The 52,858-nt window shown below is 66.5% G+C and carries 67 protein-coding genes (2 of these 67 cut by a window edge); 9 read left to right on the top strand and 58 right to left on the bottom strand.

Annotation, left to right across the window (positions count from 1 at the left end):
* Window positions 1–89 carry the 5' portion of a DUF6249 domain-containing protein gene (locus ACW18A_RS08055; protein WP_492024248.1) on the bottom strand. The gene continues 319 nt to the left of window position 1, outside the view, so the window shows 89 of its 408 coding nt (coding positions 1–89); it begins with the start codon at window positions 87–89; the stop codon falls past the left edge of the window.
* Between the two features lie 213 nt (window positions 90–302).
* Between ACW18A_RS08055 and ACW18A_RS08060 the strand changes: the two genes are divergently transcribed.
* On the top strand, window positions 303–830 hold the full coding sequence (locus ACW18A_RS08060; protein WP_492024249.1) for a hypothetical protein: 528 nt from the start codon (window positions 303–305) through the stop codon (window positions 828–830).
* A 15-nt stretch (window positions 831–845) separates the two neighbouring features.
* Here the strand turns inward: ACW18A_RS08060 and ACW18A_RS08065 are convergent, their stop codons facing one another.
* From ACW18A_RS08065 to ACW18A_RS08075, 3 genes are read right to left on the bottom strand one after another with little or no spacing between them, the layout of a single operon-like run.
* A complete protein-coding gene (locus ACW18A_RS08065) occupies window positions 846–1,145 on the bottom strand; it encodes a hypothetical protein (protein ID WP_492024250.1) in 300 nt (99 codons plus the stop codon).
* Window positions 1,135–1,677: an RNA polymerase sigma factor gene (locus tag ACW18A_RS08070; protein ID WP_492024251.1), complete on the bottom strand. Its 543-nt coding sequence runs from the start codon at window positions 1,675–1,677 to the stop codon at window positions 1,135–1,137. Before ACW18A_RS08070 ends, ACW18A_RS08065 begins: the two co-directional genes overlap by 11 nt.
* Window positions 1,678–1,701: 24 nt before the next feature.
* The gene (locus ACW18A_RS08075; RefSeq protein WP_492024252.1) at window positions 1,702–2,109 is read right to left on the bottom strand and encodes a hypothetical protein; all 408 of its coding nucleotides are present in this window, start codon (window positions 2,107–2,109) and stop codon (window positions 1,702–1,704) included.
* A gap of 129 nt (window positions 2,110–2,238) precedes the next feature.
* Between ACW18A_RS08075 and ACW18A_RS08080 the strand changes: the two genes are divergently transcribed.
* Window positions 2,239–2,478, top strand: a complete 240-nt coding sequence (locus ACW18A_RS08080) for a hypothetical protein (RefSeq protein WP_492024253.1) — start codon at window positions 2,239–2,241, stop codon at window positions 2,476–2,478.
* Window positions 2,479–2,735: 257 nt separating this feature from the next.
* On the opposite strand, the gene ACW18A_RS08085 is transcribed toward ACW18A_RS08080, so the two are convergent.
* The 8 genes from ACW18A_RS08085 to crcB all read right to left on the bottom strand — a co-directional run bounded on the left by ACW18A_RS08085 (window position 2,736) and on the right by crcB (window position 11,939).
* Window positions 2,736–3,086, bottom strand: a complete 351-nt coding sequence (locus ACW18A_RS08085; protein WP_492024254.1) for an arsenate reductase — start codon at window positions 3,084–3,086, stop codon at window positions 2,736–2,738.
* Window positions 3,083–5,284 carry a DNA topoisomerase IV subunit A gene (parC, locus tag ACW18A_RS08090; RefSeq protein ID WP_492024255.1) on the bottom strand — a complete coding sequence of 734 codons (2,202 nt, stop codon included), beginning with the start codon at window positions 5,282–5,284 and terminating at the stop codon, window positions 3,083–3,085. Before parC ends, ACW18A_RS08085 begins: the two co-directional genes overlap by 4 nt.
* 53 nt (window positions 5,285–5,337) lie before the next feature.
* Window positions 5,338–6,444, bottom strand: a complete 1,107-nt coding sequence (locus ACW18A_RS08095) for an alkaline phosphatase D family protein (RefSeq protein WP_492024256.1) — start codon at window positions 6,442–6,444, stop codon at window positions 5,338–5,340.
* Between the two features lie 76 nt (window positions 6,445–6,520).
* On the bottom strand, window positions 6,521–8,854 hold the full coding sequence (locus ACW18A_RS08100; protein WP_492024257.1) for a TonB-dependent receptor domain-containing protein: 2,334 nt from the start codon (window positions 8,852–8,854) through the stop codon (window positions 6,521–6,523).
* A 208-nt stretch (window positions 8,855–9,062) separates the two neighbouring features.
* A complete protein-coding gene (locus ACW18A_RS08105; RefSeq protein ID WP_492024258.1) occupies window positions 9,063–9,827 on the bottom strand; it encodes an ATP12 family chaperone protein in 765 nt (254 codons plus the stop codon).
* Window positions 9,824–10,498, bottom strand: a complete 675-nt coding sequence (locus tag ACW18A_RS08110) for an HAD-IA family hydrolase (RefSeq protein ID WP_492024259.1) — start codon at window positions 10,496–10,498, stop codon at window positions 9,824–9,826. Before ACW18A_RS08110 ends, ACW18A_RS08105 begins: the two co-directional genes overlap by 4 nt.
* Window positions 10,495–11,547: an RluA family pseudouridine synthase gene (locus ACW18A_RS08115; protein ID WP_492024260.1), complete on the bottom strand. Its 1,053-nt coding sequence runs from the start codon at window positions 11,545–11,547 to the stop codon at window positions 10,495–10,497. The genes ACW18A_RS08110 and ACW18A_RS08115 overlap by 4 nt, the downstream gene beginning before the upstream one ends.
* Window positions 11,544–11,939, bottom strand: coding sequence for a fluoride efflux transporter CrcB (gene crcB, locus ACW18A_RS08120; RefSeq protein ID WP_492024261.1), 396 nt, complete (start codon window positions 11,937–11,939; stop codon window positions 11,544–11,546). Before crcB ends, ACW18A_RS08115 begins: the two co-directional genes overlap by 4 nt.
* A 173-nt stretch (window positions 11,940–12,112) precedes the next feature.
* Between crcB and ACW18A_RS08125 the strand changes: the two genes are divergently transcribed.
* Window positions 12,113–13,279, top strand: a complete 1,167-nt coding sequence (locus ACW18A_RS08125; protein ID WP_492024262.1) for a hypothetical protein — start codon at window positions 12,113–12,115, stop codon at window positions 13,277–13,279.
* Here the strand turns inward: ACW18A_RS08125 and ACW18A_RS08130 are convergent.
* From ACW18A_RS08130 to ACW18A_RS08150, 5 genes are all read right to left on the bottom strand, one after another.
* Window positions 13,263–13,757, bottom strand: a complete 495-nt coding sequence (locus tag ACW18A_RS08130) for a CC0125/CC1285 family lipoprotein (RefSeq protein ID WP_492024263.1) — start codon at window positions 13,755–13,757, stop codon at window positions 13,263–13,265. The genes ACW18A_RS08125 and ACW18A_RS08130 overlap by 17 nt on opposite strands.
* Window positions 13,758–14,203: 446 nt before the next feature.
* Window positions 14,204–14,935 carry an RluA family pseudouridine synthase gene (locus ACW18A_RS08135; RefSeq protein ID WP_492024264.1) on the bottom strand — a complete coding sequence of 244 codons (732 nt, stop codon included), beginning with the start codon at window positions 14,933–14,935 and terminating at the stop codon, window positions 14,204–14,206.
* A 9-nt stretch (window positions 14,936–14,944) separates the two neighbouring features.
* Window positions 14,945–15,385 (bottom strand): hypothetical protein, encoded by a 441-nt coding sequence (locus ACW18A_RS08140; RefSeq protein ID WP_492024265.1) that lies wholly within the window; start codon window positions 15,383–15,385, stop codon window positions 14,945–14,947.
* A 69-nt stretch (window positions 15,386–15,454) separates the two neighbouring features.
* Entirely contained in the window at window positions 15,455–15,850 is a 396-nt protein-coding gene (locus ACW18A_RS08145) for a VOC family protein (RefSeq protein ID WP_492024266.1), read from the bottom strand.
* On the bottom strand, window positions 15,847–17,157 hold the full coding sequence (locus ACW18A_RS08150; RefSeq protein ID WP_492024267.1) for a replication-associated recombination protein A: 1,311 nt from the start codon (window positions 17,155–17,157) through the stop codon (window positions 15,847–15,849). Before ACW18A_RS08150 ends, ACW18A_RS08145 begins: the two co-directional genes overlap by 4 nt.
* A 71-nt stretch (window positions 17,158–17,228) precedes the next feature.
* Between ACW18A_RS08150 and ACW18A_RS08155 the strand changes: the two genes are divergently transcribed.
* A complete protein-coding gene (locus ACW18A_RS08155) occupies window positions 17,229–17,645 on the top strand; it encodes a VOC family protein (protein WP_492024268.1) in 417 nt (138 codons plus the stop codon).
* Window positions 17,646–17,681: 36 nt separating this feature from the next.
* On the opposite strand, the gene ACW18A_RS08160 is transcribed toward ACW18A_RS08155, so the two are convergent.
* Window positions 17,682–19,070: a Do family serine endopeptidase gene (locus ACW18A_RS08160; RefSeq protein WP_492024370.1), complete on the bottom strand. Its 1,389-nt coding sequence runs from the start codon at window positions 19,068–19,070 to the stop codon at window positions 17,682–17,684.
* A 58-nt stretch (window positions 19,071–19,128) separates the two neighbouring features.
* The gene (locus ACW18A_RS08165) at window positions 19,129–19,266 is read right to left on the bottom strand and encodes a hypothetical protein (protein WP_492024269.1); all 138 of its coding nucleotides are present in this window, start codon (window positions 19,264–19,266) and stop codon (window positions 19,129–19,131) included.
* Window positions 19,267–19,371: 105 nt separating this feature from the next.
* Between ACW18A_RS08165 and ACW18A_RS08170 the strand changes: the two genes are divergently transcribed.
* Complete coding sequence (locus ACW18A_RS08170; protein ID WP_492024270.1) at window positions 19,372–21,453, top strand: phosphocholine-specific phospholipase C; 2,082 nt, start codon at window positions 19,372–19,374, stop codon at window positions 21,451–21,453.
* Window positions 21,454–21,457: 4 nt separating this feature from the next.
* On the opposite strand, the gene ACW18A_RS08175 is transcribed toward ACW18A_RS08170, so the two are convergent.
* Entirely contained in the window at window positions 21,458–22,651 is a 1,194-nt protein-coding gene (locus tag ACW18A_RS08175; RefSeq protein WP_492024271.1) for a carboxynorspermidine decarboxylase, read from the bottom strand.
* A gap of 3 nt (window positions 22,652–22,654) precedes the next feature.
* Entirely contained in the window at window positions 22,655–23,860 is a 1,206-nt protein-coding gene (locus ACW18A_RS08180) for a saccharopine dehydrogenase family protein (RefSeq protein ID WP_492024272.1), read from the bottom strand.
* 224 nt (window positions 23,861–24,084) lie between these two features.
* Here ACW18A_RS08180 and ACW18A_RS08185 point away from each other — a divergent pair, with 224 nt between their 5' ends.
* Together ACW18A_RS08185 and ACW18A_RS08190 are read left to right on the top strand one after the other, a co-directional pair.
* The gene (locus ACW18A_RS08185; RefSeq protein ID WP_492024273.1) at window positions 24,085–25,011 is read left to right on the top strand and encodes an ABC transporter ATP-binding protein; all 927 of its coding nucleotides are present in this window, start codon (window positions 24,085–24,087) and stop codon (window positions 25,009–25,011) included.
* A complete protein-coding gene (locus ACW18A_RS08190; RefSeq protein ID WP_492024274.1) occupies window positions 25,001–25,876 on the top strand; it encodes a hypothetical protein in 876 nt (291 codons plus the stop codon). The genes ACW18A_RS08185 and ACW18A_RS08190 overlap by 11 nt, the downstream gene beginning before the upstream one ends.
* On the opposite strand, the gene ACW18A_RS08195 is transcribed toward ACW18A_RS08190, so the two are convergent.
* The gene (locus ACW18A_RS08195) at window positions 25,848–26,765 is read right to left on the bottom strand and encodes a LysR substrate-binding domain-containing protein (RefSeq protein WP_492024275.1); all 918 of its coding nucleotides are present in this window, start codon (window positions 26,763–26,765) and stop codon (window positions 25,848–25,850) included. The genes ACW18A_RS08190 and ACW18A_RS08195 overlap by 29 nt on opposite strands.
* Before the next feature lie 73 nt (window positions 26,766–26,838).
* On the opposite strand from ACW18A_RS08195, the gene ACW18A_RS08200 reads away from it, so the two are divergent.
* Window positions 26,839–26,961, top strand: a complete 123-nt coding sequence (locus ACW18A_RS08200) for a hypothetical protein (protein WP_492024276.1) — start codon at window positions 26,839–26,841, stop codon at window positions 26,959–26,961.
* 39 nt (window positions 26,962–27,000) lie between these two features.
* Here ACW18A_RS08200 and ACW18A_RS08205 read toward each other — a convergent pair whose 3' ends face one another.
* From ACW18A_RS08205 to ACW18A_RS08375, 35 genes are all read right to left on the bottom strand, one after another.
* Window positions 27,001–29,394 carry a TonB-dependent receptor gene (locus ACW18A_RS08205; protein ID WP_492024277.1) on the bottom strand — a complete coding sequence of 798 codons (2,394 nt, stop codon included), beginning with the start codon at window positions 29,392–29,394 and terminating at the stop codon, window positions 27,001–27,003.
* Window positions 29,395–29,580: 186 nt separating this feature from the next.
* Window positions 29,581–29,748, bottom strand: a complete 168-nt coding sequence (locus ACW18A_RS08210; protein WP_492024278.1) for a hypothetical protein — start codon at window positions 29,746–29,748, stop codon at window positions 29,581–29,583.
* Between the two features lie 92 nt (window positions 29,749–29,840).
* Window positions 29,841–30,302: a GNAT family N-acetyltransferase gene (locus tag ACW18A_RS08215; RefSeq protein WP_492024279.1), complete on the bottom strand. Its 462-nt coding sequence runs from the start codon at window positions 30,300–30,302 to the stop codon at window positions 29,841–29,843.
* 91 nt (window positions 30,303–30,393) lie between these two features.
* On the bottom strand, window positions 30,394–30,813 hold the full coding sequence (gene rplQ, locus ACW18A_RS08220) for a 50S ribosomal protein L17 (protein ID WP_303695910.1): 420 nt from the start codon (window positions 30,811–30,813) through the stop codon (window positions 30,394–30,396).
* A 106-nt stretch (window positions 30,814–30,919) separates the two neighbouring features.
* Window positions 30,920–31,939 (bottom strand): DNA-directed RNA polymerase subunit alpha, encoded by a 1,020-nt coding sequence (locus ACW18A_RS08225; protein WP_425990967.1) that lies wholly within the window; start codon window positions 31,937–31,939, stop codon window positions 30,920–30,922.
* 96 nt (window positions 31,940–32,035) lie between these two features.
* On the bottom strand, window positions 32,036–32,425 hold the full coding sequence (gene rpsK / locus ACW18A_RS08230; protein WP_013268944.1) for a 30S ribosomal protein S11: 390 nt from the start codon (window positions 32,423–32,425) through the stop codon (window positions 32,036–32,038).
* A 9-nt stretch (window positions 32,426–32,434) separates the two neighbouring features.
* Complete coding sequence (rpsM, locus tag ACW18A_RS08235; protein ID WP_492024280.1) at window positions 32,435–32,803, bottom strand: 30S ribosomal protein S13; 369 nt, start codon at window positions 32,801–32,803, stop codon at window positions 32,435–32,437.
* Between the two features lie 122 nt (window positions 32,804–32,925).
* Window positions 32,926–35,388 (bottom strand): zinc-dependent metalloprotease, encoded by a 2,463-nt coding sequence (locus tag ACW18A_RS08240; protein ID WP_492024281.1) that lies wholly within the window; start codon window positions 35,386–35,388, stop codon window positions 32,926–32,928.
* 112 nt (window positions 35,389–35,500) lie between these two features.
* Window positions 35,501–36,241 carry an energy transducer TonB gene (locus tag ACW18A_RS08245; RefSeq protein WP_492024282.1) on the bottom strand — a complete coding sequence of 247 codons (741 nt, stop codon included), beginning with the start codon at window positions 36,239–36,241 and terminating at the stop codon, window positions 35,501–35,503.
* Between the two features lie 62 nt (window positions 36,242–36,303).
* The gene (locus tag ACW18A_RS08250; RefSeq protein ID WP_492024283.1) at window positions 36,304–36,870 is read right to left on the bottom strand and encodes an adenylate kinase; all 567 of its coding nucleotides are present in this window, start codon (window positions 36,868–36,870) and stop codon (window positions 36,304–36,306) included.
* Between the two features lie 64 nt (window positions 36,871–36,934).
* Window positions 36,935–38,314, bottom strand: a complete 1,380-nt coding sequence (secY, locus tag ACW18A_RS08255) for a preprotein translocase subunit SecY (protein WP_492024284.1) — start codon at window positions 38,312–38,314, stop codon at window positions 36,935–36,937.
* Between the two features lie 117 nt (window positions 38,315–38,431).
* On the bottom strand, window positions 38,432–39,025 hold the full coding sequence (rplO, locus tag ACW18A_RS08260; protein WP_492024285.1) for a 50S ribosomal protein L15: 594 nt from the start codon (window positions 39,023–39,025) through the stop codon (window positions 38,432–38,434).
* A 176-nt stretch (window positions 39,026–39,201) separates the two neighbouring features.
* Window positions 39,202–39,381, bottom strand: coding sequence for a 50S ribosomal protein L30 (rpmD, locus tag ACW18A_RS08265; RefSeq protein WP_492024286.1), 180 nt, complete (start codon window positions 39,379–39,381; stop codon window positions 39,202–39,204).
* A gap of 2 nt (window positions 39,382–39,383) precedes the next feature.
* Entirely contained in the window at window positions 39,384–40,004 is a 621-nt protein-coding gene (rpsE, locus tag ACW18A_RS08270; protein WP_492024287.1) for a 30S ribosomal protein S5, read from the bottom strand.
* A gap of 11 nt (window positions 40,005–40,015) precedes the next feature.
* Entirely contained in the window at window positions 40,016–40,378 is a 363-nt protein-coding gene (gene rplR, locus ACW18A_RS08275; protein WP_428149007.1) for a 50S ribosomal protein L18, read from the bottom strand.
* A gap of 3 nt (window positions 40,379–40,381) precedes the next feature.
* Window positions 40,382–40,915: a 50S ribosomal protein L6 gene (gene rplF, locus ACW18A_RS08280; protein ID WP_492024288.1), complete on the bottom strand. Its 534-nt coding sequence runs from the start codon at window positions 40,913–40,915 to the stop codon at window positions 40,382–40,384.
* 1 nt (window position 40,916) lies between these two features.
* The gene (rpsH, locus tag ACW18A_RS08285) at window positions 40,917–41,315 is read right to left on the bottom strand and encodes a 30S ribosomal protein S8 (RefSeq protein ID WP_271085879.1); all 399 of its coding nucleotides are present in this window, start codon (window positions 41,313–41,315) and stop codon (window positions 40,917–40,919) included.
* A gap of 14 nt (window positions 41,316–41,329) precedes the next feature.
* Window positions 41,330–41,635 (bottom strand): 30S ribosomal protein S14, encoded by a 306-nt coding sequence (gene rpsN, locus ACW18A_RS08290; protein WP_131249458.1) that lies wholly within the window; start codon window positions 41,633–41,635, stop codon window positions 41,330–41,332.
* A 19-nt stretch (window positions 41,636–41,654) separates the two neighbouring features.
* A complete protein-coding gene (gene rplE, locus ACW18A_RS08295; protein WP_492024289.1) occupies window positions 41,655–42,215 on the bottom strand; it encodes a 50S ribosomal protein L5 in 561 nt (186 codons plus the stop codon).
* The gene (gene rplX / locus ACW18A_RS08300) at window positions 42,215–42,523 is read right to left on the bottom strand and encodes a 50S ribosomal protein L24 (RefSeq protein ID WP_303697167.1); all 309 of its coding nucleotides are present in this window, start codon (window positions 42,521–42,523) and stop codon (window positions 42,215–42,217) included. The genes rplE and rplX overlap by 1 nt, the downstream gene beginning before the upstream one ends.
* Before the next feature lie 2 nt (window positions 42,524–42,525).
* Window positions 42,526–42,894: a 50S ribosomal protein L14 gene (rplN, locus tag ACW18A_RS08305; RefSeq protein WP_077354965.1), complete on the bottom strand. Its 369-nt coding sequence runs from the start codon at window positions 42,892–42,894 to the stop codon at window positions 42,526–42,528.
* An 18-nt stretch (window positions 42,895–42,912) separates the two neighbouring features.
* Window positions 42,913–43,164, bottom strand: a complete 252-nt coding sequence (gene rpsQ, locus ACW18A_RS08310; protein WP_428149005.1) for a 30S ribosomal protein S17 — start codon at window positions 43,162–43,164, stop codon at window positions 42,913–42,915.
* Window positions 43,165–43,174: 10 nt separating this feature from the next.
* A complete protein-coding gene (gene rpmC / locus ACW18A_RS08315) occupies window positions 43,175–43,372 on the bottom strand; it encodes a 50S ribosomal protein L29 (protein ID WP_271085875.1) in 198 nt (65 codons plus the stop codon).
* Complete coding sequence (rplP, locus tag ACW18A_RS08320; RefSeq protein ID WP_492024290.1) at window positions 43,372–43,812, bottom strand: 50S ribosomal protein L16; 441 nt, start codon at window positions 43,810–43,812, stop codon at window positions 43,372–43,374. The genes rpmC and rplP overlap by 1 nt, the downstream gene beginning before the upstream one ends.
* A gap of 5 nt (window positions 43,813–43,817) precedes the next feature.
* The gene (gene rpsC, locus ACW18A_RS08325) at window positions 43,818–44,567 is read right to left on the bottom strand and encodes a 30S ribosomal protein S3 (RefSeq protein ID WP_428149004.1); all 750 of its coding nucleotides are present in this window, start codon (window positions 44,565–44,567) and stop codon (window positions 43,818–43,820) included.
* Between the two features lies 1 nt (window position 44,568).
* Window positions 44,569–44,949, bottom strand: a complete 381-nt coding sequence (gene rplV, locus ACW18A_RS08330) for a 50S ribosomal protein L22 (RefSeq protein ID WP_492024291.1) — start codon at window positions 44,947–44,949, stop codon at window positions 44,569–44,571.
* Between the two features lies 1 nt (window position 44,950).
* Window positions 44,951–45,229 carry a 30S ribosomal protein S19 gene (gene rpsS / locus ACW18A_RS08335; protein ID WP_013268924.1) on the bottom strand — a complete coding sequence of 93 codons (279 nt, stop codon included), beginning with the start codon at window positions 45,227–45,229 and terminating at the stop codon, window positions 44,951–44,953.
* Between the two features lie 2 nt (window positions 45,230–45,231).
* Window positions 45,232–46,065 (bottom strand): 50S ribosomal protein L2, encoded by an 834-nt coding sequence (rplB, locus tag ACW18A_RS08340; protein ID WP_492024292.1) that lies wholly within the window; start codon window positions 46,063–46,065, stop codon window positions 45,232–45,234.
* A gap of 4 nt (window positions 46,066–46,069) precedes the next feature.
* Window positions 46,070–46,372 (bottom strand): 50S ribosomal protein L23, encoded by a 303-nt coding sequence (locus ACW18A_RS08345; protein WP_298158548.1) that lies wholly within the window; start codon window positions 46,370–46,372, stop codon window positions 46,070–46,072.
* Window positions 46,372–47,040, bottom strand: a complete 669-nt coding sequence (rplD, locus tag ACW18A_RS08350; RefSeq protein ID WP_298158546.1) for a 50S ribosomal protein L4 — start codon at window positions 47,038–47,040, stop codon at window positions 46,372–46,374. The genes ACW18A_RS08345 and rplD overlap by 1 nt, the downstream gene beginning before the upstream one ends.
* Entirely contained in the window at window positions 47,040–47,792 is a 753-nt protein-coding gene (rplC, locus tag ACW18A_RS08355) for a 50S ribosomal protein L3 (protein ID WP_492024293.1), read from the bottom strand. Before rplC ends, rplD begins: the two co-directional genes overlap by 1 nt.
* A gap of 22 nt (window positions 47,793–47,814) precedes the next feature.
* The gene (gene rpsJ / locus ACW18A_RS08360; protein ID WP_003164367.1) at window positions 47,815–48,120 is read right to left on the bottom strand and encodes a 30S ribosomal protein S10; all 306 of its coding nucleotides are present in this window, start codon (window positions 48,118–48,120) and stop codon (window positions 47,815–47,817) included.
* A 439-nt stretch (window positions 48,121–48,559) separates the two neighbouring features.
* Entirely contained in the window at window positions 48,560–49,513 is a 954-nt protein-coding gene (locus ACW18A_RS08365; protein ID WP_492024294.1) for a GIN domain-containing protein, read from the bottom strand.
* Window positions 49,514–49,673: 160 nt separating this feature from the next.
* On the bottom strand, window positions 49,674–50,594 hold the full coding sequence (locus ACW18A_RS08370; RefSeq protein WP_492024295.1) for a cupin-like domain-containing protein: 921 nt from the start codon (window positions 50,592–50,594) through the stop codon (window positions 49,674–49,676).
* An 11-nt stretch (window positions 50,595–50,605) separates the two neighbouring features.
* Window positions 50,606–51,751, bottom strand: a complete 1,146-nt coding sequence (locus tag ACW18A_RS08375; RefSeq protein ID WP_492024296.1) for a GNAT family N-acetyltransferase — start codon at window positions 51,749–51,751, stop codon at window positions 50,606–50,608.
* Window positions 51,752–51,903: 152 nt separating this feature from the next.
* On the opposite strand from ACW18A_RS08375, the gene ACW18A_RS08380 reads away from it, so the two are divergent.
* Window positions 51,904–52,074, top strand: a complete 171-nt coding sequence (locus tag ACW18A_RS08380; RefSeq protein WP_492024297.1) for a hypothetical protein — start codon at window positions 51,904–51,906, stop codon at window positions 52,072–52,074.
* A gap of 12 nt (window positions 52,075–52,086) precedes the next feature.
* On the opposite strand, the gene ACW18A_RS08385 is transcribed toward ACW18A_RS08380, so the two are convergent.
* Window positions 52,087–52,858: the 3' portion of a hypothetical protein gene (locus tag ACW18A_RS08385; RefSeq protein ID WP_492024298.1), read on the bottom strand. The gene runs 23 nt beyond the window's last position; only the last 772 of its 795 coding nucleotides appear in the window; its start codon lies off the right edge, out of view; the stop codon is at window positions 52,087–52,089.

Raw genomic sequence — 52,858 nt, forward strand, 5'->3', positions numbered from 1 at the left:
TCACGGCTCTTCAGGTAGCTGGGACCGACGATGATCGCGACCAGGGCGGCAAAGATGGTGCCGACGATCAGAACTGCTGTGAAGTCCATTGGGATATCCCCTTTTCGATGACGGCCGAGCCTGATGCCCTAGCCTTCTGATAACAAGAGGCGCCGGCGACGCCCAACGGATGCGATCAGCGACGTGAAATCTTCGTAAGGTCGGCGGCTGACGCAAGCAGACGCCCATCGGCGGAACGCTGGCGTCGTCACCCTGTCGCCCCTGGCGTCGCCCGCTGGGCTTTAGCGCCCCTGGAGAAGATCATGTCGATCCGACTTTTGCCGCTCGTCCTGGCCGCCGTCCTCGCTACCGGCTGCTCCCGGACCGAGCCCACCACCGAGGCGGAAAGCACGGCGGCCTTAGAACCGCAGGCCCTGACCGCCGATCACATCGCCAACCTCATCGCCGCCGACGGCGCGGCCCACACGGTCGCCGTCCTGACCGGTCCGGCCGATCCGACCGGTATCGACAAGGTCTTCGCCGGTATCGGCACCGGCGCGCCGGAGTGGCTGGCCCTCGTCCCCGCGATCGAGCCCGAAACCGACGGTATGTATGCAGAGGGTCTCCAGGACGCGCTGGCCGACGCCCTGACCCATAACGCGCCCGGCGTCCTGGCCATGATCCCTGCCCATGCCGACGCCTATTTCGTCTGCACCGCCACAAATCCTCCGGACGCCAGGATGATCGCGGGACGGGCCGCCGTCGACGCCGTCACCGATCCGTCGCTGCAGGCCGCGAAGACTGAATGCATCCGCTATTTCGAAGGCGCCGAGCCGGAACTGGCGGAGTAGAGCCGCAAACCCTCGTCAGACAGGCCGTAGCCGTCGCGCCGACGCCATCAGACCGACCACGCCCAGCCCCGTCAGCCCGAGGATGGCGGCGGCGGGCACCAGGGTCTGGCCCAGTCCTTCGACCACCGGCGCCATCATCGGCCCCAGCGCCCAGCACAGGACGATGGCGGCGATGGTCCATGGGATAAGGGCGGCGACCGTGGCGAAGGCACGCCGACGCGCCACGCGCTCGGCCACCCTGGTCTGGAAGGCCAGGTCGCGCACAGGCGGCGTGGCCTCGGCGAAGAATGTGTTCAGCCGTTCCTCAGGCGTCATCGGACCCTCCGGTCAGCACGGCGAGCAATCGCGCCCTGCCCCGCGTGACATGGGACTTCACCGTCCCGAGCGGTAGCCCCAGCGCCTCGGCCGTCTCCGAATGCGACCAGCCGTCGGCCAGACACAGGGCGACACAGGCCCTCTGATCGGCCGGCAGCCCGGCCATCGCGTCGGCCAATGCCAGCCGGTCCTCCTCTGATATCCCTCCGGACGGCGCTGTCTCGTCCAGCCAGGACCGGTCGCGCGCCTGCGACCTCAGTCCCGACCGCATCCTGTCCTGAGCCTTGCGCCAGGCTATGCCGAACAGCCAGGACCGCACACCGGCCGGATCCTTCAGCCGCCCCAGCGCGCTCCAGGCCGTGACGAACACCTCCTGGGCCAGGTCGTCGGCCTCGTCCCAATTGCGTCCCAGCAGCCGCCTCAGAAACGCCCGCACCGGGGCCTGGTGCCTCTCCACCAGTCGCGCGAAGGCGGCGTCCGAGCCGGCGCGCGCGGCCGCGACCAGCCCGGCGTCCACCGAAGCGCCCTCCATTGTCCTGTCCCCCACGGACCGGCATCAGTCCCGGCGCGACCGGCCGAACATCAGCGACACCAGGGTCGCCGCTGCCAACGCTCCCATGACGAAGGCCACGATCAGGAAGGCGTCGCCGGCACCATAGATGTCCGCATAGCTGGCATAGCCGAATCCGGCACCCAGCATCGTGAACAGCACGAGCGAAAACACCGGCCCGTCCCGGCCGTGCGAGCCATACCCGTAGGCGCGGCTCTCAGTCTCCGCGTCGATCGGACGATCCAGCACCTTCATCAGGGCCTCGGGCGGCTGTTCGCCGCGTTCGGCGTAGGTCCGGATCAGCTTCAGAGCGTCCTTCTGCTTGCGATAATTCAGCAGGCTGGCAAACCCGACCGAGACGAACCAGCCCAGCGGGAACAGCAGCCACCAATAGGAACGGAACAGATCTTCCATCGTCGTTCACCTCATCCGCGCCGGCCCATCGCCCGCGCTTTCGATCAGTAGTCGGCGCCGACCGCGTGAATGGATGCACGGCGGCGAAGAAAATGCCATCTAGGCTGAAGTCGTCACTGGAGACCCGTCATGAGTCACGTCACCTATCGCATCGTCGAACACGACGGCGGCTGGGCCTACAAGGTCGGCGACACCTTCTCCGAGACCTTCCCCGCCCACGACGACGCCAAGGCCGCCGCCATCCGCGCCAGCCGCGAACAGCGCGTCGCCGACCAGACCGCCATGATCGAATACGCCGACAGCACCGGTGCCTGGGTCACCGAACGCGCCGACGGCCACGACCGCCCCGAGACCGACGTCGAGGGATAACCTCCCCCCTCCGCGGGGATGAGCGGGATTCCGGAGGCGGTGCGGATTTATTTCCTATCCAGGCCTTGCGCTCGCGAAGAAGGCCCACCATCTGCCCGGGACAGTCTTTGACAGGTCCAGCAGCTCATCCGCTCACCGGACGAATCCGGTCGGGCCGATCCGCAAGCCGCCTCTGATTTCCCGGGCTAATTCTCCCGATTTCGTCCGTTTCGTCCGTTTCGTCAGGGTGTTTTTCGTCCGGACCAGCCGGACACGCCTCAGTCGGCGAACGCCGCCTCATAGATTTCCGGCTTGAACCCGACGATCGTCCGGTCGCCCAGATCCAGCACCGGCCGTTTGATCATCGACGGCTGCGCCAGCATCAGGGCGATGGCCCTGTCCGCATCCAGCCCCTCCTTGTCGGCGGCGCCCAGCGCCTTGAAGGTCGTCCCGGCCCGGTTCAACACGATCTCCCAGCCATGCTCGGCGACCCAGCCTTCCAGCGACGCCCGGTCGATCCCGGCCTTCTTGTAGTCGTGGAAGACGAAGGCCCGGCCGTGCTGATCCAGCCAGACGCGCGCCTTCTTCACCGTGTCGCAGTTGGGGATGCCGTAGAGGGTCGGGGTCACCGGAACTTCCTCAGGCCGCGCGGCCCCATCCGACCGGCCCCGGCGCGCTTGCCCAGCCAGTCCTTCCAGTCGGGCCAGTTGCGCCGACGCCCACCGCCGTCGACCCACTCCGGCCCGGCCTCGCCGATGAAGACGGCGATGTCGGTCAGCCCGCCCTGTTTGAACGACTGCAGCTTGACCCCCTTGCCGCGGCCCATCTCTGGCAGTTCCTCGGCCCGGAAGATCAGGGTCTTAAGGTTCTCGCCGATGGTGACGATATGGTCGCCGGTGACCCGCAGCACGGCCAGCAGGTCACCGTTCAACACCTGTTTGCCGCCCCGCTTCTGGGCCAGCAGGTCGTCCTCCGGCGCGATGAAGCCGTAACCGGCCTTCGACGCCATCAGCAGCTTCGAGCCCGGCTGGTGCGCCAGCACCGCGATGATCCCGGCGCTCTCCTCCAGCTCGACCATCAGCCTGAGCGGCTCGCCATGCCCGCGCCCGGAGGCCAGCTTGTCGGCCCCGACGGTGAACACCCGCCCGTCCGACGCCGCGACCAGAAGCTTGTCCGTCGTGAAGGCGGGCACGAGGAAGCCGAGCGCGTCGCCCTCCTTGAACTTCAGCTCCGACGGATCCTCGACCTTGCCCTTCACCGCCCGGATCCAGCCCCGTTCGGACAGGATCACTGTGATGGCTTCCCTCGGAATGAAGGCCTCGGCGGGCGTGAAGGACGAAGCATCCACAGCCTCGGCGATCGTCGTCCGGCGCGGCGAGACCATGGCCTTGCGAGTCGCCGCCAGTTCCTGGGCGATCTTCTTCCACTGTTTGGCGGGCGAGGACGACAGCGCCTGCAGGTTCGCAAGTTCTTCGGCCAGCGCCTTGTATTCGTTCTCGATCGCCATTTCCTCGATCCGCGCCAGCTGACGCAGACGGGTATCGAGGATGTAGTCGGCCTGCATCTCCGTCAGACCGAACCGGGCGATCATCACCGCCTTCGGCTGCTCCTCCTCGCGAACGATGCGGATCACCTCGTCGAGGTTGAGGAAGACGATCCGCAATCCTTCCAGCAGATGCAGCCGCTTCTCGACCCGCTCGATCCGCCATTGCGAGCGCCGGTTCAGCACCTCGCGCCGGTGATCGAGGAAGGCCTGCAGACAGGGCTTCAGCCCCATGACGCGCGGCGTGCCGGTGGCGTCCAGCACGTTCATATTGACCGGGAAGCGGATCTCCAGGTCCGACAGCCGGAACAGGCTCTCCATCAGGCTGTCGGCATCGATGTTCCGGCTCTTGGGCTCGATGACGACCCGGATATCCTCGGCCGACTCGTCGCGCACATCGCCCAGCAGCGGTGCCTTCTTCTGTTCGATCAGCTCGGCCAGGGCCTCGATCAGCTTGCCCTTCTGGACCTGGTACGGAACCTCGGTGATGACGATCTGATAGCCGCCCCGGTCCAGCGGCTCCCGCTCCCAGCGCGCCCTCAGACGCACCCCGCCCCGCCCGGTCTCATAGGCCTCAAGGATCGACGCATGCCCCTCGACCGCGACTCCGCCGGTCGGGAAGTCCGGCCCCGGAACGATCACGGCCAGCTCCGCCGTCGTCGCCTCGGGCCTTTCCAGCAGCAGCAGGCAGGCGTCGATCAGCTCCCCGACATTGTGCGGCGGGATCGAGGTCGCCATGCCCACGGCGATGCCTGAAGACCCGTTGGCCAGCAGGTTCGGGAACCCGGCCGGCAACACCACCGGCTCCTCATCCTGGTCATCATAGGTGGGGCGGAAGTCCACGGAATCCTGATCGATTCCGTCCATCAGCAGCACCGCCGCCGCCGTCAGCTTGCACTCGGTGTAGCGCATGGCTGCGGCGTTATCGCCGTCGATATTGCCGAAATTCCCCTGCCCGTCGACGAGCGGATAGCGCTGGGCGAAGTCCTGGGCCAGGCGGACCAGGGCGTCATAGATCGAGGCGTCGCCATGCGGGTGATAGGTGCCCATCACCTCGCCGACGACCTTGGCGCATTTCCGCGCCGCCGCCTGCGGGTTCAGCCGCATCTGGTGCATGGCGTACATGATCCGCCGGTGCACCGGCTTGAACCCGTCGCGCACGTCCGGCAGGGCCCGGTTGGTGATCGTCGACAGGGCGTAGGCCAGATAGCGCCGTGACAGGGCCTCGCCCATCGGCTCATCGACGATGCGGCCGCCTTCAGGCGGAGGGGTATGGAGGGTCATGGCGCTGCGAATCGGCTGGTTTGGCCACCGAGTCTAGCCCATCCGACCACCGGTCAGACGGTGAGATCGCCGATCCGGATCCCCTGCTCCAGCCGAACGCCACCGTTGACGTCGCGGACCTGCGCCAGCACGGTCGGGGCGGCCCCGTCCCAGCCGATCGTGAGCAGGCCGAAATTCTGTTCGCGGAACACGTCCCCGACCCTCAGGGCGTTCGGCGGCGTCACCGGCCAGACCTCCGTCAGTCCGGACGAGGTGATGTCCCACAGAGGATAGGGGACATTGACGTCCAGCCGGGAAATCTCGCCATAGTGGGTGTCGCCCGAAAGACAGAAGAGGCCGTTCGCCTTCCTGTCGCGAATGGCGGCGATCAGACGCTGGTGATCGTGGGCGAAATTGATCCAGCCCTCCCAGCCCGCGAAATCGGCCAGGACCTGCAGGCTGGAACCCAGAATGCGGATCTCGGCGGGCACCGACAACTGGTCCTCCAGCCACCGCCACTGGGTCTCGCCCAGCTGCGTCGCGGCCAGGTCGGGATTGCGCGCATAAGGGCCCGGAGTGCTCTCGCCGGCCTCGGCCCGCCGGGTGACCCAGGCCTCATATTCCTGATCGCCGAGCTCCAGCGACATCAGGGGCGTCCGGTTCCAGCGCAGGTCGGGCAGGATGACCTGCACCCGGCGGCCCACCGGGCCGAACACATGGGCGGTATAGATGCCGTCGCGGGTCCGGCGCGGGCTGTCGGCGGGCTCGCCGAAGAATTCCAGGAACTGGCGGCGCGATTCTTCCTTCATCGGATAGTCGGCCCCGGCGTCGTTCTCGCCGAAGTCGTGATCGTCCCAGATGGCCAGGATCGGCACCGAGGCCTTCAGCTTCTGGTAGCCCGGCTGGGCGGCCAGTTCGGCGTATTTGCGACGCATCACCGCCGGGTCACGGGTGTCCAGATAGACATTGTCGCCCAGGAAGATGAACAGGTCCGGCCCGGCCGCCAGCACCGCGTCCCAGATCGGCTGGGGCTTGTCGCTCCTGGCGCACGATCCGAAGGCGATACGGGTCAGGGTGCGGCCCTGTTCGGCATGGACGTCGGCCCTGGAGGTGGTCGCGCCCGCCGCCAGACCGGCGCCGACCGTCCCGGCCATCAGGCCACGCCGCGAAAGGGTCTTCATCGCCGTCTCTCCGTTCTTAAACGCAAATGGGGCGCGCCGAATGGACGCGCCCCATCTCAAGCTTGACCGTTGCAGCCTAGAAGTGGCGACGCAGGGTCACGAAGGCCTGACGCGGAGCGCCCGGCAGGAAGGTCTGGCGACCCGCAGTATTCTGGAACCCGCCCGAACCGACCGTCGAGATGTGGTCTTCATCCAGCAGGTTGGTGACGTTGAACTGGATCTCGGTGCCGTCCAGCCAGTTGCCCATGTCCGCCACCCGATAGCCGGCGGTCAGTTCCACGAGCGTATAGCCGTCAACGCTCTCGTCGTTCAGATAGCTGGAGAAGCGCTTACCGGTGTAGGCAGCGGCCAGGGTGCCGAACAGGGCCCCGTCATCATAGGCCAGTTCGGCCCGGAACAGGGTCTCGGGCGTGTTGACCACAGTCTTCCCGCCCGTTGCCGCGACCAGGGCTCCCGTGCGGTCACGGACGTCGTTCTCATAGGTCGAGTCGTTGTAGCTGAACGAACCGAAGGCCGACCAGTCGTCGTTGAAGTTCCACACCGCTGCCGCCTCGAAGCCGCGCGACTTGACCGAGCCCACGTTCTGGATGCCGTTGCCCAGACCCAGGATCGGTGCGCCGAGGGCGACGCCCAGCAGACGGTCAGAGAACTCGACGTCATAGACCGCGACCGAACCCTGAAGCTGGTCGAAGCGGAAGCGCCAGCCGGCTTCGATGGTCCTGGAGCTCTCGGGCTGCACCGTGTTGCGCAGGGCCGCGAAACCCGCTGCCGAGGCCGAGAACGGTCCGCCGGTGTTCGACGATTCAAAGGCCCGCAGGTTTTCCGAGTAGGAGACGAACAGCTGTTGGTCGTCGTTGACATCGAAGGTCGCACCGACCTGGGGCAGGAAGTTGTCTTCGGCCTTGATCGTGCCGGTCTTGTTCGGGCCGACAACGGTGCGCGCGTTATTCTCGACCGACAGGGACTTGAAGCCGCCGAACACCGTCAGGGCTTCGGTGACGGCCCAGGTGTCCTGCACATAGAACAGGCGGGTTTCAGTCTCGAACTCATATTCCCACTGGGTGAAGAAGGGATTCTCCAGGAACTCCAGCGACGAGCGGGTGTTGGCCGCGCGGGCCAGGCCGTAGAACCGGCGCGCGTGGTTGAAATCGTTCTGCTCCAGCCAGAAGCCGGCCTCGATCGAGTGGGCCCCCAGGTCCAGCGCGGCCGAACCGATCGCGCCCGTGCGTGTGATGTCATATTCGGTGGTGCGGACCGAGATGGGGCCAGGGGCCGTGATCGGCGTGCCGTTCTGATCGGGCGCGCCGACCGGAGTAGCGACATAGGGGGTCCACCACAGACCCTGCCCCTTGTTCTCGTGGCCATAGCCGGTCAGCGACACCGAGAGGGTGTCGGTGATCGGATAGCTGAACGTCAGGGCGCCGATCGTGTCGTCGCGCAGGCCCGAGGCGTCGAAATAGGCATCATCGACGGTCTGGATGGGGCCCGGATAGACGCGGCCCGCTGCCGCGTTGGAAACGGCTGCGCCGGTTTCGCCGCGGTTGTTGGCGATGTCGGCAATGCGCACGGCCAAGGCATAGTCGCCCGAGATGTTGTCGAAGTCGCGACCCAGGTAGCCGATCTGGGCCAGAGACAGGTCCTGGTAGTCGTTTTCGCGACGCTCCGAGTGGTTGATGAAACCGGTGATCTCACCGCGGCCGATCGGCTGAACGAGGCTGGCGTTGATCTGCTTCTGGTTTTGCTCGCCGAGGCCTTTCCACTTGTCCATCGAATGATCGACATAGGAAAGCGACAGTGCCGTTCCCATCGGACCGAACGCGCCGGAGTCAACACGGACGAACCCGCGCAGCGTGTCGTCGCTGCCGAAGGTGCCGGCGACATCGACGCCGAAGATATCGGCAGGGCGACGGCTGACGAACTGGACGGTGCCACCCAGGTTGCTACTGGAGGCGGTGCCCAGCGCGCCCGTGCCCTGGGCCACGTCGACGCGGCCGACGTTCTCGGAGATGATCGCACGCGAGATGTGCAGGCCGTTGTGGTTGCCATAGCTCATGTCGCCGAGCGGCACGCCATCCAGGGTGAAGCCCAGTTGGTTCTGGTTGAAGCTGCGCAGGACGATGCGGGCCGACCACTCGTAGTTGCCGAAGGCGTCGGCGGACTGGAAGCTGACGCCGGGCAGGCGTTCGATGGCCTTCAGCGGGCTCGTGCCCGGAGCCTCAATGGCAATGGCGGCCTCGGTGATCGTGGCCTGCTGGCGCGTCTGGCCCTGGCCGAACACCACGATGTCCTCGACCGAGGTGGTCGGATCGTTGGATTCCGGCGCCGTCAGCGCCTGCGGTTGGGCGAAGGCCGCGCTCGCCAGGGCGAGCGACAGCAGGGAGACGCCGGTGAAAAGGGTACGGTGGATCATGATCAGCCTCGGTTGTCGAAATCCCGCCTCGACGGGGTCCGTGGGCCTGCTAGAGGGGGCACGAGACAGGCCCGCGACAGCTTGGCGGCACTGGAATGACAAGCTGGGCTCGAGCCGTGATTGTCCACGGCCGTGGCGCGACGGCTACGCTTGATGCGTGCACGGTCGGATTCTTCCGCGCCGGATCGCAATCCCCATTCGCGCAGGCCTAGCCCAGGGCGCGGAACCAGCGGTCGATCAGCACGGCCTCGGCCCTGCGGGCGGCCGTCCGTTCCCCGGCCTCGGCGTCGACGCCCCACTGACGTTCCTGGAAGGCTTCGTCGAGCCGGCTCAGTTCGAAGGCCGCCTCCCCGCCCAGCGAACCGCGCTGGACCGCCAGGCCCAGGATGGCGCTGCCCAGCAACGGCACGCCCATGGCCAGGGCTGTCAGCCGAAAATCGTCCAGCTCCAGCGCCAGTTCCCGCACCCGGGCGATACTTTCCGGCGGTTGCGGCCGATGAATGATGCCCGCAGTCGGCTGGACGATGACGCCGAGCTCCCGCTCGGCCCACTCGCGCCACGGTGTCCACGCTCGAGTCTGTTCTGCGACCAGCGGCGTCGGGTGTTCAGCGAGGTAGCAGAGCAGGTCAGACCCGACATAGGCGGCGATTTCCTCCGCCACCGGCTCGCGCGTGAGCGCCACCCGGTCGATCGCGGTGGCCGCAATCCGCGTCGCCGGCATGGTCCCCGGATCGAGGAACTCGCCCTGCGCCCCCCATTCGTCGGCGACCATCTGCGCCGCGGCCTGGGTCGGCAGCAGGAAGCGGTTGTGCGCCGGCGTCTTCGGCCCGCGGCCGTCCAGCAGAACAACCCAGCCACCCGCATCCTCAGGGGCGACAGACGCCTCTTTCCAGAAGCGCTTCAGCCGCTCCTCGGATTCGCGGAAGCCTTTCCGGGCGGCGACCATCGGGTCCAGGGACGGGATATGGCTCATGCGAAGGCTCGTGCGGCGAAGCGATGGAGAGCGGCTTCCAGGTCGGCGAAGTCCGTGGCGACGTGAGCGGCCCCGGCATCGACCTGTTCCTCAGGCGTATGGAAGCCCCAGGCCACGCCCTGGGGCATGACCCCGGCGGCTCGCGCCATGGCGATGTCGTGAGCCGTGTCGCCGATCATCACCGTCGAGGCGGCATCCGCCGAACAGGCCGTCATGGCGGCATGCAGCATGGCCGGATCCGGCTTGCCCGGCCCGTCCTCTGCGCAGTGGGACGACACGAACAGCTCGGCCCACCCCGCCCGCGCCAGGTTCCGCGCCACGCCGCGTCTATTCTGGCCCGTCGCCAGCGACAGCCGCCAGCCATCGCGGCGCAGCCGACGCAGTGTCTCCATCGCACCGGGATACAGCGGCTCTTCGTGGCCGGAGGCGTACAGCCGGTTGAAGCTGGCCCGGAAACCCTCGGTGAACCGCTCGAGCTCCTCGGCCGTCAGGCCGGGTTCGAGCACCGCCAGCGCATGCGGCAGGCTCAGCCCGACAATCTGGCGCACCCTGTCGTAGTCCGGATCCGGCAGGCCCAGGTCCCGCGCCGCGTCCGTCGCCGCCTGCAGGATCGAGGCGCGGCTGTCGACCAGGGTGCCGTCGATGTCGAACACCGCGAGCGGGCGGCTCATCGCTGACGCCTCACGCCCTCAAACGGATCGTGATCCGACTCGCCCTCGTCGAAGCCGAAATGCTGGAAGCCGGCCCGTAGTTCGGCGCTGATCGGCGCTTCGACGATCAGCTTGCCGCCCGAAGGGTGATCCAGTTCGATGCGACGGGCATGCAGTTGCAGCTTCAGCGGACCGCTGAGTTCGGTTGATTTCTCGTCGCCGTATTTCGGATCGCCCAGAATGGGATGGCCGATCGCCTTCATGTGTGCCCGCAGTTGGTGGGTCCGTCCGGTGAAGGGCCGCAGCGCCATCCAGGAGGCCCGCTGGCCGGCATGGCTGATCAGGGCGAAGGCGGTCTCCGCCGGTTCGGCCCCGTTCTCCTTGGGGTCGGCCGGACGCATGATCTCGTAGTCATTGATGCCGGATTTCTTCAGATGCAGGTCGATCTGACCTGCATTCGGCTTGGGCAGGCCGAGAACGATGGCCCAGTAGGTTTTCTTCGCCTGACGCCGGGCGAAGGCACCCGCCAGTCGCTTGGCCGCCTCCGGCCCCTTGCCGAGCAGAAGGACGCCCGAAGTGTCGCGGTCGAGCCGGTGCACCAGTCGGGGTCGGTCCATTCCCTCGCCCCAGGCCGACAGCAGGCGGTCGACGTGGCGCGTGGTCTTGGTTCCGCCCTGCACCGCAAGGCCCCAGGGCTTGTTCAGGGCGATGACGAGGTCATCCTCGTAGATCACCATCGATTTGGCGAAGGCGATGTCGGCGGGGGTCAGGGCCATGTGCTCGCCCGGGGCTCGGACGATCGGTTCGGGGATCGGCGGCACGCGCACGGCGGCGCCGGCGGTCAGGCGGCCTTCGGGCTTGATGCGGGCACCATCGACCCGGATCTGGCCGCCGCGAGCCATCTTCTGCACCTGGATGTTCGAAAGGTGAGGCCAGCGCCGGCGGAACCAGCGGTCCAGCCGGATGCCGTCCTCGGCCTCGGCGACATACAGGATCTGGGCCTCGCGGGCACCGACCGGCCCCTTGGGCGCCGGAGCCTCGGCGGCGGCCTCGTTGGGGTCATAGCTCACAGGGCGTCTCCGAATGCGCGGCGGGCCAGCATCAGTCCGGCCATCAGGGCCGCGACGGCCAGCAGCACCGACAGCAGGATATAGGCACCCGCCAGACCGTATTCACGCCGCTCGATCATCAGGACCGTCTCAAGCGAGAAGGCCGAGAAGGTTGTGAAGCCGCCCAGCACGCCAACGGCCCCGAAGACGCGTACGGTCTCCTGAGCGGCACCGGCCTTCAGCCCGATCCAGCCGACCAGCAGCCCCATGGCCAGACCGCCGACGGCATTGACCGTCAGCGTGCCCAAGGGCCAGGCGGATGCGGGAAAAAGACGCGCGGCGCCCAGTCCCACGCCGTAGCGCGCCATGGAGCCCAGCGCTCCGCCGAGGGCGACCAGCAGAAGTCTTGTCATGATCGAGGCCTTATACCTCCACACACGCCTGCGTCACCTGACTGAAACTTCACTTGCCGCGCCACAGGGTTAACGGCGATACCGAAGCTTCGCGTTGGGAGAGAACCCGTTCGGTCCGGCAACGGGTTCTGCCATAGTGCCGGGTCAAGGTCGCAAGGGTCACACCGTCCGTCATGTCGCACGACGATCATCAAACGCCCCAGCCGGGCCCGAACCTCGACATCCCGGTGTCGCCGCCCGCCCCGCCTCCGGGTACGGCCGACGTTCCGAACCGTCCTGTCCCGGCGGCCATGCCGTCGGACCAGCCGCAGCCTACAGTTTCGGACGACGGCATCCTGCGTCCGATCCAGGAGAGCGATTATTTCACCCTGGATCCGGAAGCCATCCGGATCATCTCGGCCAATATCGACCATTATTTCAACCAGCCGCTGGATATCTTTCCGTTCTGGGAGACCGAGAACAAGCCGGACCGTTTCCACGTCCTGTTCACCCGGCAGATCGAGGAACGCTTCCCCGTCGATGAAGACATCCGGGGCCGCATCCACGGATACGGGCGACGCGTGTTCAACGCCTTGCGCGTTCATGTGATCACCAAGCGACTGACCCAGGGCCTCGCTCTGATCGCGTTCGCGGCCATGGCCGTCCTTGGACCCGGCCTGTTCGCCGAGTGGACCGGCGGGCAGCCGCAGGGGTTGGGTCTGGCGGTTCTGGGCATGCTGATCTCGGTCGGCATCTTCTTCGGCGTCTCTTCGATCCTGTTCGTCCAGTACCGGTTCCGGCTGGAGAACGATTCCTATGAACTGTCCCGCGAGGTGGTTCAGCGGACGCGGGAGTTGCAAAACCTGTTCACAAATGCGCGGGCCCTGTCGGACCAGGCCGAGACCCAGTTCCAGATGGACGGCAAGGGCTGGGGCCAGCGCGCCCTGTTCCTGACCCGATTGGTGATGTGGATCGGCGCGCGCATGGAATACCTGGAAAAGTTCGCCCAGATGGAACTGTGGCGCGTGCGGCGGGAACGCTACTGGATGCGCTGGGTCGCGCGGATCACGACACCGTTCGTCCTGCTGGTCTGGCTGGCCGTCTTCGCCTTCTGGCCCGCGCCTGCCGCCAACGAGGTCGGCTTCCGGGTCCTGCAGCTGGTCGCCCTGGGTATGGGGCTGCTGGTGTCCTGGCTGTCCTACTTCAACTGGCGGACCCCGACCGCCGCGGTGAAGGACAAGCTCGGCGTGGAAGGCTGGGTCCGGTACGCGTCTCTGGACGTCGACAATACGATCGGCGACCAGGTCCGGCGCGACAAGGAACGTCTCGTCGAATACCGGGCCCTCACTCGCGGCCGCTGAGGGAATACCGGACCTCGCGCGCTTCATAGGCCTCGCCCCGATCGGGGCGGGCGCCTCGGCCGAGGCGGATTTCAAGGACGGTCGAGGTCGGCGCCGGGCCTTCGAAATTCAGGCCCACGCCCACGCCTGACGACGAATATCGATAGCCTCCAAATCTGCCCGAGCCGCCTCCATAGCCCATGGAGATGCTGGGCCGGACGCCGCCGGCGCTATCCGGACGGCCGTCGACAAAGCGCTGGGTCACCTCGAACCAGTCGTAGCTCTGTTCGATGGTCAGGTCGGCCGCGCGCAGCAGGGCCATGTCGGCGACCGGCCCCGACGCGCCGACGCCGTTGTAGGTGACGCGGTAGCGGTCGCTCTCGATCCGCTGTTCGGAATAGCCCTGCCTGTTTGGTCCAGGCCGGGGTCCGTAGGGGGCGAGGCTGGCGCAGGCCGCCAGCGACAGGGCGACCGTAGCGACGACGAGGGTGCGGATCATGGGCGGAGTCCTTTCGCACGGATAAGCGCTGTGGGCGGGCGAGCCGTTCCCGATGAACCCGACTCCGAAGAATTCAGTCCAGATAGTCCACTGAGTCTCGCTGGCGCGAACCCGGAAGCACCGTCCAAAGGCTCCGAACCGTTCGCCCATGGTGATCCCCTCCGCATGAACGGATCAGTATGAGGGCGTTTCAGGGCGTGATGGATAAAAGGCCTCTCGTCAGGGCCGGGCCTTGATTTGATTGAGCGAATCAATGCGTCCGTTGATGGGTATTGCCTGTCTTCCTTCTCCCCCTGCGGGAGAAGGTGGCAGCCGAAGGCTAACGGATGAGGGGTCACGCCGATGGCTGGAGTGAGGGTAGGCGAGGCTGATTTCAAACGTCAGCATGACCCCTCATCCGACCTCGCTTCGCTCGGCCACCTTCTCCCGCAAGGGGAGAAGGGACGCTAGATCTTCAGCCCCATCGCCTCGGCCAGTGCTTTGAAATCCTCCGGCGGGTCAGCCGTCACCGTGCGGTCGCCGCCTTCAGGGTGCGGGAACCTCAACGACGCGGCGTGCAGCATCAGCCGGGGCGCGCCCCTGCCCGCGGCTGTCAAAGCCCCGCCGTAACGGACGTCGCCGACCAGAGGCCGGCCGATGTGGGCCATGTGGACGCGAAGCTGGTGCATCCGGCCGGTGAAGGGCTGGAGCTCGATCAGGGCGCCGTCCTCGCTGGACGACAGGGTCCGGTATTTGCTGCGCGACCCCTGGGCGCCTTTCGTATCGAAGGCGGCGACGCGCATGTAGCTTTCCCGGCCGATCTCCTGACGCACCAGGGGGACATTGATGTCGCCGCTGGCGGGCTCGGGCGCGGCTGACACGAGCGCCAGATAGGTCTTGGTCAGCCTGTGCGCCTGGATCGCCTTGCCGAGGAAGCCGGCGGCCGGTTTGGTTTTCGCTGCGAGAATGACGCCGGACGTGTCGCGATCCAGCCGGTGGACCAGGTCCGGCCGCTTGCCGTTCGAGCGCGCGAAGGCCCACAGCAGGTCGTCCAGCGTATGGGCCTGGATCCGGCCGCCCTGGCTGGACAGGCCTGCGGGCTTGGCGAAAGCGATCGTCGAGGCGTCCTCGTGGATGACCCACGAGCGGACGGCGGCGATCTCTTCAGGCGAAAGGGTGACGGGGGTGCGGTCGGACACCCCCGCCGGTTAGCGGAGAACGCCCCGCTTGCCCATCGTCCAGGCGTACAAGAGCAGGAAGGCGGCGATAAAGACGATGACCCAGGGCATCCAGGCCATGACGGCCATTTCAGGCGGCAGGCCGGGCATGGGGTTGATCAGGCCGAAGATCAGGCTGGTGGCGGCGCCGATCAACGACAGGGCGAAGGCATGGACCGCCCATTTCATGCGAAGCAGCAGCAGGACCGACCCCGCGAGGGCACCCCACACCCCGAGCGTCCACGGCACATACATCCACGTCGGCATGGCCATGAAGTAGTCGATCATGGGCTGGGTCATGCCCGAGGCGCGCAAATAGGTCTCGCCCTGGGTGTTGGTCATGATGAAATCAAAACCGCCGTAGCCGTTCCACAGCAGGCTCAGCACGCCCACCAGCCACAGGTGCCAGGGCGTCTTCGTTCCGTCAGCCATCGTCCCCTCCCAAGGATCGCGTGAACGGCAAAGCTATGCCGTTCACGCGAGGCGAACAATGAACGGTGATCAGTCAGATGCGGGACGAACCCTCCACGGGGGATCAATCCGGTTCTGCCCCGCGAAATACAGACACAGGCGGTTTCCATCCGGATCGCGCAACCACGCCTCTCGCCACAGCCAGCGCTGGTCCACGGGATCGTTGTCAAACGTCACGCCCGCCGACTTCAGCCGCGCGACACGGGCATCGAGATCGTCGCACTCGAAATAGACCCCCGTCCCGCCGGGCGTTACCGTCTGAGCGAGATGGATCGAAAATGTCGCTGCACGTTCGTTTGGAGAGGCTGGACAGACGAACCGCGCATAATGATCGCTCGACACGATCAGGATTAGACCCAGTCGCTCGTAAAATGCTCTCGAGCGCTCGATATCCCTTACGTCCAGCGTGACCTGGTTGATATTCATTCCCTGTTCCCCTGCATTGCCGCCCGCATCTGCGCCCAGCGTTCCAGCCGCGCCTTGATCTTCTCCTCGTGCCCCTCGCCTTTCGGGACGTAGAAGACGCGCCGCTCCATCTCGTCGGGGAAGAAGTTCGCTCCGGAGAAGCCCTCCTCGGTGTCCGGGTCGTACTGATAGCCCTTGCCGTAGCCGAGCGACTTCATCAGCTTCGTCGGCGCGTTGCGGATATGGGCCGGCGGCATCAGGGAGCCGGTCTCGGCCGCCGCCTTCTTCGCTGCCTTGAAGGCCTCGTAGACCGCGACCGACTTGGGCGCGGTCGCCAGATGGACCACCGCCTGGGCCAGGGCCAGTTCGCCCTCGGGACTGCCGAGGAAGTCGTAGGTGTCCTTGGCCGCATTGGCGACCATGATCGACAGGGGGTCCGCCTCGCCGATGTCCTCGACCGCCATCCGCACGATCCGGCGCGCCAGATAGAGGGGATCCTCGCCGCCGTTCAGCATCCGCGCCAGCCAGTAGAGGGCCGCGTCCGGGTCGGAGCCGCGAACCGATTTATGCAGTGCGGATATGAGGTTGTAGTGTTCTTCTCTCGACTTGTCGTAGGCGGGCGCGCGGCGTTGCAGGGTTCCCGCCAGGGCCTGGACGTCCAGCACCGGCTCGGCCGGCAGGGCGAACAGGGTCTCGGCCATGGTCAGCAGATAACGGCCGTCGCCGTCGGCCAAGGCTGTCAGGGCGTGACGCGCCTCGGGCGTCAGAGGCAGGGCCTGCCGCTCCTGCGCCTCGGCCCGCGTCAACAATTGATCGAGCGCCGCGTCGTCGAGACGTTTCAGTACGAAGACCTGGCTGCGCGAGAGAAGAGCCCCGTTCAGCTCGAACGACGGGTTCTCGGTCGTGGCCCCGACAAGGGTGACGACCCCCTCCTCCACGAACGGCAGAAAGCCGTCCTGCTGGGCGCGGTTGAAGCGGTGGATCTCGTCGACGAACAGGAGCGTGGACTGACCGGCGGCGCGGCGGACCCGCGCCTGTTCAAAGGCCTTCTTCAGGTCGGCGACGCCGGAGAAGACCGCCGAGATCTGCTGGTACTGGTAGCCGGCGGCCCTGGCCAAAAGCCGTGCGATCGTGGTCTTGCCGGTGCCGGGAGGCCCCCACAGGATCATGGAGCCGAGCCGGCCGGCCTCGATCATGCGCCGGATCGGCCCGCCTTCACCCAGCAGGTGATCCTGGCCCACCACTTCGTCGAGGGTGGCCGGGCGCAGGCGATCCGCCAGCGGCGCGTCGGGGGGATGGATGCCGGAGGCTTCGAACAGGTCGGTCATGAACGGTCAGATGTAGGCGTTCGCAACGGTGATTTCACGCGCTACAATGCGGGCCAATCAAAGGAGTTCGCATGGAACGCGTGGATGCGCCCCGGCCTCTGACCGGCGTGACTCCGTATCTGAGTATCGCCTCGCGCGGCGGTCAGGCGGCGGCGGAGTTCTATGCCCGCGCCTTCGGGGCCGTCGAGGTCCGGCGCATGCTGGCCGAGGATGGCGAGCGGCTGATCCACGCCCACCTGCATATCAACGGCGGCAGCGTGATGCTGTCGGACGAGTTTCCGGAATACGGCATGGACGTGGATGTCGTGCCGAAATCGGTGACCATCCACCTCTTCGTCGACGACGCCGACGAGTGGTGGGCCCGGGCGATCACCGCCGGCTGCGTGCCGATCCAGCCGCTGGCGGACCAGTTCTGGGGCGACCGCTACGGCCAGGTCAAGGATCCGTTCGGTCACTGCTGGTCGGTCGGGGCGCCGATCAAGGGCTGACGCCACGACCGCTGCGCGGGGTCAGCGAAGCCTGTCCTACCCCACGACGCCGCGAAGCTGACGGCCGTCACGCTGAATGGTGAGTTGGGCACGGCCGGTGAGGCCCCGCAACAGGGCGACCGAGGCCGGGCGATTGTTGATCGCCACGATCAGATCGCCTTCGCGCAGGCCCCAGTTGGCGGCGCGGCCCGATACCCCGGTCACGACCGGGATGGCGGCGAAGGGGTCGTTGGCGAGGGCGTCAGCTTCGGCCGGACTGACGGCCGAGACTCGCAGGCCCACGAGCGGTCCCTGGGCGATGGCGACCGACGGTGCGCGCTGCGCTTCGCCCGGAAGGGGCAGGACGCGCGCGTTGATCGTCTGGCTGCGGCTCTCGCGCAGGACGGTCACGGCGACCGTCTCGTTCGGGCTGCGGGTGCCGACGCGGAAGTTCAGGCCGGCCTGGTCGTGGACCTCGGCACCGTCCAGCGCCGTGATGACGTCACCCTCGCGCAGACCCGCACGCGCGCCCGGACCGCCGGACCAGACTTCGGTGACGATCAGGCCCTGGGGCCGGGCCATGCCGAGCGACCGGGCGATCTCGGCCGAGACCGTGTCGCCCTTCACACCCAGCCAGGGCCGGACGACCGCCGTCTCGCCGCCGAGGGCGGAATCGACCACGCGCCGCACCATCGAGGCCGGCACGGCGAAGCCGACGCCCGCCGACGAGCCGGAGCGCGAGAAGATGGCCGTGTTTATGCCGATGACGTCGCCGTCCATGTCGACCAGGGGACCGCCGGAGTTGCCGGGATTGATGGCCGCGTCGGTCTGGATGAAGGAGCCCGAATCCGAGATGCCGGTCTCGGTCCGGTTCAGGGCCGAGATGATGCCGTTGGTCACCGTCTGGCCGACGCCGAACGGATTGCCGATGGCCAGGACCAGGTCGCCGACCTCCTGTTCCTCGCGGTCGTCGATGGCGAGGACGGGCAGTTGTTCGGTGACGCCCTGAAGCTGGAGCACGGCGATGTCGGAGCGCTCGTCGGCGAGGATGACCTCGGCCGGGTATTCGCGGCGGTCGTTGAGGACGACCCGGATCTGGGTCGCGCCTTCGATAACGTGGTTGTTGGTCACCACGATGCCGTCGGAGCGGATGATGACGCCGGACCCTGCGGATTCCGCCACCCGCTGCTGGGGCATGCCGCCGCCGAAGAACTGGAAGAAGGGATCGGCCTGGACCCGCTGGACCGAGCGGGCGGAGATATTGACCACGGCCGGGGCCGCCTCGCGCACCACGGGGGCGAAGCTCTGTTTCATTGAGGTGGAGTCAGTGGGCGTCTGGCGGTCCGTGGGTTCGGCGAAGACGCCGTCCTGGGCCCTTGTGGAGTTGGCGTTGCCACAGGCGGCCAGCGTCAGGGCCGCCGCGAGGGCGATCATCGAAGTCTTCATCGTCGTCCGGAAGTCAGCCATGGTCAGGGCCCTATATCTGCCCCGCTTTCGGGCCGGATCAAGGCGTGGTCGCCGCCCCGGCGCGTTCGGTCTTCCGACCCCCGGGCCAGCCCGGCACAGCGGCCATGGAGAAGGCCAGGTCCGCGCTGGAGATCAGGATCACGGGCCGGTGCCCCTCGGGGTTCAGGGTCGACATGGGGCGGAGGGTCTTGCCGGGCCAGGTCGGTTTGTCTTCAGGCGCGGCGTCATGCCGCGTTCGCACGACCGTGGTTAGAAGACGACGCCTATTCTGGAGAGATCAATGCCCCTGGACCGCCGTCGTCTTCTGCTCGCTGCCGGGGCCTCGGCCTTCGCGCCGGCCATCGCCCGGGCCATGAGCATCCCCGCCGACGTCCGAACCGGCACGGTGTCGGATGTCGATCATGTCGTGATCCTGATGCAGGAGAACCGGTCGTTCGATCACTATTTCGGGGCGATGAAGGGTGTGCGCGGCTTTGGCGACCGCTTCCCGATCCCGGTCGCGGAGACGCCCGACCGCAAAAACGGAACCTGCTGGGTCCAGGCCAATCCCGGCCGTCCCGGTCGACCGGCGGTCATCGCCCCGTTTCCGCTGAACACGGCGGAGGACTTCCGACTGATGCGCGTCGAGGGCACGCCGCACAGCTGGTCCGACGCCCAGGCGGCCTGGGACGAGGGTCGAATGGCGGCCTGGCCGGTCGCCAAGACCGAGCATTCGATGGGCTATTTCCGGCAGAAGGACATCCCCTTCCAGTACGCCCTGGCCGAGGCCTTCACGGTCTGCGATGCCTACCATTGCTCGATGCAGACGGGCACCAACTCAAACCGGCTGTTCCTGTGGACCGGGACGAACGATCCGTCAGGCACGAAGGGGGGTCCATCGATCTCCAACTCACACGACGCACTTGTCGCCGACGGCGGCCATCCGGACTCGTATCGCTGGACGACCTACCCGGAGCGACTCCTGGAGGCCGGGGTGAGCTGGCGCATCTATCAGGACATGGCCGACAACTTCACCGACAACCCCGTGGCCGGATTCCAGACCTTCCGTGACAGCCATGACGGCAAGCCCGGGTCGGATCCACGCCTCGCGCAACTGGGGCTCTCGACCCGCAGGCTGGACGGGCTGCGCGAGGACGTGTTGACCGGTGCCCTGCCCCAGGTGTCGTGGATCGTCGCCCCGGCCGCGGCATCGGAACACCCCGGCCCCTCCAGCCCGGTCCAGGGCGCGGACTACACCGCCCAGGTCATCGAGGCCCTGACCGCCGATCCGGCCGTCTGGGCCCGCACGGTCCTCTTCATCATGTTCGACGAGAACGACGGCTTCTTCGACCACGTCCCGCCGCCCGCGCCGCCCTCCGCCGATGGCGGCGGATCGACCGTCGACACGACCGGCGAATACCACCTGGAGACCACGGCCAGCGAGGCCGCGACCGAACGGCCGGAGTTCACGGGCCGGCCCTATGGCCTGGGGCCACGCGTGCCGATGTATGTCGTCTCGCCCTGGAGCCGGGGCGGCTGGGTCAGTTCGGAGGTGTTCGACCACACCTCGGTGATTCGCTTTGTGGAGACCCGATTCGGAGTCCAGGAGCCGAACATCTCGCCGTGGCGGCGCGCGGTGTGCGGCGACCTGACCGGCGCCTTTGACTTCCGCACGCCCAATGCCTCCTTCCCGCCTCTGCCGACGACCGCCGCCCTGGCCGCCCGGGCGGCCGCCCTGCCCGGCCGGACCGCGCCGGCGACGCCAGAGACGCCCGAGCCGCCGGTCCAGGCGACCGGCGTGCGTCGCTCCCGCGCTCTTCCCTATGATCTCGCGGTCGCGGAACAGGTCGTGGAGGGTGCCCTCGGTCTGACCTTCCGCAATCGGGGCCGGTCGGCCGCCGTCCTGCACGTCTATGACCGGTTGCGGCTGGAGACGGCGCCGCGGCGCTTCACGGTCGGGGCGGGAGCCCGGATCGACGGGGTCTGGGAGGCGGGTCCCTATGACCTGTGGATTCTCGGTCCGAACGGCTTCCATCGTCATTTCGTCGGAGATCCCGGGCGTGATGCCCTGACGCTGACGGTGGAGCCAGGTGCCGACGGCCGTGACCTGGTCCTGACGATCGCCAATACCGGCGACCGGGAACGACGGATCGAGGCCTCGGCCGACCCCTATGGACCTGTGGCGGCTCCCTGGGGCCTCTCGATCGCGCCGGGTGCGACGGCCGTGCGGCGCGCCAGCCCCGCGATGGCCGAGGGCTGGCACGACATCTCCATGCGGGATGGCGAGGGCTGGGTGCGGCGTGTCGCCGGCCGCATCGAGTTCGGAGCGGACTCGATCAGCGACCCGGCCATGGGCGGCCCGGCGCAGATGACGCGCGCCTGAGCCTTCAGGAGAGCCGGTCGCGGAAGTCGGGGTAGTCGAACTGTCGGACCAGCCGCAGGGCGTCGGTCTCCGAGTTCCAGAGCCCGATGGCCGGAAGGGGCACGCCGTTGAAGGTCGTCGTCTTGACCATCGAATAGTGGGCCTGATCGAGGAAGGCGATCCGCGTACCTGCCACCGGCGGCGTAGCGAATCGGTAGTCGCCGATGATGTCGCCGGCCAGGCAGGACGGCCCGCCCAGCCGGAAGGCGACGCCCTCCTCCACTTCCCCAAGCAGGGCCGGACGGTAGGGCGCCTCGATCACATCGGGCATGTGGCAGGTCGCCGAGATGTCGGTGATGGCGATCGGCAGGCTGTTCTCGAAGGTGTCCAGCACCTCTCCGACCAGGATGCCGGCGTCCAGCGCGATGGCCTCGCCCGGCTCGATATAGACCTCGACCCCATGCCGCTCGCCGATCATCCTGAGGAAGGCGGCGAGGCCGTCACGGTCGTAATCGGCGCGCGTGATGTGGTGGCCGCCGCCGAGGTTGAGCCATTTCACTGACGGCAGCAGGGCCTCCAGCTTCGGCTCCAGCGAGGCCCAGATGCGTTGCAGCGGCTCGAACCCCTGTTCGCACAGGGCATGCAGGTGCAGGCCGTCGACGCCCTCCAGATGTTCGGGCTTCAGCTGCGAGGCGGGGAAGCCCAGCCGCGAGCCGAACTGGCACGGATCGTATTTGGCGACCTCGGCCTCGGAGTGTTCGGGGTTGAGGCGAAGGCCGATGTCGAAGGTCTCGCCGGCCCCGCGGGCCTCGGCGATCAGGTCAGCGAAGCGGGCGATCTGGTTCGGGGTGTTGAAGATCACCGAGTCCGAAAGGCGCAGGATCTCCGGCAGGTCCCCGGCCTTGTAGGCCGGCGAATAGGTGGTCAGGTGACCCTTGTAGAACTCGCGCGCCAGCCGCGCCTCCCACAGGCCCGAGGCGCAGACCCCGTCCAGATACTCCTCAACGAGGTCGGCCAGCGACCACATCGAAAAGGCTTTCAGCGCCAACAGGACCTTTGCGCCACCGGCCGCCCCGACGCCCTTCAGGATCGACAGGTTGCGACCCACCGCCGCCTCGTCGACGACGAAACAGGGCGACGGCACGCGGCCGAGGTCGAAGCGGGCGAAGGCCCCGGGACCGCCCGCCTTCGTCTCCATGGCACCGGAAGGGGTGTGCATCGATCAGAACGCCAGCGGTGTGGCCAGCTCCCGCACCTTCCACGGCAGGCCGTGCCTGTTCAGCATATCCATGAAGGGATCAGGATCCAGCTGCTCCATGTTGAACACGCCCGCCCCCTTCCACTGGCCGGTCAGGACCATGGCGGCCCCGATCATGGCGGGCACGCCGGTGGTGTAGCTGACCGCCTGGTTGCCGGTCTCGGCGTAGGCTTCTTCGTGGTCGCAGATGTTGTTGACGTAGACCGTCTTCTGCACACCGTCCTTCAGGCCGGTCGCGATGGTTCCGATGTTGGTCTTGCCCCTGGTCAGCGGCCCCAGCGAGGACGGTTCGGGCAGAAGGGCCTTCAGGAACTCGATCGGGATGATCTCCCGGCCCTGAAACTGCATCGGCTCGATCGAGGTCATGCCGATGTTCTCGAGCACCTCGAGGTGTTTCAGATAGGAGTCGCCGAACGTCATCCAGAAGCGGATGCGGCTGATCTCCGGGTAGAATTTCGCCAGCGATTCCAGTTCCTCATGGTACATGAGGTACATGTTCTTTTCGCCCACCTGGTCGAAGTCGAACACCTGTTTGCGGGTCAGGGCCGGGCCCTCGATCCACTGGCCGTTCTCCCAGTGACGCGATGGGGCGGTCACTTCACGCAGGTTGATCTCGGGATTGAAATTGGTCGCGAACGGCAGACCGGTGTCGCCGCCGTTGCAGTCCAGGATGTCGAGCGTCTCGATCGAATCCAGCAGATGCTTCTTCGTGTACGTCGTGAACACCGAGGTCACGCCGGGATCGAAGCCTGAACCCAGAAGGGCCATCAGACCGGCCTCCCTGAAGCGGTCCTGATAGGCCCACTGCCACCTGTATTCGAACTTCGCTTCCTCGCGCGGCTCGTAGTTGGCGGTGTCCATATAGTGGACCCCCGCCGCGAGGCAGGCGTCCATGATGTTGAGGTCCTGGTACGGCAGGGCCAGGTTGACCACGATCGCAGGCTTGACGGCCTTGATCAGGGCGGTGGTGGCCGCCACGTCATCGGCGTCGATCGCCGCCGTGTCGATGACCACGCCGGTGCGTTCCTTCACCGAGACGGCGATGGCGTCGCATTTCGACTTCGTCCGCGAGGCCAGTGTGATGTGCGAGAAGATGTCGGCGTTCATCGCCATCTTGTGGACGGCGACGGAGCCTACGCCCCCTGCCCCGATTACGAGAACCCTGCTCATCTCATGCACTCCTGAAGTCTGCACCACCTGAAACCCGTCACGTCGACGCGTTGGGGAGGGGTCCTATACGAGGATGGCGCTGCTCGTAACCGTCTGTGGTCCTGTTTTACGTTCCCGGGCGTGCTTATCGCGATCCCTGGAGAACCAATCGGGGCCCCGAACCTGTCGGAAGCTTAATCCTCCACACGCTTGCCGTGCGAGTCTCGCCGGGGCAAGCTTTGCCCATGAACGCTGTCATCGAAACCCGGAACCTGACCAAGACCTACGGGACGGTTCGCGCCCTGGACGGGCTGAGCCTGACCATCCCCCGCGGCGGGGTCTATGGCGTGCTGGGCCCGAACGGGGCCGGCAAGTCGACCCTGTTCCGCATCCTGCTGGGCCTGATCCGGCCGACCGACGGCGAGGCCACCGTCATGGGCGGGCGGATCGGCGACGTCGCGGCATCCCGCCGCATGGGTTCGATGATCGAGACGCCGCGTTTCCCGCCCTTCATGACCGCGCGCCAGGTCCTGGTCTGGCTGTCTTCCGCACACGGTCTGACACCGGATGCCGCACGCGTCGCCGGATGGCTGGAACGCGTAGGCCTGACCGAGGCTGCGGATCGCAAGGTGCGGGGCTTCTCCGTCGGTATGCTGCAGAGGCTCGGCGTCGCGGCCGCCCTGATCACCGAGCCGGAGCTCGTCATCCTCGATGAGCCGACCAGCGGCATGGATCCGCCCGGCATCCAGGAAATGCGCGCCCTGATCCGCGCCCTGTCCGAGAAGGACGGCATTACCGTGATCCTGGCCAGCCACCAGCTGCTGGAGGTCCAGCGCGTCTGCGACCGCGTCGCCATCCTGAACCGGGGCAAGCTGGTGCGCGAAGGCCTGGTCTCCGAACTGACGGCCTCCGGCGAACGGCTGAGGCTGTCGGTGACACCGATCTCGAAGACGCTGGAGATCGTGTCGAGCCTGGCCGGTGCCTCAGCCGTGCTGGAGGCTGACGCCGTCATGGCCACCCTGCCCCGGGCCGACGTCCCGGCCCTGCTGCGCGCCCTGGTCCAGGGCGGCGTCGACATCGACGAGGCCCGCTGGATCGGCGCCGATCTGGAGAGCGTCTTCATGAGCGAGACCGGCTCCGTGCAACACCCGGAGACGATCCATGCTGGCTGATTCCGTCTTCTCCGAGTTTTACCGCCTGATGCGGAACCGCATGGCGGTGTTCTGGTCCGTCCTGTTCGTGCCGCTGTTGTTCATAGGGGGCGGCATCGTCTTCCACCTCGTGACCAAGTCACGCATGGAAGAGGTGACGGGGGACCTGTCTGCCACCGGCGTCGCTGCGACGGCGCAGGTCAAGTCCGTCGAGGATCTGGGGCAGGATCTGTTGACCCTCGCCGGCTTCGTGGCGAACGGGGCCATCCTGGTCTTCATGCTGATCGGTGCGTCAACACTCTACGCAGGGGACTACCGCTGGGAGACGTGGCGGCTGACGAGCGCCCGCAACAGCCGGATCAATCTGATCCTGGGCAAGGTCGCCGTGTTCAAGATCCTGACCCTGATCTCCATCGCGGTTTTCATCGTCGCAGGCCTGATCTTCTCGGTCTCCGGCGCCGTGATCAACGGGTTGGCCCTGGCCTTCACCTTCGACGGCGACGACACCGGGTCGTTCGCTCTCACCCTGCTGCTCGGCTACGTCCGGATCATCCAGTACGCGATGATCGCCCTCTTGGCGGCGGTCATGACGCGGTCGCTGCTGGCTGCCCTGTTCGTGCCGGTCGTGCTCGGCTTTGCCCAGACCCTTCTCGGCGGACCGGGCCTGCCCCTGCTCGGCTGGGAGCCGACGGGCTGGCCGGCGCAACTGCTGTTGCCGGGCCTGGCCTTCGACACCCTGAAGGCGGTCGTCGGACCGGACGGCGCGCCTGCCGGAATGCCCGAGGGCATGGTGATCAAGGCCCTCATCAGCCTCGCCCTGTGGACGCTGGCCCCGCTGGCGGGTGCCATCGCCTGGTTCAATCGCCAGGACCTGTCGAAAGAATAGGCGGGGGCGGACTGACAGACCCTTCCGCGACCAGCCAGTCGCGGAAGGCGTCGACCGAGGCGTCCAGGCGACCCTCCGGCCGCAGGAAAACGAATTTCGACGGCCGCTCGGCGAAGCCGAAGGGCGCGACCAGCCGTCCGGCGGCCACATCGGGCGCAACGAAAGCCCAGGGCGCGATAGCCGCGCCCATGCCGGCGGCGGCGGCCTCGATCATCGAATTGTTGTGCTGGAACTCCCGCTCCTGCGGGGCGGGAGGCAGGCGGACGCCGACCAGGTCGCTCCACACGGCCCAGCTCTCGCGGAAGGTCGAGGCGTGCAGCCGCGGGAGCCGCCCCATGGCCTCGATGGTCGTGCCGGGCGGCATCAACGACGGCGCACCGACCGGCCCCTGGTACTGGCGCAGAAATGGCGTCGCCTCCTGCCGCTTCGCCTCCTGACCCGGATTGAATATGCGGATCGCTCCGTCCAGCCGTGCCTTGGTGAAATCAACGGCGGCATAGGACTCCGACACCTTCACCCGGATCTCGGGATACAGGGCCATGAACCCCGGCAGCCGCGGGATCAGCCATTTCAGCGCGAAGGTGCCGAGGCAGGAGATCTCGATCTCGCGCCGGTCGTCGCGACGCGCCGACTCCACGGCGTCATTAATGGTCGCGAAGGCACCCGCCAGCCGCGCCGCAAGCTCCACCCCGGCCGGTGTCAGGGTCAGCCGATGTCGGGGGCCGACCACCAGGGCAACGCCGAGATGGTCCTGCAGCGCCGCGACCTGGCGGCTGACGGCACCGTGGGTGACACAGAGTTCGGCCGCCGCCGTCGTCATCCCTCCATGCCGCGCGAAGGCCTCGAAGGCGCGAAGGGCGTTGAGCGGCGGCAGGGCGGCGGACTTCATGTGATCTCAGCTCACAGACTCCCGCCGGTTTAATCGATTTCGGCGCGCAGGCAATTCGGATTGAAGCTGATCGATGCCCCTGTTCGACAAAGACCCGCCCCCGCCCCCGCCCCACCGGACCCTGTGGGATCGCATCCTCTATGTCATCGCCGCCGTCGCGATCTGGGCCGCAGTGCTGTACTGCGCCCTGGGCTGAATCGGGCCGGTCCGCACGCGCGGACCGGCCCTGTCAGTCTCAGAACGAACGGCGCAGCGTCACGCCCATGGTGCGCGGCGCACCCACCGAATAGCCGAGGCGCGCCCGGCCGCCGCGTTCGCGGTCGAACGACATCAGAGGGTTCTCGTCGAAGGCGTTGTTCAGATAGACGACCGCCTCCACGCCGTTGTCGAACTCGACGCCGGCGGCGATGTTGAACAGCTCGTAGCTGGGCAGTTCCAGATCGACGATCGTCGCCCGCGTGCCCGTCGCCCCGCCGAACGGCAGGCCGGACGTGAAGGAGCGCGGATTGTTCTCCTGGTCGCTGGCCTGGGTGTAGCGGCTGCCGACATGCTGGAACGAGGCCGTGACATAGGCCGGCATGCCACCGGCCAGGTCGAAGCTGTAGGTGGCGTTCAGCGCCAGCTGCAACTCCGGCACCGACGGCAGGCGATTGCCCTCACGGATACCGCCGATCACGGCACCCGAGCCATCCCGAACGGTCGAATCGAATTCCGCCTGGACAAAGCTGCCCGAGAAGCCGAGCTCGAGATTGTCGCTCACCAGGGTCGAGAGCTCCAGTTCCACCCCTGCGGTGTGAGCCTCGGGCACGTTGAACACGATCCGCGACGAGCAGGAGCCGGCGTCGAGCGTCGTCTGCAGGTTCTCGATGTCCGTGTAGAAGACAGCCGAGTTGAGAGTAACCGCGCCGAAACGTGACTTTACTCCTGCCTCGTAGTTCCACAGGGTCTCGTCCTCATAGGACTGGAAGCCGCCGAATATGGCGCGGTCAGAGGCCGAGCACAGCGGGATGTTGAGCGGATCATTGACCCCGCCGAGGCGGAAGCCCTGGGCCGCCTGGGCGTTGAAGGTAACGTTGTCCGACGCCTCGTAGCTGACCAGGACACGCGGGGTGAAACCGCTGGACTCGGTCGTATCGGTGCGGCGGTCGCCGTTGGCGAACAGGCCGCCGGAGGTGAAGCTGCGGGTTTCCGAGAAGTCGTAGAATCGACCGCCGCCGGTGACGGTCAGCTGGCCGAAGGCGTAGCTGGCTTCGCCGAACACAGCCATCTGTTCTATGTCGTAAGGCAGCAGGGCGTTGTAGGGCGAGTTCGGACCGAAGCCGTTGCGCGTTGAGGCCGAGGTTCCCACGCCCAGGCGAGCGTCGGTGGCGGCGTCGTATCCCGGTGTCGGCAGAGTCTGCTGGTAGACGCGATCGACCTGGGAATAGAAGGCTCCGACAAGCCACTGGAACGCACCGTCGCCGGTTGAGGCCAGGCGCAGCTCCTGCGACGTCTGCTCCAGCTCCGTGGTGTCGCGCAGATTCGACGGCAGCATGACGGCTGCGGCAGGGAAGCCGAGATCCACCGACACCGAACCCGTCAGGGCGCTGGCGTCGCGGCTGACCAGAATGTCGCGGTTGATGTAGCTTGTGACAGAGGTGAGCTCGACCCCACCGAGATCGACGCTGGCCGTCAGGTCGGCCAGGAAGGTCTCGTCGCTGAACGACTCGTCCAGCAGCAGGAACTGCTCGCGCTCGCCGAAGGCGACAGCCGGGCGGGTGGTGGTGAACGGGTTAGCGTAGAGGTTGAAGACCTCCTGACGATTGAAGCCGGCGGTCTCAATCTCCTGATAGACGAGACGCGGCGCGATCGAGACGGAGTCGTTGGGCTGGAACAGAAGGCTGATGCGACCGCCTGTCCGGCTGCCGTCGTTGATGTTCTCCTCGATGCGGCCGCCCTCGCGTCGGGCATCGATGAAACCGGCGTATTCGGTGTGGTAGCCAACAATCCGCAGGGCGGCAGTATCGCCGAGCGGCAGGTTGACCGCGCCCTTCAGATGGCCGCCGGCGTCGTCCTCCTCGACGACGTTGATGTTGGCCTCCAGCAGCCCCTCGGTCACGCCCAGAACCGGCTGATTGGTGATGTATCGTACCGTGCCGCCTACCGAACCGGAGCCGAACAGGGTCCCCTGGGGACCGCGAAGCGTCTCGACCCGGTTGAGGTCGAACAGGTCGAGGTCAGGGGTGAACAGCGAAAGCGAGATCACGCTTTCGTCCAGATAGACGCCCACCTGTTCCTTCACGCCCGGCTGGTCGCGCACGACCTGGCCGGCGGACACGCCGCGCACGGAAACCTGGCTCTGGCCTGGCCCCAGGTTCTGGATCGAAAGACCGGCCACGTTCCGGGACAGATCTTCCAGCGTGACCGCGCCGGAGCGCTGGATGTCTTCCTGGGTCTGGGCGTTGATCGAGAAGGGCACGTCCTGGATCGTCGAGGCGCGCTTGGTGCCGGTGACGATAATCTCGTCGAGACTGGTGGCATCCTGGCTGTCCTGGGCCACCGCGGTTCCGGACGAGACCGTCAGGGCGACGACGCAAGCCGCCGACAGCAGCATGGATCGAGTCGTATTCCTGGGTGAAGCTGCGAGCATTTTTCCCTCCCTGGGTTTTGATTGGCGGCAAGCTATGCCGCTCCCGGAAGGTTGCCCATAGGGCAAGTCAATCCGGACGCGAATTTCCGATCGGCGTCGTGGTTTTGTCACAAGCAAGTGGTGTCAGTCTTCTTCTGGCGCACCAACGGGGAAACAGGACCGGAACGGCCGGCCCATGCACCGCACCTATAGCTCGAGGTCGGGATCAGTCGAGATCATCGGCGTCGTCGGCGAGATCTGTTCGATGATGATAGAGGCCTCGGCGAAACGGCGGGCACCGTCCTTCAGCACCGGGAACTGGCCGAACGGGCACAGGGCGCGCAGTTCGACCAACGCCCCGTCGCCCTCCCGCATCCGCCGCTCAAACGACAGGTCCGTCTCGCAGAAGGCGACGATGGCCTTCTGGGATCAGGACGAGACCGGATGGCTTTGGAGGATCGGGTCGCTCACAGGCGCTTCTCCATCCAGACATTGCAGCGGGCATAGGGCGTCGGCTGCGGCGGCAGATCGACGAAGCCGAACCGTTTGTAGAGGGCGATGGCGTGGGACTGGGAGCTATTGGTCTCCAGATACAGGCGCGGCGCGCCGGCGGCGCGGGCGTGGGCCTCGCAGGCCTCCAGCAGACGACGGCCGAGTCCGAGGCCCTGGACGTCCCTCGCCGCGGCCATCTTGCCGACCTCGAAGCTGCCGTCCGGCATGGCCATCAGCGAGCAACACCCGACGGCCTCGCCATCGCGCTCGGCGATGAAGATGACGCCGCCTTTCGACAGGATCGATCCGTCAGGATCGTCGAGCACCAGCCGATCCTTGGCCTCGATGACGTAGCCGCCGTCGAGGATCCAGTATTCGTTCAGAGCAACCCAGGCGGCGGCGTGGTCGGGTCGGTACGGGACGATCAGGATGCGCATCAGCGTCACCGTGCACCGGAGAGCCAAAAAGCAAAAGGGCGCCCCGATCGCTCGGGCCGCCCTTTCAATAGCTCAACCGTGGCGTCGAAGCCTACGCTTCGTCGTCGCCCTCGATCGCATAGACCGGACCGGAGTCCAGGCCCTTGGCGTCGACGTCGCGATCGACGAACTCGATCACGGCCATTGGGGCGTTATCGCCGTGGCGATAGCCGGCCTTCATGATGCGGATGTAGCCGCCGTTGCGTTCGGCGTAGCGCGGGCCGATCGTTTCGAACAGCTTGCCGACCTGGGTCACGTCACGGACGTGGCTGATGGCCTGACGACGGGCGTGCAGGTCGCCCTTCTTGCCGAGGGTGACCAGCTTTTCGACGAAGGGGCGAAGCTCCTTGGCCTTGGGCAGGGTGGTCGTGATCTGCTCGTGCTTGATCAGCGACGCAGCCATGTTGGCGAACATGGCGGTCCGGTGGCTGGCCGTACGGCCGAGCTTGCGATAGGCGGCGCCGTGGCGCATCGGGGTCTCTCCTACTCCGGCCCGGGTTTCCCTCTTCAGGGACCTTTGACCGCATTCATTCTAACCGCTCCGATGACCAACAAACGGTCCGGGCGGAGGGTTGAAACTAGATCTGGTCGTCGAATTTCTTGGCGAGGTCTTCGATGTTTTCCGGGGGCCAGTTCGGCACATCCATGCCGAGCGACAGACCCATGGAGGTCAGCACTTCCTTGATCTCGTTCAGCGACTTGCGGCCGAAGTTCGGGGTGCGAAGCATTTCGCCCTCGGTCTTCTGGATCAGGTCGCCGATGTAGACGATGTTGTCGTTCTTCAGGCAGTTGGCCGAACGGACCGACAGTTCCAGTTCGTCGACCTTCTTCAGCAGGGCCGGGTTGAACGGCAGATCGGGCTTGCCGTCCGTCGCTTCCACAGCCTTCTTCGGCTCATCGAAGGTGATGAAGATCTGCAACTGGTCCTGCAGGATGCGCGAGGCATAGGCCACGGCGTCCACCGGCGAGACCGCACCGTTGGTTTCGACTTCCAGCACCAGCTTGTCATAGTCCAGCGACTGGCCCTGACGGGTCGGCTCGACGCGATAGGCGACGCGCTTGACCGGCGAATACAGGGCGTCGACGGCGATCAGGCCGATCGGGGCGTCTTCCGGACGGTTGAACTCAGACGCGACATAGCCCTTGCCGTTCTGGACGGTCAGTTCCATGCGCACCGAAGCGCCGTCATCCAGGGTGCAGATGACGTGGTTCGGGTTCAGCACCTCGATGTCCGCGGGCACGTCGATCTGGCCGGCGGTCACAGGGCCGGGGCCCGTGGCGCGCAGGGTCATGCGCTTGGGGCCTTCGGCGTGCATGCGCAGCGCCAGCTGCTTGATGTTCAGCACGATGTCGACGACGTCTTCCCGAACGCCTTCCAGCGACGAGAATTCGTGGACGACGCCATCGATCTGGATGGCAGTCACGGCCGCGCCTTGCAGCGACGACAGAAGCACACGGCGCAGGGCGTTGCCGAGCGTCACACCGAAACCGCGTTCGAGGGGCTCTGCCACCAGGCGCGCCTTGCGCTGGGCGTCGGAGCCGAGTTCGATCTGCGGCTTCTCGGGACGAATCAGTTCTTGCCAGTTTCGTTCGATCATGGGTGTCCCTCGAATGGAGTTCGCCGGCCCCTCGCTCCTCGTCAGGTGCGTACAGGGCCGGCGGAGAATAGGGTCGGCGGCGGCGGTCGGGTTCGCTTAGACGCGGCGGCGCTTGGGCGGACGGCAACCGTTGTGCGGCATCGGAGTGACATCGCGGATGGTGGTGATGGTCAGGCCGACCGACTGCAGGGCGCGGAGCGCCGACTCACGACCGGAACCCGGACCCGAGACGTTGACTTCCAGCGTCTTGACGCCGTGTTCCTGGGCCTTCTTGCCCGCGTCTTCTGCGGCCATCTGGGCGGCGTAGGGGGTCGACTTGCGCGAACCCTTGAAGCCCATGTGACCCGCCGACGACCACGAGATCGCGTTGCCCTGGGCATCGGTGATCGTGATCATGGTGTTGTTGAAAGACGCATTCACGTGGGCGACGCCCGAGGTGATGTTCTTGCGCTCGCGCTTCTTTACGCGACCCGGTTCCTTGGCCATGTGTCTGTCTTACTTCTTCTTGCCGGCGATCGGCTTGGCGGGACCCTTGCGGGTGCGGGCGTTGGTGTGTGTGCGCTGACCACGGACCGGCAGGCCCTTGCGGTGACGCAGGCCGCGGTAGCAGGCCAGGTCCATCAGACGCTTGATGTTCATCGACACTTCGCGGCGCAGGTCGCCCTCGACGGTGTGATCCTTGTCGATCGTCTCGCGGATCTGCAGGACTTCGGCATCGGTCAGCTGGTTCACGCGGCGCGAGGCCTCGATGCCCACCTTGCCGGTGATGTCCTTGGCGGCGGCGGGGCCGATGCCATGAATGTACTGAAGCGCGATTTCCACGCGCTTGTTGGTCGGAATGTTGACGCCAGCAATACGGGCCACGTAGCTCTCCAGATGCGCGTGATCAGACGCAGAAACCGCTCCGGTCAACAGACCAGGAGCGTGCGCGTCTTTCGCGGAAGCGGGCCTTATACAGGTGATTCAGGTTCCGTCAACCGGGGCGGTTACGTTCCGCAGTGCCAGCAGGCCTCGGCCCCGATCGGACTGCCCGGCGGCGTGGGTGTCTCGACCCGGTTGGCCTCCAGCAACTGGTCCAGACGTTCGCGGTCCTGCAGCAGGGCACCGAGCCAGTGATCGTGGGCCCGCTGGACGGGATCGGCGTTGCGTGAGGCGGCCAGACGGCCGGCGAGGATCTCGAGACGGCCGGAGAAGACCGCCGCCGTAGTGGCGGAGACCTCGTCGGACCGCAGCAGACCGGCGAGCGTCAGGACCGTGCGGGCCTGAACCCGACGCGCGGGCTCGCCGAGGCGGCCGGAGGCGGGCGCGAACACGGCGCTGGTCACCGCGTCAATCGTCTCGGTCAGGCTGAGGGCCGAAGGGTCGCGGCGTCCCATGTCAGTCAGGCGCTCGAGCAGTTCAGGCGCGAACAGGGCGTTGAGGGTGACATCGGCGGCCGCCTCGGCCGCGCTGCCGGCGTCGAAGACGCGCCCCTGACGGGAGGCAAAGACCTCGATGTCGTGCTGGGGGTCGTTTTCACCGGACTGCTGGGCCGCCAGCAGGGCCAGCAGCGTGTCCGGCAGATCAAGCTCCGCTGGCGACAGAGTCGCGATCAGACCGGCGAGCGCCGCGCGCTGCGTCGCGGCCGGAACCGCCGTCGCCGCCTCATGCCCGTCGCCGACGACGGGGTAGGCATAGTCCACGCCCGCCACCAGCTTGGCCACGGCGTCCACCTGGTAGCGATGATAGAGGTAGATCGGCACGAGCCGGCGACGAAGGTCGTTGACGGCTGAACCGGCGGGCAGGTTGTCCAGGCCGAAATGGTCAAGGGCGACGCGACGCACCTGCATCAGGTGATCGAGCTCCGCGACCGGGTCGGGTCCGTTGTCCCACAGACTGCCCCAGGCCTGGGCGTCGCCGCCCACGCGGGCGTCCGGATCTGACACGAAGCGCCAGGTCGCCGCCCCTGCTGCGGCTCGGCGGTCCAGTTCGGTCTGATCGACGTCGGCATAGAGCCAGTCAATGGCGAACCGGTCCCAGCCGCCCATTCCGACAGCGTAGGCGTCCGAAAAGTCCAGACGGTCGCCGTTCACCGCGATCTGCGGCACCGGATAGTCCATCACGGAGGCGCGCCCCTGGGTCGAGGCGGCGAAGTTGTGCAGCAGGCCGATGGCGTGGCCGACTTCATGCGCCGAAAGCTGGCGGATGCGGGCCAGGGCAATGGCCTGCGGATCGTTGGGGCCGCCCGCGCCCGTCTGGTCGGCGCCGACGAGACCTTCGAAGATCAGCATGTCCTGACGGATGCGGAGCGATCCCAGAAGCACGCTGCCCTTGACGATCTCGCCCGTGCGCGGATCGACCACGCTTTGGCCGTAGGACCAGCTGCGGGTCGCGCGGTTGACCCAGTTGATGACATTGTAACGGGCGTCGAGCGAATCGACGCCCTCGGGCAGGACTTCGACGCGGAAGGCGTCGATATAGCCCGCGCGGTCGAAGGCATCGGCCCACCACAGGGCACCCTCGACCAGGGCCGACCGGATCGGCTCGGGCGCGGCGCGGTCGACGTAGAAGACGATGGGCTCGACCACGGTCGAACGGGCCGCAGACGGATCGGTCTTCACCAGCCGGAAGCGGTTGGCGAGGCGGCTGACAATCGGCTCGTCCAGCGGCGCGGAGAAGTCGGTCACGATGGTGCTGATCGCGCCGGTGCGCGGATCATAGGGGCGTGGCAGATAGCCGGCGTCGGGCAGGCGGATGAAGCTATGGCGCACGGTGAAGGTCACCAGCCGAGCATCCGGCGCGATCTGGCGCAGCACCGGGCCTGGGCCGTCGACGGAGAAGGACAGCCGGGCCTCCAGCTCGACATTGTCCGGGAAGGACTTCGCCTGCGACGCATCAACCATCGTCAGGTCGGCGACGGGACGCAGCGTCCCCTGCCCCGCCAGCCCCTGGACGATGCCGTGGGCGTCGCGGGTCACGAAACCGGAGATGTCGACAAGGACGGAACCGTCGGGCGCCGTGGCGACCACGTCACCCGCCCAGATGGTCGAGCCGGCGAAGGCGTCGCGCGCCGCCGCCTGTTCCTCGGCCGAGCCCGCCGGCGCGCGATATCGGGGGTTCTCGAACTCGGCGACGACGCGTTTGCCGATGCGCCGGAAGGCCAGGATGTTGGTCGGTCCGATCTGGGCCCGATCCAGGCCGGTGACCGCCGAGCCGACGCCGGTGCGCAGGGCGGTGTGGTGAATGACCCGGGCCAGGGTCCCGTCAGCGGCAGGCGCGGGCAGTTGCAACAGGACCTTGCCGGACGCTGCATCAGTGAACAGGGTCAGCAGACCGTCCTGACGGATCAGGCCTTCGATGCTCTGGGCATAGGTGGTGGGCGCGGTCTGGGCCGCTGCGGGCAGCGCGGCTGAAGTCATCGCCAGAGCCAGAGCGATCGCCGTCGCTGTCTTGCCGATTCCGAATGCCATGCCGTTCCCTTGTGAAGCGTGGCGGCATTTGGCTGTGATCGGGTAGCGAGTGTCAAACCCTCTCCACCGGGCTCCTCCGCGAAGGCTCTCAAACCAGCCCCGGATCAGTCGCCTACTGGCGGCCGAAATTGACCGTCACGGTGACGCGAAAGCCGTCAACCGGCCGGCCCGATGCCGTGGTTGGCGGGCGGAAACGGAAATGGGTCTCGGCGACCCCCACGGCGGCGTCACCGAAGCCGAAGCCGACGGGAGACTCATCGACGACACGGCAGCCCTCCAGACGGGTGTCAGCCCGGATGACGCAGTTGACCGCGCTACGCCCGGCCCGACGCTGACGCCGCGCCTCTGACGGCACAAAGGCCAGAATCTCGCCGCTCGAAGCGCCACGCAGGATCATGGGCCCCGAGCCGGAACCCGGGCCGTCGCCCTCTCCGGTGCCGGAGCCGGTGCCGGTCCCCTGCCCGCCCAGACCGAGGCCGGTGTTCAGGCTGGCGGTCGAGGACGCGCCGACGACCAGCGTCGGCGTCGGCGCGGGTGTCGGCGGGGCGACCGGCAGTTCGGGCGGACGCTCGGGCGGCTTCGGCGCGACATGCACGCGAGACGGCGCAGCGGGCGCACCTCCTCCGGTCTGGGCGACGGCTGGAGTGACCGGGGTCGGCGGTGGCCTTGGCGGGCGCGGCGTGACCGGGCGGAACAGCTCTACCTCGATCGGCGTGCGCACAGGCACGTCGATCGACTCCACCCGTCCCATGCCGACGGCGGCGAACAGGCCCGCATGGACCAGGACAACCAGCACCACGGCACCGGCCCGGCCCGCACGGCGGGTTCCCTGAAAGGATGGTGGATGGAACACGATCGCTTCTACCATGCCCGGCTGAACGCGCGGGTACGGCGAAGGCTCAACCCCGATTCAGGTCAGGATCGGTCCAGAGCCGCGTCGATGGCCGACGCCACAGTCTCGATCGAGCCCATTCCGTCCACCTCGGTCAGCAGGTCCTTGTCGCCGTAGTATGGCAGAAGGGGCGCGGTGTTGCGGTTGTAGGCTTCCAGACGGACCTTGAAGCTTTCCGGATTGTCGTCCGGACGGCCCTGTTCGGCGAAGCGCTTTGAAATCCGCTCCGTCAGCGCTGCATCATCGACCTTGAGCCGGACCACCCGGTCAATTTGCTTGCCGAGCTTCGCCAGCATGGCGTCCAGGGCTTCGGCCTGGGCGATCGTGCGGGGGAAGCCGTCGAAGATGGCGCCGCCGGCGTCTTCGGCCTCCTTCAGGCGGGCCTCGATCAGGGCGATGACGATGTCGTCGGCGATCAGACCGCCTTGCGCCATGATCTCCTTGCACTGCTGGCCGAGTTCCGAGCCGGAGGCGATCGCCTCGCGCAGCATGTCGCCGGTCGACAGCTGGACCATGCCACGCTGTTCGACCAGCCGCTTGGCCTGGGTGCCCTTGCCGGCCGCGGGGGGCCCGAACAGGATCAGGTTCATGTTCAGGCCCCTCCCCGGGCTCTTGGGCTCAAGTCGCTTGCATTTCAGCCAGCCGAACATCGCCTCAGCGGCGAACGGGCGCCGGCGCGCCGCGACCGCCACGACCGCGCAACTTGGCCTTCTTGATCAGGCCTTCGTACTGGTGCGCCAGAAGCTGCGACTGGATCTGCGCCACAGTGTCCATGGTCACCGACACGACGATCAGGATCGAGGTGCCGCCGAAGTACAGGCTGTTGCCCATCTGGGCGACCATCAGCTCCGGCAGGAGGCAGACGGCAGTGATGTAGGCGGCGCCGATCACGGTCAGTCGGGTCAGGACATAGTCCAGATACTCCGCCGTGCGCTTGCCCGGACGGATGCCCGGCAGGAAGCCGCCGTATTTGCGCAGGTTCTCGGCCGTGTCTTCAGGGTTGAAGGTGATCGAGGTGTAGAAGAAGCAGAAGAAGATGATCAGGGCTGCGTACAGCAGCATGAACAGTGGCTGGCCATGGCTCAGCTGGGCGGTCACGAGTGGCAGCCAGCTCATCCATTGCGGCAGGTCGGCCGTCGCCGTCATCTGCGCGACCGTGGTCGGCAGCAGCAGCAGGGACGAGGCGAAGATCGGCGGGATGACCCCGGCGGTGTTGACCTTCAGCGGCAGGAACGAACGTTCGCCCCCGGCCATCCGGTTGCCTTCCTGACGCTTCGGATACTGGATCAGCAGACGGCGCTGGGCCCGTTCCATGAAGACGATGAAGACGACGGTCGCCACGGCAAGGACCGCGAGGAACAGAAGGGCGAAGGCCGACATCTGACCCTGCTGGGCCAGGCCCAGCATGCGGGCGACGGTGCCCGGCAGGACCGCGACGATACCGGCGAAGATGATCAGCGAAATGCCGTTGCCGACACCGCGCGCCGTCACCTGCTCACCCAGCCACATCAGGAACATGGTACCGCCCGTCAGGGAGACGACGGTGGTGGCGATGAAGAAGACGCCGGGTTCGTCGATCAGGCCGGGCTGGGCGTTGAGGCCTGCCGCGATGCCGAACGACTGCGCCAGAGCCAGGAACACCGTCAGGTAACGGGTGTACTGGTTCAGCTGCTTGCGGCCGCTTTCGCCGCCTTCCTTCTTCAGCTTCTCCCACGGCGGATACACGCTGCCCATCAGCTGGACGATGATCGAGGCCGAGATGTAGGGCGTCACGTTCAGGGCGAAGACGGCCATCCGCTCGACGGCGCCGCCGGAGAACATGTTGAACATGTCCAGGACGCCACGCTGTCCGTCCGGGTCCTGGAAGAACTGGAGGAAGGCGGCCGAGTTGATGCCCGGGATCGGCACATAGGTGCCGATGCGATAGACGAGAAGCGCGCCAAGCGTGAACAGCAGACGCTTGTGGAGTTCGGTCGCCTTCGCGAACGAGCCCATGTTCATATTGGCGGCGAGTTGTTCGGCGGCCGAAGCCATGTGTCGTTACCCCGACTTGTCAGTACGCGGCGTCCGATCCGCTTTCGAATCCGACGCCTTCGTCCAGATAGGCGAAGGGCGGCCCCTTAGCGAGACCGCCCCACACGCTTTATTGGATTAAGCCTTGGCGGCCGTGCGGGTCGTGCGAGCCGAGATCTTGTTGGCGTCGCCACGCGGAGCCTTCGGCGCCGGGACCTTGCCCTTGGCCAGGTTGCGCTTCTCGACGCGAGCCGCAGCCTTGGCTTCGGCAGCGATACGCTCCTGAACGACCGAACCGCCTGCGGCCTCGATCGCCTTCACCGCGCCGGCCGAGGCCGACCAGACGATCAGATTCACAGCGGACTTCAGTTCGCCGGTGCCCAGGAGGCGAACGCCGTCCTTGACGCGGCGGATCACGCCGGCGGCGACCAGGGCGTCGCCCTTGATCTCACCCTTGATGTCCAGCTTGCCGCCATCGATGGCGTCCTGCAGGCGCCACAGGTTCACTTCGGCCAGCTTCAACGCGTTCGGATTGTTGAAGCCACGCTTTGGCATACGCATGTACAGCGGCATCTGGCCGCCTTCGAAGCCGCCGATGGCCACGCCCGAACGGGACTTCTGGCCCTTGACGCCGCGACCGGCGGTCTTGCCCTTGCCCGAACCCGGGCCGCGGCCGACGCGCATACGCTTTTTGTGGGCGCCTTCGTTGTCGCGAATTTCGTTCAGTTTCATGTGCCTGATCCTTTCGGGTGCTAGCGCCCGGGCCACCTCAAAGAGACGGGACCGGACTCGGCTGTGTGTTCGTTGGTGCTAGTGAAAAGTGCCAGTGAGCAAGATCAACAGCATGACCGGGCTCACTAGCACTTGCACTCTTCACTTATCAACGGCCGGAGCCCCGGCCGCGGCGCTTACTTTTCGACGATCTCGGTCAGGTGGGCGACCTTGGCGATCATACCGCGAACCGAGGGGGTGTCTTCCAGCGTGGACTCACGGCCCATGCGGTTCAGGCCCAGGCCCACCAGGGTGGCGCGCTGGTCGTTCTTGCGGCGGATCGGCGAACCGGTCTGCTTGATGGTGACAGTAGCCATACTCAGGACTCCACGGCTTCGGCGGCTTCGACCGGTGCCGAAGCGCCGTCGTTGCGACGGCCCATCAGGTCAGAGACCTTCTTGCCGCGCTTCGAAGCGACCTGGCGAGGCGAGGACTGGACTTTCAGCGCCTCGAACGTCGCACGGATCATGTTGTAGGGGTTCGACGAGCCCGTGGACTTGGCGACCACATCGGCGACGCCGAGGGTTTCCAGGACCGCACGCATCGGACCGCCCGCGATGACGCCGGTTCCCGGAGGGGCGGCGCGCATCATGATCTTGCCGGCGCCCCAACGGCCGTTGCCGTCGTGATGCAGGGTGCGGTTCTCGCGCAGGGGAACGCGGATCATCGTCTTCTTGGCTTCTTCGGTCGCCTTGCGGATGGCTTCCGGCACTTCGCGCGCCTTGCCGTGACCGAAGCCCACGCGACCCTTGCCGTCACCGACGACCATCAGGGCTGCGAAGGAGAAGCGACGGCCGCCTTTGACGGTGGCCGCGACGCGGTTGATGTGGACCAGCTTTTCGACGATGTCCGAATCCGGGCCATCGGCGACGGGGCCGTTGCGGTTGTCGCGACGATTGCGGTCGTTGCCGCCGCCGCCACGTTGAGGTGCTTGCGCCATCTGTGCGGTCCTTAGAAGTTCAGGCCGGCTTCACGCGCGGCATCCGCCAGCGCCTTCACCCGTCCGTGATAGATGTAGCCGCCGCGGTCGAAGACCACATCGGTGACGCCCTTCTCGATGGCGCGCTGGGCGACCAGCTTGCCGATCGCGGCAGCGGCCTCGACGTTGGAGCCCTTGGACGTCCCGGCCTTGTCGCCTTCCAGCGACGAGGCGGAAGCCACGGTGATCCCCTTGAGATCGTCGATGATCTGGGCCGAGATGTTCTTGTCCGAACGGTGCACGGACAGGCGCAGGCGACCATTGCCCATCGCCTTGAGGCGACGGCGGTTGCGCTCGGTGCGGCGGACGGCTTTTTGCTTGAGAGTCGTTGCCATGACTTACTTCTTCTTGCCTTCCTTGCGGCGCACCTTCTCGCCGGCATAACGGACACCCTTGCCCTTGTAGGGCTCCGGCGGACGCAGCTTGCGAATGTTGGCGGCCAGTTCGCCGACGACTTGCTTGTCCGGGCCCGAGATCTTGATCTCGGTCTGCTTCGGCACCGCGAAGGTCACGCCGGCCGGAGCCTTGACGTCCACTTCATGCGAGAAGCCGAGTTGCAGCGACAGGTCGTTGCCCTTCATGGCGGCGCGGTAACCGACGCCGACCAGCTCGAGCGTGCGCTCGAAGCCTTCGGTGACGCCGACGACCATGTTGTCCAGCAGCGTGCGCGACAGACCCCACATCGCGCGAGCGCGCTGGGTGTCGGCGCGGATCGCCAGGTTGAGTTCGCCGTTTTCCTGGGTGACTTCGACTTCGTCAGCGACAGACCACGAACGCTCGGCCTTGGGGCCTTTCACGGTCACGGTCTGGCCGTCGATGGTGACGGTCACGCCTTTCGGCAGGGTGATGGGACGTTTTCCGATACGGGACATCTTAGTAGACCCTGCAGAGGACTTCGCCGCCGACGTTGGCGTCGCGAGCAGCAGCGTCGGACATGACGCCCTTCGAAGTCGAAAGGATCGAGATGCCCAGACCGTTCTTGACCGGCTTCAGGTCGGTGATCGCCGAATAGACGCGGCGGCCCGGCTTGGACACGCGAGCGATTTCAGCGATGACCGGCTGGCCGTCGAAGTATTTGAGCTCGATCTCGAACTGCGGGAACTCACCGGGGTTCTGAACCAGCGAATAGCCGCGGATGTAGCCCTCGTCCTGCAGCACGTCGAGGACGCGCTGGCGCAGACGGGAAGCCGGGGTGAGCACTTTCGAACGCTTGCGCATGGCCGCGTTCTTCATGCGAGCGATCATGTCGCTCAGGGGATCGTTGATCATCATGTCTGTCGCTCCCCTTACCAGCTGGACTTCGTCAGGCCCGGGATCTGTCCCAGGTTGCCGAGTTCGCGCAGCGCGATCCGGCTCATCTTGAGCTTGCGATAGAAGGCCCGCGGACGGCCCGTCACTTCGCAGCGGTTGCGGATCCGGACGGCGGCCGAGTTACGCGGCAGCTCGGCCAGCTTCAGGCGGGCGTCGAAACGCTCTTCCAGAGGCAGGCTCTCGTCGTTGGCGGTCGCCTTGAGGGCGGCCCGCTTCGCGGCATACTTCGCAACAAGGGCTTTCACCATCTCGTTACGGTTTACGGCGCTTTTCTTTGCCATTTTGCTTTTCCCTTCCCGCTCAGTTCTTCACGAACGGGAACTTGAACTCGGTCAGAAGCGCGCGCGCCTCGTCATCGGTCCTGGCCGTGGTGCAGACGATGATGTCCATGCCCCACATCTGATCGATCTGGTCGTAGTTGATCTCCGGGAACACGATGTGCTCCTTGAGGCCCATGGCGTAGTTGCCGCGACCATCGAACGACGTCGGCTTGAGGCCCCGGAAGTCCTTCACGCGCGGCAGGGCGATCGTGATCAGACGGTCCAGGAACTCGTACATCTGGTCGCCGCGCAGGGTGACCTTGCCGCCGATGACCATGCCTTCGCGCAGCTTGAAGCCGGCGATGGAGTTGCGAGCCTTGGTGGCCACAGCCTTCTGGCCGGCGATCGCGGTCAGATCCTTGAGGGCCGCGTTGGCCTTCTTGGAGTCGGCGACAGCTTCACCGATGCCCATGTTCAGGACGATCTTGTCCAGACGCGGCATCTGCATCGGGTTGGTGTAACCGAACTTCTCGGTCATCACGCCCTTGATGCGGGTGTTGAACTCGTCCTTCAGACGAGGGGTATATTTGGTATCGGCCATCAGATGACGTCTCCCGTCGTCTTGGCGAAGCGAACCTTTTTGTCGCCTTCCATGCGGAAGCCGACACGGCTCGCCTTGCCGTTGGCGTCGGCGATCGCGACGTTCGACAGGTGAAGCGTGGCTTCCTTGTTCTTGATGCCGCCCTGGGGGTCGCCCTGGGTCGGACGCGTGTGGCGCTGGACCATGTTCACGCCCTGGACCAGGACGCGGTTCTCGGTCGGCAGCACCCTGGTGACTTCACCGGTGCGGCCCTTGTCCTTGCCGGCGAGGACGACGACACGGTCGCCCTTTTTGATCTTGGCGGCCATGGCTACAGGACCTCCGGGGCCAGCGAGATGATCTTCATGTGGTTCTTGGCGCGCAGTTCGCGAGGAACCGGGCCGAAAATCCGCGTGCCGACCGGCTCGTTCTGCTTGTTGACGATGACAGCGGCCGACTTGTCGAAACGAATGACCGAACCGTCCTTGCGCTGGATGTCCTTGGCGGTGCGCACGACGATGGCGCGAACCACTTCACCCTTTTTGACGCGGCCACGAGGAATCGCTTCCTTGACCGAGGCGACGATAGTGTCGCCCACCGAGGCGTAGCGACGCTTAGCGCCGCCGAGCACCTTGATGCACATGACCCGGCGAGCACCCGAATTATCGGCTACCTCCAGGTTAGTTTGCATCTGGATCATAGTGTCAGATCCCTCTGATTACGACGCCGAGGCCGGGGTGTCCTTCGAGAGGACCTCCCAACGCTTCAGCTTGGACTTCGGGGCGCACTCGACGATGCGGGCGATGTCGCCTTCTTTGAAAGCGTTCGCTTCGTCGTGGGCGTGGTACTTCTTGGAGAGGCGCACGATCTTTTTCATGACCGGGTGCAGCAGTGTGCGTTGGACGACGACGACGACAGTCTTGTCGCCCTTGTCGGACACGACCACGCCTTCGAGAATTCGCTTGGGCATAGTGGTTTCCTTACGAGGCCGACCGCTTCTCACGCAGAAGCGTCGAGATGCGGGCGATGTCTTTGCGAACTTCACCAACGCGGTGAGTTTTTTCCATCTGGCCGGTAGCGGCCTGGAAACGCAGGTTGAATTGCTCTTTCTTCAGCGAGAGCAGCTGGTCGCCCAGCTGGTCCGGCGTCTGCGAGCGCAGATCGGCGATCTTGGTCATCAGGCGACGTGCTCCACGTGCGCGATACCGGCGTCCAGGCGGGTAACCACCTTGGTGCGGACCGGCAGCTTGGCGGCACCCAGACGCAGGGCTTCGCGAGCCACGTCGTCGGCGACGCCGTCGATTTCAAAGAGGATCCGGCCCGGGTGGCAGCGCGCCGCCCAGTGGTCCACGGCGCCCTTGCCCTTGCCCATGCGGACTTCGGCAGGCTTGCCCGAGACGGGAACGTCCGGGAAGACGCGGATCCAGACGCGACCCTGACGCTTCATCTGACGGGTGATCGCGCGGCGGGCCGCCTCGATCTGACGCGCAGTGATCCGTTCCGGCTCGAGGGTCTTCAGGCCATACGAACCGAAGTTCAGCGAGAAGCCACCCTTGGCAGCGCCGTGGATACGGCCCTTGAAGGCCTTCCGGTACTTGGTTTTCTTAGGCTGCAGCATGTTCCCTAGCCCTCACGGCCACGGCGGGGACCACGGTCACCGCGCGGGCCACCACGTTCGCGGCCTTCGTTGGACGACGGACCGGCAGCTTCCAGAGCCCAGCGCTTGTCCTGGGCCATCGGGTCGTGCTCGAGCACTTCGCCTTTGAACACCCAGACCTTCACGCCGATGATGCCGTAGGTCGTCTTGGCCTGAATGAAGCCGTAGTCGATGTCGGCGCGCAGGGTGTGCAGCGGCACACGGCCTTCGCGATACCACTCCATCCGCGCGATTTCCGCGCCGCCGAGGCGGCCCGACACGTTGATGCGAACGCCTTTGGCGCCCAGGCGCATGGCCGACTGCATCGAACGCTTCATGGCGCGACGGAAGGCGATCCGGCGTTCCAGCTGCTGCGCGATGTTCTCGGCGATCAGCTGGGCGTCAGTTTCAGGCTTGCGGACCTCGACGATGTTCAGATGAACTTCGCCTTCGGTGCGGGCCGAGATGTCCTTGCGGAGCTTCTCGATGTCAGCGCCCTTCTTGCCGATCACGACACCCGGACGGGCGGCGTAGATCGTCACGCGGCACTTCTTGTGCGGACGCTCGATGATGATGCGCGAAACGCCGGCAGCGTTCAGGCGCTCCTTGAGCCACGTGCGCAGCGCCAGGTCCTGGTGCAGCAGACGGGCGTAGGTCGGGCCGTCGGCGAACCAGCGGCTGTCCCACGTACGGTTCACGCCGAGGCGGAAACCGATCGGATTGATTTTCTGACCCATATCAGGCGGCCTCGCCGGCTTCACGGACCACGATGGTGATCTCGCTGAACGGTTTCAGGATACGCGACGAGCGACCACGAGCGCGGCTCGCGAAACGCTTCATCACCAGGTTCTTGCCCACGAAGGCCTCGGACACGATCAGGTTGTCGATGTCGAGGTTGTGGTTGTTCTCGGCGTTCGAAACGGCCGAATACAGAACCTTGCGGACGTCGTCCGAGATGCGCTTGCGGCTGAACTCGAGTTCGTTCAGCGCCTTTTGCACCGGCAGACCACGGATCGACTGGGCGACCAGGTTCAGCTTCTGAGGGCTGATCCGGACGTTCACCAGCTTGGCGCGGGCTTCGGTCAGACCGACGCGACGGGGATTGTTGGTCTTTGGCATCTTACTTCCGCTTCGCTTTCTTGTCCGCGGCGTGGCCGGGGAACGAACGGGTGGGCGAGAACTCGCCCAACTTCATGCCGACCATGTCCTCGTTCACGTGCACAGGGACGTGCTTGTGACCGTTGTGGACGCCGAACGTCAGGCCCACGAACTGCGGCAGGATGGTGGAGCGGCGCGACCAGGTCTTGATCACGTCCTTGCGGCCCGACGTCGAAACGGCGTCGGCCTTCTTGAGCAGATACCCGTCGACGAACGGGCCTTTCCAGGAGGAACGAGCCATCTTTAGCGAGCCTTCTTAACGTGGCGGGTACGGATGATGAACTTGTCCGTCGCCTTGTTCTTGCGGGTGCGGGTGCCCTTGGTGTCCTTGCCCCACGGCGTAACCGGGGTGCGACCGCCAGAGGTCCGGCCTTCACCACCACCGTGCGGGTGATCGATCGGGTTCATGGCGACGCCGCGAACGTGCGGACGGAAGCCCATGTGACGAACGCGACCGGCCTTGCCGAGGTTCTGGTTCATGTGGTCGGCGTTCGAAACGGCGCCCACCGTGGCCATGCAGCCGTCCAGAACCATGCGCAGTTCGCCGGAGCCGAGGCGGATCTGGGCGTAACCCTGATCGCGTCCCACCAGTTGGGCATAGGCACCGGCCGAACGGGCCAGCTGGGCGCCCTTGCCCGGCTTCATCTCCACGCAGTGGATGATGGTGCCGACGGGGATGGAGCGAAGCGGCATGGCGTTGCCAGGCTTAACGTCCGTCTTTTCACCGGCCACAATCGTGTCACCCGCCTTCAGGCGTTGCGGCGCGATGATGTAGGCCTTTTCGCCGTCCTCATAGGTGATGAGGGCGATGAAGGCGGTACGGTTGGGGTCGTACTCCAGCCGCTCGACGGTCGCCGTCTGGAACCTGCGGCGCTTGAAGTCGATCTTGCGATACAGGCGCTTGGCGCCGCCGCCGCGGAAGCGAACGGCGATGCGACCGCCCTGACCACGTCCGCCCGACTTGGTCAGGCCTTCGGTCAGCGACTTTTCCGGACGGCCCTTGAAGAGCTCCGAACGGTCGATCAGCACCAGGGCGCGACGGCCCGGCGAAGTCGGATTGTATGTTTTCAAGGCCATCTGATCAGAGCCCCGTCGTGACGTCGATCGACTGGCCGTCGGCCAGCGTCACGATCGCTTTTTTGATGTCGACCCGACGGCCCATGATGCCGCGGAAGCGCTTGGTCTTGCCCTTTTGGACGAGGGTGTTGACCTTCAGGACGTTGACCTTGAACAGGCTTTCGACCGCAGCGGCGATCTCGTCCTTGGTCGAGGTTCCGGCAACGCGGAACACGACCTTGTTTTGCTCCGACAGGATCGTCGCCTTCTCGGTGATGATCGGCGACAGGATGGTGTCGTAGTGTTTGGCGGTGGGTTGGGCAGCCATTACGCGGCGTCCTTCTCGGCTTGCTCGCGACGCGACGGCTTCATGTCGGCGTAGCGGGCTTCGATGGCTTCGACGGCGGCCTTCGAGAGCACCAGCTTGTCGGCGCGCAGGATGTCATAGACGTTCAGGCCGGCATTCGGCAGCACGTGGATCTGCGGGATGTTCCGCGAGGCCAGCGCGAAGTTCGCGTCGACTTCCGGACCGGCGATGATCAGCGTGCGGGTCCAGCCCAGCTTGCCGAAGGTCTCGCGCAGGGCGGAGGTCTTGGCGTCCTTGACCGTCAGGGCGTCGACGACGACGAGATCGCCGGACTTCGCCTTGGAGGACAGGGCGTGACGCAGGGCCAGGGCACGAACCTTCTTGGGAAGGTCGAAGCCGTGATCGCGAACGATCGGGCCGAAGGCGCGCGAACCGCCGACGAACTGCGGTGCACGACGCGAACCGTGACGAGCGCCGCCGGTGCCCTTCTGCTTGTACATCTTCTTGCCCGTACGAGAGTTCTCGTTGCGGGTTTGAACCTTGTGTGTGCCGGCGCGGCGTTTGGCCAGCTGCCAGTTGACGTAGCGGGCCAGAAGGTCGCCGCGAATGTCGGTGATGCCGAAAACGGCGTCCGACAGTTCAACGTCGCCCGAGGCCTTGCCGTCGAGTTTGATGACCGAGAGTTTCATTACGCTTCACCGCCTTCGACGGTTTCGACCGCAACCGGCTCTTCAGCAGGCGTTTCGGCCGGAGCGGCTGCAGCGCCGCCCTTGGTCTTGAACGAGCCGGGGAACGGCAGGTCAGCATGCGTCTTCTTGTGCGCGTCGCGGACCTTGACCCACGATCCTTCGTGGCCGGGGACAGCGCCCTTGACCAGGATCAGGCCGCGCTCGGCGTCGACACGGACGATGGTCAGGTTCTGGGTGGTGATCGTCTCGTTACCGAGCTGACCCGCCATCTTCTTGCCCTTGAAGGTCTTGCCCGGGTCCTGGCGTTGGCCGGTGGAACCCAGCGACCGGTGCGACACGGACACACCGTGCGACGCCCGCAGACCGCTGAAGTTCCAGCGCTTCATACCGCCCTGGAAGCCCTTGCCGATGGTCTCACCCTGGATGTCGACCTTCTGACCGACGACGAAGTGGTCCGCCGTGAGGGTCGCTCCGACGTCGATCATGGCGTCGTCCGACACGCGGAACTCCATGACGACGTGCTTGGGCTCGACTTCCGCCGTGGCGAAGGTCGTGCGTTGAGCCTTGTTCGTATTTTTTGCCTTCTTGGCCCCGGCACCCAGCTGCAGGGCGACGTAGCCGTCCCGCTCCTGAGTGCGTTGGCCGACGACCTGACAGTCGTCGAGCTGAAGCACAGTGACCGGAACGTGCGCGCCGTCTTCGGCGAACACGCGGGTCATGCCCAGCTTCTTGGCGATCACGCCCGTGCGCATATCGGATCCCGCCTTTGTTTCTTTAAATCTTGATCTCGACGTCCACGCCGGCGGACAGGTCGAGCTTCATCAGCGCGTCCACAGTCTGCGGGGTGGGGTCGACGATATCGAGGACACGCTTGTGCGTGCGGATTTCAAACTGCTCGCGCGACTTCTTGTCGACGTGCGGCGAGCGGTTCACGGTGAACTTTTCGATCAGGGTCGGCAGCGGGATCGGACCACGTACAGTGGCGCCCGTGCGCTTGGCCGTATTCACGATTTCGCGCGTCGAAAAGTCGAGGACGCGGTGATCGAAGGCCTTGAGCCTGATGCGGATGCTTTGATCCATATCGGTCGTATTTCCCAAGCAGGCGAACCTGCGTCCCTGTGAACCATTTCAAAGACCGGAGGCCTTCAGGCACGAATGCCTTCAGAGTACGCACGTCCGCAAAAACGATCGGCCCACGCAGTCGCCCGCGAGAGCCGTTGAAGTCCCAGGTCGCTGCAAAGAACAGGTCCGAGGTCGTTCCTGCGGACCGCGTCTGCAGATTGCTCTGCACAGCCGGTCCAACAAGAGTTGGCGCTTATGACGATTGATTCCGTTTTGGTCAAGCGGCTCGGGGGTCCGAGGGCCACTTTCTCTCGCCCAAGGGGCGATCCGGCTGCGCACGCCCCGGTGCCCTGCTCCGGCCAGGTTCGAGTCCTGAGGTGGGCAGGACATGGAATGACGGCCCGGGGGGTTCCACACACCCGGGCCGTCTCCTTTCAGCAAACTGGGTTCAGGAGCCTCAGTTGCCGATGCGCACCCGGCCTCCGCCCCTGACGGATTGGGAGACCGAGCCGGTGACCCGACCCACGCGGACGTCGCCGCTGCCCAACAGGCTGGCGTCCAGGCTGGCAACCGTGCCTGTGACCGTGATGTTGCCCGAGCCAGCGATGGAAGCGTCCATCGCGCCAGCATCGCCCGTGATGGTGATGTCGCCCGAGCCGACAATGGAGCCATCCACCGACGAGGGCCTGCCGCCGTTGATCCGGATGTCGCCCGAGCCGGCGATGGCCGCATCGACGTCGCCTGTGGCCCCGGCGACGGTGATCGTGCCCGAGCCGCCGATGGAGGCGTCGAGCGAGCCGGTCGCGCCGGCGGTGATGTTGCCCGACCCGCCGATGGAGGCTTCCAGGCTGCTCGAGGTCCCGGCTCGGATACTGCCCGAGCCGCCGATCGACAGGTCGGCCGAGCCTGCGGTGTTGGCCACGGTCCAGTCGCCGCAGCCGCCGCTGCCCAGTTCGATCGAGGTCGCGCCACGGCCGATGGAGCCGAACACGGCGGAGTCTTCGACCGAGATATCCACCGCCGGCGGCGAGCGGACGACGATCAGCGGGGCGGCGGACAGGTTGACCCGGCCATGCTCGCGCACCTCCACGGACGCGCCCTCCCCCGGCTGACGGGCGTTCGCCGGACCGCTCTCGCAGCGGCGGAAGGCGCGACGGCCGAGGTTGCCGTTGATGCGGACCTCGTCGCCGGAGCGGGTCACGGTCGGCAGGGGCAGGCCGCCCGAGCCCGGCTCGATCTCGACGGCGACGTCGGTGCGGTTCTCGACGATGACCACGACGCGGGCGGCGGCGTAGCGAATGCGGACTTCGCTGTCAGCCTGGGCCGAGGCGGGGGCTGCAGCGCCGAGCACGGCCAGCACGGCGACGGATGCGGCGGCGGTGACAGCGAATTTGCGAACGGGGGCTTTCATGGCGTGGGTTCTTCTCCTGAAGTTGAGACGAACCTGACCCCGCGATGAACGGAAGTCAGTTTAACTCGACGTCATGACCTCGAATTCACCTGCAGCCCCTGCGAAACCCCCGCTGTCAGGCGACAGCGCCACCAATGTGAACTCGCGGTAAGGCGGCGGTTCAGGTCTGCAACGCCCCTGCCCCGTCGGCGGCGCCGATCTCCGGGGTGAAATCGCGCTCGAAATGCTCGATCCGGCTCTTCAATCCGCCGACGCGGCGCAGGGCCAGGGACGCGGCCCAGCGCGCGGCCAGTTCGGGTGTCGACATGCTGTCGGTGAAGCGCGGACGCCCTCCCCGGCTGCGGATCACGGCATTGGTGTAGATGGCGCCGTTGCGGAACCGCGTGGGCCAGGTCTGGAAGTCCATCGACAGCGAGACGCAGAACCGGTCGAGGTTCTCGACCCGGTGCGGCGCATAGAGCGGCCAGGTCAGGGCCTCGCCCGGTTCCAGATCCATGACCTGGGCGTCGGCCTCGAAGGCGCGGGTATAGGGCAGTTCCTCGGTCGTCTGGCGGGCCACGACCTGCTCCATCGCCGTCTCGGGCAGATGCTCTTCGTCGCCAGGATAGATAAAGAGGCGTTTGCGGCCCCGCAGGTGGAACAGGATCACCCCGGCGGCGTCGAAATGGTACGGCACCCTGGCGACCGGCGAGGAGATGATCAGCTGGCCGGCGTTGGTCACGGCCTTCATGCCGGGATAGGTGGACTGGATCGTCCGGAACTCGCCCATGGCGGCATTCCACAGGTCGGGACAGCCGGCCTCGGCCTGACGCAGATTGACCCACAGCCGGCCGGCCTGGATGGCGGCCAGCAGTTGGTCACCCGACAGCCCGCCGCGCGCGCCGGTACGCAGCGAGACCTGACCCTCGTCGTCGTAGTCATACAGGTTGATGTCGAAGAGCTCCGCCGGATAGCGGTGCAGGATTTCCGCCAGGGCTTCGTCGGTGGCGAAGCCCTGCTCGACCAGGGCGTGCGGGTGCTTTTTGGCCTGGTCGATCGGGCCGGGATAACGGGTGCGGCGGGAGGCGTTCGTCTGGGTCATGCTCATCTCGATCAGGCGGCCGGGCGGGCGCCGCTCACCTTCTTCATGGCCGCGCCGGCGGCGGCGACGGCGCCCATCAGCCGGTTGGCGGGGCTGGTCTCGCAGGCCTCGATTGCGGCCCAGCGACGCCGCACGCTGGTGCGCAGCCGCTCGCCCTTGCCGCCTGCGGCGGTGTTCAACAGACCCACGGCCGCGTCCGACAGCATCGACCCGACACCCGGCTTGAGGATCACGGCCTCGCGCACCGTCTGGGTCGCGTTGCAGAAATATTTCTTGTAGCCCTCGCCGCCGAAACCGAAATCGAAGACCCGGAAGCCCGCCTCGCAGCCCAGCTGCATCGTGTCTATCGTCAGGAGGATGCCGGGCGAACAGCGCGCCAGGGTCGGCTCATAGGCCGGGAACCAGAAATGGTAGCGGTCGCCGGCGTGCAGCGAATATTCGATCGCCGTCAGCCTGTCCCCGGCCCAGAGCGCCGCCATCGAGGCACCGAAATCCTCGTGCTCCGAGGCCATCAGGGCGTGCAGCAGATCACGCGTCCAGCCGCAGGCGAAGATGTCGTGGCGACCGGTGCGCGCATACTGGGCACGCTTCAGCCCGATCAGATGGTCGAGCAGTTCGGGATCCCTGAGGCCGCGCTCGACCCGGATCGGGCCCAGTTCGGCCTCGAGGCTGCGGCGCGCCCGCTCCTTGTCCTTGAAATACTTGCCCCAGGTCTGGCGACGCCCGGCGTACCAGGCGTCGAAGCCCTCTTCGGGCGTGACGGTCATCAGGGTCTCGCGCAACTCGCCCGCGCCCGACGGCCCGACCCAGGCGGAGACGTTCAGCCGGGGCGCATTCAACAGGGCCGCGACGGTCGCCAGCGACGGCGCCTCGCCCGGCATGGCGATGACGCCGTGATAGTCGTTCATCGGCGCGCCGAGCGGCTGGATCGCCGATCCGCGACGCTGGTGCGGAAAATAGCCGATCGTGCGTCCGCCACGGCTGAAGATCGCCACGGCGGCGTCCGGACTGATGCGGGCGGCGATCTCGGTGAACTCCCAGCGGAAGTAGGGGCTGGCCAGATCGGGATTGGCCTCGACCATGGCGCGCCACAGCACCCGGTCCGCGACCGTCAGCCGATCCGCCTTGACGATCTCGATCTTTAGCGTTCGGGGCATGCAAGTCTCCGACCCGTGCCTCCAAGCAAGGCGCGTTCCGCCTTGAGGACTAGCGCACGGGCCGTTTCGGGACGGTGTAATGGCGTGGTGAACGAAAGGTTTGGGACCCCGCGGCGGGGCTGGAGCGTTGGGTCCGCGACAGGAGCCTGACCATGATCGACCCCGACCCCGCCCGCGCCCCGCGCCAGACCGAGAACGAGAACCAGCGCCCCGCCGGTGACGGCCAGCCTCCGCGACCCGCGACCGAGCCGGTCGGGTCGAAGGGATCGAGCAACTCCGGGGAGACGGCGACCGATCCGGCGACGGGGACGCCGAACGGGTAGCCCTTCCTTTCGTCATTGCCCGGCTTGACCGGGCAACCCTTCGTCATCCTCCGGTCGATCGAAGATCGGACCGGGGGAGGCGCCGAAGGCGATCTGTGCAGGCAGGATGTCGGAGGCAGGCGGGCGCGCGACAGCTTCGCGCTCACGCGCGCCGCTGGGTCCCCCGGTCTCGCTACGCTCCCCGGAGGATGACGAAGGCAGAGAGGCATCGTCTTCGCATGACTTCACGCGCACCAGTTCGCCATTCCGGGTGATGCGGAAGCCGCGCACCGGCCCCTGCTGTTCCAGAGTCTCCGTGAATTCAGAGTCCAGATAGTCCCTAGAGTCCTGTTCGGCCTCTTCGGCCTCTTCGGCCTCGATGTCACGGGCGCGTTGGCGGATCTGGTATTTGCGGACCTCTTCCTCCTCGGCCCAGCGGCGCAGTTCGGCCTCGCGGACCTCGATGATCTCGGCGACCTTGTGCCAGCGCAGGAATTCGGCGGAATCCCCGCGGAGGACCGCGCGCGTCATCCGGGCCTCGGCGACGCCCGACAGGTCGCCCCACTCGATCCTGTCGAGATCGCCGCCGATGCTTTCCTCGAGCATGCGGCCCTCGTCCCAGGGATCGAGCGACTGAGGCGGGATCCAGGGCTGGTCCGAGCGTCGCCAGCCCTCGCGAGCCGCCCGGTTGCGCAAGGCCGACAGGCTCACACCGTGCCGCCGGCAGCAGTCGGGCCCCGACAGACCGGCGAGATAGTCGGCCTTTGCAGCCGCCCACACCTCATCGGGGGCGACCTGTCGGCCG

The organism is Brevundimonas sp. AVps5, from assembly GCF_058681515.1.

Bases quoted from the DNA above. Each gene is read 5' to 3' on its own strand.
- ACW18A_RS08125 (WP_492024262.1), top strand. From the start codon at position 12,113: ATGTCGCACGACGATCATCAAACGCCCCAGCCGGGCCCGAACCTCGAC.
- ACW18A_RS08095 (WP_492024256.1), bottom strand. From the start codon at position 6,444: ATGAAGACCCTTTCGCGGCGTGGCCTGATGGCCGGGACGGTCGGCGCC.
- ACW18A_RS08170 (WP_492024270.1), top strand. From the start codon at position 19,372: ATGCCCCTGGACCGCCGTCGTCTTCTGCTCGCTGCCGGGGCCTCGGCC.
- rpmD (WP_492024286.1), bottom strand. From the start codon at position 39,381: ATGGCTACTGTCACCATCAAGCAGACCGGTTCGCCGATCCGCCGCAAG.
- ACW18A_RS08180 (WP_492024272.1), bottom strand. From the start codon at position 23,860: ATGAGCAGGGTTCTCGTAATCGGGGCAGGGGGCGTAGGCTCCGTCGCC.
- rplV (WP_492024291.1), bottom strand. From the start codon at position 44,949: ATGCCAAAGACCAACAATCCCCGTCGCGTCGGTCTGACCGAAGCCCGC.
- ACW18A_RS08380 (WP_492024297.1), top strand. From the start codon at position 51,904: ATGATCGACCCCGACCCCGCCCGCGCCCCGCGCCAGACCGAGAACGAG.
- ACW18A_RS08195 (WP_492024275.1), bottom strand. From the start codon at position 26,765: ATGAAGTCCGCCGCCCTGCCGCCGCTCAACGCCCTTCGCGCCTTCGAG.
- parC (WP_492024255.1), bottom strand. From the start codon at position 5,284: ATGACCCTCCATACCCCTCCGCCTGAAGGCGGCCGCATCGTCGATGAG.
- rpsQ (WP_428149005.1), bottom strand. From the start codon at position 43,164: ATGCCCAAGCGAATTCTCGAAGGCGTGGTCGTGTCCGACAAGGGCGAC.
- ACW18A_RS08215 (WP_492024279.1), bottom strand. From the start codon at position 30,302: ATGCGCATCCTGATCGTCCCGTACCGACCCGACCACGCCGCCGCCTGG.
- ACW18A_RS08250 (WP_492024283.1), bottom strand. From the start codon at position 36,870: ATGAACCTGATCCTGTTCGGGCCCCCCGCGGCCGGCAAGGGCACCCAG.
- ACW18A_RS08190 (WP_492024274.1), top strand. From the start codon at position 25,001: ATGCTGGCTGATTCCGTCTTCTCCGAGTTTTACCGCCTGATGCGGAAC.
- ACW18A_RS08145 (WP_492024266.1), bottom strand. From the start codon at position 15,850: ATGAATATCAACCAGGTCACGCTGGACGTAAGGGATATCGAGCGCTCG.
- ACW18A_RS08110 (WP_492024259.1), bottom strand. From the start codon at position 10,498: ATGAGCCGCCCGCTCGCGGTGTTCGACATCGACGGCACCCTGGTCGAC.
- ACW18A_RS08165 (WP_492024269.1), bottom strand. From the start codon at position 19,266: ATGTCGACCCTGAACCCCGAGGGGCACCGGCCCGTGATCCTGATCTCC.
- rplO (WP_492024285.1), bottom strand. From the start codon at position 39,025: ATGAAACTGAACGAAATTCGCGACAACGAAGGCGCCCACAAAAAGCGT.
- ACW18A_RS08075 (WP_492024252.1), bottom strand. From the start codon at position 2,109: ATGGAAGATCTGTTCCGTTCCTATTGGTGGCTGCTGTTCCCGCTGGGC.
- rplR (WP_428149007.1), bottom strand. From the start codon at position 40,378: ATGGCAACGACTCTCAAGCAAAAAGCCGTCCGCCGCACCGAGCGCAAC.
- ACW18A_RS08155 (WP_492024268.1), top strand. From the start codon at position 17,229: ATGGAACGCGTGGATGCGCCCCGGCCTCTGACCGGCGTGACTCCGTAT.
- ACW18A_RS08200 (WP_492024276.1), top strand. From the start codon at position 26,839: ATGCCCCTGTTCGACAAAGACCCGCCCCCGCCCCCGCCCCACCGGACC.
- rplD (WP_298158546.1), bottom strand. From the start codon at position 47,040: ATGAAACTCTCGGTCATCAAACTCGACGGCAAGGCCTCGGGCGACGTT.
- secY (WP_492024284.1), bottom strand. From the start codon at position 38,314: ATGGCTTCGGCCGCCGAACAACTCGCCGCCAATATGAACATGGGCTCG.
- rplN (WP_077354965.1), bottom strand. From the start codon at position 42,894: ATGATCCAGATGCAAACTAACCTGGAGGTAGCCGATAATTCGGGTGCT.
- rpsN (WP_131249458.1), bottom strand. From the start codon at position 41,635: ATGGCAAAGAAAAGCGCCGTAAACCGTAACGAGATGGTGAAAGCCCTT.
- rpsE (WP_492024287.1), bottom strand. From the start codon at position 40,004: ATGGCGCAAGCACCTCAACGTGGCGGCGGCGGCAACGACCGCAATCGT.
- ACW18A_RS08105 (WP_492024258.1), bottom strand. From the start codon at position 9,827: ATGAGCCATATCCCGTCCCTGGACCCGATGGTCGCCGCCCGGAAAGGC.
- ACW18A_RS08185 (WP_492024273.1), top strand. From the start codon at position 24,085: ATGAACGCTGTCATCGAAACCCGGAACCTGACCAAGACCTACGGGACG.
- ACW18A_RS08345 (WP_298158548.1), bottom strand. From the start codon at position 46,372: ATGGCTGCCCAACCCACCGCCAAACACTACGACACCATCCTGTCGCCG.
- ACW18A_RS08210 (WP_492024278.1), bottom strand. From the start codon at position 29,748: ATGCGGGAGGGCGACGGGGCGTTGGTCGAACTGCGCGCCCTGTGCCCG.
- ACW18A_RS08375 (WP_492024296.1), bottom strand. From the start codon at position 51,751: ATGCCCCGAACGCTAAAGATCGAGATCGTCAAGGCGGATCGGCTGACG.
- rpsK (WP_013268944.1), bottom strand. From the start codon at position 32,425: ATGGCCAAGGAACCGGGTCGCGTAAAGAAGCGCGAGCGCAAGAACATC.
- ACW18A_RS08160 (WP_492024370.1), bottom strand. From the start codon at position 19,070: ATGAAGACTTCGATGATCGCCCTCGCGGCGGCCCTGACGCTGGCCGCC.
- rpsH (WP_271085879.1), bottom strand. From the start codon at position 41,315: ATGATGATCAACGATCCCCTGAGCGACATGATCGCTCGCATGAAGAAC.
- rpsJ (WP_003164367.1), bottom strand. From the start codon at position 48,120: ATGGATCAAAGCATCCGCATCAGGCTCAAGGCCTTCGATCACCGCGTC.
- ACW18A_RS08175 (WP_492024271.1), bottom strand. From the start codon at position 22,651: ATGCACACCCCTTCCGGTGCCATGGAGACGAAGGCGGGCGGTCCCGGG.
- ACW18A_RS08060 (WP_492024249.1), top strand. From the start codon at position 303: ATGTCGATCCGACTTTTGCCGCTCGTCCTGGCCGCCGTCCTCGCTACC.
- rplP (WP_492024290.1), bottom strand. From the start codon at position 43,812: ATGCTGCAGCCTAAGAAAACCAAGTACCGGAAGGCCTTCAAGGGCCGT.
- crcB (WP_492024261.1), bottom strand. From the start codon at position 11,939: ATGACAAGACTTCTGCTGGTCGCCCTCGGCGGAGCGCTGGGCTCCATG.
- rpmC (WP_271085875.1), bottom strand. From the start codon at position 43,372: ATGACCAAGATCGCCGATCTGCGCTCGCAGACGCCGGACCAGCTGGGC.
- rpsC (WP_428149004.1), bottom strand. From the start codon at position 44,567: ATGGGTCAGAAAATCAATCCGATCGGTTTCCGCCTCGGCGTGAACCGT.
- ACW18A_RS08365 (WP_492024294.1), bottom strand. From the start codon at position 49,513: ATGAAAGCCCCCGTTCGCAAATTCGCTGTCACCGCCGCCGCATCCGTC.
- ACW18A_RS08205 (WP_492024277.1), bottom strand. From the start codon at position 29,394: ATGCTCGCAGCTTCACCCAGGAATACGACTCGATCCATGCTGCTGTCG.
- ACW18A_RS08100 (WP_492024257.1), bottom strand. From the start codon at position 8,854: ATGATCCACCGTACCCTTTTCACCGGCGTCTCCCTGCTGTCGCTCGCC.
- rplF (WP_492024288.1), bottom strand. From the start codon at position 40,915: ATGTCCCGTATCGGAAAACGTCCCATCACCCTGCCGAAAGGCGTGACC.
- ACW18A_RS08070 (WP_492024251.1), bottom strand. From the start codon at position 1,677: ATGGAGGGCGCTTCGGTGGACGCCGGGCTGGTCGCGGCCGCGCGCGCC.
- rplQ (WP_303695910.1), bottom strand. From the start codon at position 30,813: ATGCGCCACGGCGCCGCCTATCGCAAGCTCGGCCGTACGGCCAGCCAC.
- ACW18A_RS08065 (WP_492024250.1), bottom strand. From the start codon at position 1,145: ATGACGCCTGAGGAACGGCTGAACACATTCTTCGCCGAGGCCACGCCG.
- rplC (WP_492024293.1), bottom strand. From the start codon at position 47,792: ATGCGCACGGGCGTGATCGCCAAGAAGCTGGGCATGACCCGCGTGTTC.
- rpsS (WP_013268924.1), bottom strand. From the start codon at position 45,229: ATGGCTCGTTCCTCCTGGAAAGGCCCGTTCGTCGACGGGTATCTGCTC.
- ACW18A_RS08080 (WP_492024253.1), top strand. From the start codon at position 2,239: ATGAGTCACGTCACCTATCGCATCGTCGAACACGACGGCGGCTGGGCC.
- ACW18A_RS08140 (WP_492024265.1), bottom strand. From the start codon at position 15,385: ATGGCTGACGGAACGAAGACGCCCTGGCACCTGTGGCTGGTGGGCGTG.
- rplE (WP_492024289.1), bottom strand. From the start codon at position 42,215: ATGGCCGATACCAAATATACCCCTCGTCTGAAGGACGAGTTCAACACC.
- ACW18A_RS08150 (WP_492024267.1), bottom strand. From the start codon at position 17,157: ATGACCGACCTGTTCGAAGCCTCCGGCATCCATCCCCCCGACGCGCCG.
- rplB (WP_492024292.1), bottom strand. From the start codon at position 46,065: ATGGCCTTGAAAACATACAATCCGACTTCGCCGGGCCGTCGCGCCCTG.
- ACW18A_RS08370 (WP_492024295.1), bottom strand. From the start codon at position 50,594: ATGACCCAGACGAACGCCTCCCGCCGCACCCGTTATCCCGGCCCGATC.
- rplX (WP_303697167.1), bottom strand. From the start codon at position 42,523: ATGGCCGCCAAGATCAAAAAGGGCGACCGTGTCGTCGTCCTCGCCGGC.
- ACW18A_RS08240 (WP_492024281.1), bottom strand. From the start codon at position 35,388: ATGGCATTCGGAATCGGCAAGACAGCGACGGCGATCGCTCTGGCTCTG.
- ACW18A_RS08225 (WP_425990967.1), bottom strand. From the start codon at position 31,939: ATGATCGAACGAAACTGGCAAGAACTGATTCGTCCCGAGAAGCCGCAG.
- ACW18A_RS08130 (WP_492024263.1), bottom strand. From the start codon at position 13,757: ATGATCCGCACCCTCGTCGTCGCTACGGTCGCCCTGTCGCTGGCGGCC.